Below are 55522 nucleotides of genomic sequence, written 5' to 3' on the forward strand. Positions count from 1 at the left end.
ATGTAGCGCACGACTTCGTCCTGTTCACCGATCTGGATGAGTCCGGAGATGGTGTGCAGCTGGTTGGCGAACTCATGGGCCTGCGCCCGCAGTAGCTCGGAGGAGCTGCGGAAGGATCCGATCTCCCGTTCCAGCCGGGCCAGTTCGGTGCGGTCCCGCAGGGTGGTGACCGAGCCGAGCGGGCGGCCGTCCTTGACGACGGTCATCCGGTTCATCACGAGCACCCGCCCGTGCCGGACGACGACCTCGTCGCGCTCGTCGCGCGAATCATGCTCATCACGCTCGCCGTGCTCGTCATGCTCGCCGCGCTCGCTTTCGGTTGCCGCGCCGTCCCGGTCCCCCGCCAGGACGTCCCGCAGCCGCCCCTCGATGCCGAGTTCGGCGAGACTTCGGCCCACGCAGTCGGCGGGCAGGTCGAGAAGGCGCCGGCCCATGTCGTTGGCCAGGGTCAGCCGGTGCTGCGGGTCCAGGGCGATCACGCCCTCGGCGATCCCGTACAGCATCGCCTCGCGGTGCTCGGCGAGGCCGGCGATCTCGCGGGGTTCCAGGCCGAGGGTCTGCCGTTTGACGCGCCGGGCCAGCAGCCAGGAACCGATCAGACCGAGCCCGCTGGCGATGCCCAAGTAGGCGAGGAGGTACGAGGACGCCCCGTTCAGACGCTGCCACACCGTCGGGTCCGCCTCGCCGATCATCACCGTGCCCAGGTGCCGGCCGAGGTTCCTCTGCGTCGCACCGAGTACGGGCACCTGTGCCACGAGTTCGCGGTTGCCGTCCAGCGTCAGTGAGCCGGACCAGCCTCGGCCCACGGCCGCGCCCTCGCCCAGGGGCAGCGGGTCGCCGATCACCGTGGGGTCGGTGGAGCTGACGATCCGGCCGTCGGCGTCGGCCACCGTCACCGAGGTGACCCCGGACTGTGTCTGCGTGGAGTTCACCAACGGGGCGAGGGCCTGCCGCGGCGCGGGCTGCAGGAGTTGGCTGCGCGCCAGGGGGTTGGCGGCCAACTGCTCGGCCAGCGCGATGACCCGGCGGCCCTCGACGCGGTTGAACGTCGCCTCCGACTGCGCGAGGGAGACCGCGGCGACCGCCAGCAGCACCACCACGACGATGGCGAGCTGAAGCACCAGCATCTCGCCCGCGAGGGTCTGGCGACGGAAGGCGGCGACCACGACGGACTCAATCTCTCGTGCTGACACGGCATCGAACGGCTCAGCTGCCGGGTCACCCCATCATGGCCCCCGCCGGGGGCCGGTGACGAGTGCCGGGTGACACAAAGACCGTCGGGTGACACAAAGACCACAACCTCCGTTGGTTCCGGAAGAGAGACAGACTCCGGACCGCGGGGGCACCATGTGGCCCACATCACGCTCCGCCCCCCGTCCCCGCTCCCCGTCCCCGCTCCTCGTCCCCCCCTCCCCATCCCACTGCTCCCCGTACTCCCCTCCCGATACCTCATCGACGTACCGACAGGTGGTGGAACTCGTGCGCCTGCGCACTCCCCTCGCCCTGCTCGGGGCCGCCGTGCTCGTGCTCGTGGGACCTCCGCTGCTCACGCCCGGCAGCGGCGCCGAGACCGGCACACAGATCCCTGGCCTGCGCTTCATGGTCCCCAACACGCCCGGCGGCGGCTACGACATCACGGCCCGGACGGCCGCGAAGAACGCCGAGGACGCCGGACTCACCCACAACGTCGAAGTGTTCAACCTGCCTGGCGCCGGCGGCACCGTCGGGCTGAGCCGGCTGGTGAGCGAGCACGGCAACGGCAAGCTCGCCATGTCGATGGGTCTCGGCGTGGTGGGCGCGGTGCACTCCAACGACGCGCCCAAGACACTCGCTGACACCACCCCGATCGCCCGGCTCACCGAGGAGCAGGACGTCGTCGTGGTCGGCAAGGACTCCCCGTACAAGTCGGTCGACCAGCTCGTCGGCGCCTGGAAGGCCAACCCGGGCAAGCTTCCGGTGGGCGGCGGGTCCTCGCCCGGCGGGCCCGACCACCTCGCGCCCATGCTGATGGCGCGGGCCGCGGGCATCGACCCGAAGGACGTCAACTACATCCCCTTCGACGGCGGTGGCGAGCTGCTCGCCTCGATCCTCGGCAACAAGGTCGCCTTCGGGGTGTCCGGCGTCGGCGAGTACCTCGACCAGATCAAGGCGGGCGAGCTGCGGATCCTCGCCGTCACCGGCCCCGAGCGCGTCGACGAACTGGACGCGCCCACCCTCAAGGAGTCCGGCTACGACGTGGACTTCACCAACTGGCGCGGCATCGTCGCCCCGCCCGGTCTGTCCGACGCCGAACGCGACAAGCTCGTACGCCTGGTCGAGGAGTTGCACGACTCCCCCGAGTGGCGGAAGTCCCTGGAGCAGAACGGCTGGGACGACGCCTTCCTGACCGGCGCGAAGTTCGGCGACTTCCTGGACGCCCAGGACAAGCGCGTGATTTCGGTGCTGAAGGAGCTGGGACTGTGACGACGCGGACCACCGACATCCCCCCGACGCCCCCGACGTCCACGGACACACGGCGCTCGTGGCTGCGTGAGCACTCCGAACTCGGCGTCTGCGTCATGCTGTTGGGGCTCGGCGCGCTGGTCCTGACCGACGCGCTCACCATGGACGTCGACATCACGCAGCGGGGGCCCGTCGGACCCAAGACCGTGCCGATCGTGGTCGGCATCGGGCTCCTCGTGATCGCCGCGCTCCTCGCCGTCGACGTCCTGCGCGGCGGTCATGGCGAGGCGGAAGGCGGCGAGGACGTCGACCTGTCCGAACCGGCCGACTGGCGCACGGTGCTGCTGCTCACCGGGGTGTTCCTCGGGTCGGCCGTCCTCATCGAACCGCTCGGCTTCCCCATCGCGGGCGCGCTCCTCTTCTGGGGTGCCGCCTTCGCGCTCGGCAGCCGCCGGCTCGACAAGGACCCTCTCATCGCGGCCGTCCTCTCCCTCGCCACCTACGCCGTCTTCAACAACCTGCTCGGAGTACCCCTGCCGGGCGGCCCGCTGATGGGAGTGCTGTGACATGGACGCCTTCAACTCCCTGATGGACGGCTTCGGTACGGCCCTCACACCCGTCAACCTGCTGTGGGCAGCCCTCGGTGTGCTGCTCGGCACCGCGATCGGTGTCCTGCCCGGCATCGGCCCCGCGATGGCGGTCGCGCTGCTGCTGCCGGTCACGTACGGGCTGGAGCCGATCGGCGCGTTCATCATGTTCGCGGGGATCTACTACGGGGCGATGTTCGGCGGTTCGACCACCTCGATCCTGTTGAACACGCCCGGCGAGAGCGCTGCCGTGGTCGCGGCCATGGAGGGCAATCCGATGGCCAAGGCGGGGCGGGGCGCGCAGGCGCTCGCGGCCGCCGCCATCGGTCACTTCGCGGGCGGCCTGATCGGTACGATCCTGCTGGTCGCGCTCGCCCCGACGGTCGCCGAGCTCGCGGTGGACATCGGCGCGCCGGACTACTTCGCCATCATGGTGCTGGCGTTCATCGCCGTGACGTCGGTGCTGGGCTCGTCCCGGATCAGAGGGCTCGCGTCCCTGCTCATCGGTCTGACCCTCGGCCTCGTCGGCCTGGACCAGATGACCGGCCAGCAGCGGCTCACCTTCGGTTCCCTCCAGCTCGCCGACGGTATCGACGTGGTGATCGTGGCGGTCGGTCTGTTCGCGATCGGCGAGGCGCTGTGGGTGGCGGCGCACCTGCGGCGCAGTACGGGCGAGCCGATCCCGGTGGGCCGGCCCTGGCTGGGCCGTGCCGATGTGCGGCGGACCTGGAAGTCGTGGCTGCGCGGACCGCTGATCGGCTTTCCGTTCGGCGCGATCCCGGCCGGCGGCGCCGAGATCCCCACCTTCCTGTCGTACGCGGCGGAGAAGCGCCTGTCGAAGCACCCGGACGACTGGGGCAAGGGTGCGATCGAGGGAGTGGCGGGGCCGGAGTCGGCGGCGTCGGCCTCCGCGGCGGGCACCTTGGTGTCCATGCTGACCCTGGGTCTGCCGACGACGGCGGTAGCGGCCGTGATGCTGGCGGCCTTCCAGCAGTACGGTATCCAGCCGGGCCCACTCCTCTTCGAGCGCGAACCCGACCTGGTGTGGGGTCTGATCGCCTCCCTCTTCGTCGGCATGGTGCTGCTGCTCGCGCTCAACCTGCCGCTGGCGCCGGTGTGGGCGAAGCTGCTGCGCATCCCCCGGCCGTACCTGTACGCGGGCATCCTGTTCTTCGCGGCGGTCGGCGCGTACGCGGTCGGCGGCGAGGTCATCGACCTGGTGATCCTCCTGATCATCGGCCTGATCGGCTTCGGCATGCGGCGCTACGGTCTGCCGGTGCTGCCCGCCGTCATCGGCGTCATCCTCGGCCCCAACGCCGAGCAGCAGCTCCGCCGAGCCCTGCAGATCAGCGACGGCAGCGTCTCGGGACTGGTCAACACGCCCTTCGCGGTGACGGTGTACGCGGTGACGGCCCTGCTGCTGATCTGGCCCCTGCTGAAGAAGCTCGCGACCCGGGGCCGCGCGAAGGCCTGACCCGCGCCGGGCGCCGAGGACTTCCGGACCGTCCTGGGTCGCCCGGCCGGTGGATCGTCCTGGGTCGCCGAGACCGGGGCGGGGTCAGGAGATCTCCAGCGCGGCCTCGTCCGCGAGGGCGGACAACTGCGCGGCGATCGCCGCGGAGACGTCGCGCACCAGCAGCTCCCCTGCCTAGTGCCGCGACAGGCCCCGCCGTGCCTGCCAGATCATCCGCCGCTCGTACGAACTCGTCGTCGACCGGCTGACCTGAACACTCCTCGGGCTCCGGCGTCCGCCGACCCCCTTGCCCCCGTCACGGCTCACACCTAGCCTGCCTTTGTGCCGCTAATAAACAAAGCCCGAAAGCACAGCGCCGTGCCGGGCGGTCACAGCAGCGACCTCACCAGGCTCCGTATCGCCCTCACCGTCTTCTTCGCCCTCGACGGCTTCGTCTTCGCCGGCTGGGTCGTCCGCATCCCCGCCATCAAGGAACAGACCGGCGCCTCCGCCAGCGCGCTGGGCCTCGCGCTGCTCGGCGTGTCCGCCGGAGCCGTCATCACGATGATGCTCACCGGGCGACTGTGCCGCCGCTACGGCAGCCACCCCGTCACCGTCGTCTGCGGCGTCCTGCTCTCCTTCAGCATCGCGCTGCCCCCGCTCACCCACTCCGCCCTCACCCTCGGCGCCGTACTCCTGGTCTTCGGCGCCGCCTACGGCGGGATCAACGTCGCCTTCAACAGCGCCGCCGTCGACCTCGTGGCCGCGCTGCGGCGTCCCATCATGCCGAGTTTCCACGCCGCGTTCAGCCTGGGCGGAATGGTCGGGGCGGGGCTCGGCGGCCTCGTCGCGGGATCCCTGTCCCCGATGCGGCACCTGCTGGGCCTGACGGTGATCGGCCTGCTGGTGACCGCCGGAGCGGGGCGCGTCCTGCTCCGGTGCGAGGCCCCGGTGCCGCCGGACGGCGAAGAGCCCGGGGCGCGTCCGCCTCGCGAGGAACGAGTCCCGCGGAGGCTGGACGCCCGGACCCGCCGGCTGGTCATCGTCTTCGGCCTGATCGCCCTCTGCACGGCGTACGGCGAGGGCGCCCTGGCCGACTGGGGCGCCCTGCACCTGGAGCAGGACCTGGGTGCTCATCCGGGTGTCGCCGCGGCCGGCTACACCTGTTTCGCGCTGGCCATGACGATCGGCCGGCTGACCGGGACCAGGCTCCTGGAACGGCTCGGGCTGAGCCGGACCGTGGTCGCGGGCGGCGCCACGGCCGCCGTCGGTATGCTCCTCGGCTCGCTCTCGCCCTCCGTATGGGCGGCCCTGCTCGGCTTCGCCGTCACCGGGCTCGGACTCGCGAACATCTTCCCGGTCGCCGTCGAACGCGCCGGAGCGCTGGCAGGCCCCAGCGGCGTAGCCGTCGCCTCCACCCTGGGCTACGGCGGCATGCTCCTCGGCCCGCCCGCGATCGGGTTCATGGCGGACTGGTTCTCCCTGCCCACCGCCCTCACCAGCGTGGCGGTGCTGGCGGCGGTGGCGGCCGCCGTCGGGTACGGGACGCGACGGGCGACACAGGCCGACGCCTGACGGACCGACAGACCGACAGGCCGACCGACCGACAGACCGGCCGACCGACAGACCGGCCGGCGGCCGGCGGCCGGCGGGCAACCGGCTTCTGCTAGCGAGTGGCCGGGGAGGCGGTTCGACACCCGGAACACGACCGGCAGCGTGCCGCCGTCACACAGCGGCACACGGCACAGTGGTGTCCACACGCACAGTGGTTTCCCTCGCGCAGTGGTGTCCCGGCACCGAACAGATCAGGAAGTTGATGTCATGACCGACAAGCTCACTGTCAGTGTCCTGGGCACCGGAATCATGGGCGCCGCGATGGCCCGTAACCTCGCCGGCGCCGGACACACCGTCCGGGCCTGGAACCGCAGCCGCGACAAGGCCGAACCGCTCGCCGCCGACGGCGTGCACATCACCGGTACGCCCGCCGAGGCGGTCGAGGGCGCCGACGTCGTCCTGACGATGCTGTACGACGGCCCCGCCGTGCTGGACGTGATGCGGCAAGCCTCGCCCGCCCTGCGCGCCGGCACCCCATGGGTGCAGTCGACGACGGCGGGCATCGAGTCCGTCCGCGAGCTGGCCGGTTTCGCCCGCGAGAAAGGCCTGCTCTTCTACGACGCGCCCGTGCTCGGCACCCGACAGCCCGCCGAGGCAGGGCAGTTGCTCGTCCTCGCCGCCGGGCCGAGCGACGGCCGGGATGCCGTGACGCCGGTCTTCGACGCGGTCGGCGCCCGTACGGTGTGGACCGGCGAGGACGGAGCCGCGGGCAGCGCCACCCGTCTCAAGCTCGTGGCCAACAGCTGGGTCATCGCCGCCACCAGCGCGACCGGCGAGACCCTCGCCCTGGCCAAGGCGCTGGGTGTGGATCCGCAGAGCTTCTTCGACGCCATCGCCGACGGCCCGCTCGACATGGGGTACCTGCGCGCCAAGGGCGCCCTCATCCTGGAGGACCGGTTCTCGCCGGCCTCCTTCGCCGTGTCCACCGCCGCCAAGGACGCCCGCCTGATCGTCGAGGCCGGCGAGCAGCACGGGATCCGCCTCGATGTCGCGGCCGCGAGCGCCGAACGCTTCGACCGTGCTGCCGCACAGGGCCACGCCGACGAGGACATGGCCGCCACCTACTTCGCGAGCTTCGACGAGAACCCCGGGGACGCGGATCCCGGAGATCCGGCCACCGGGTCGGACGCGGACTCCGCCGCCTGAGCGCCGGGTTGAGAGGACGGTACGCAGTAGGAGCGCCGGGCGGCGTTCGGGACTCCGTGCACTCCTCCCCCGGAGTGCCCTCCATCGGGCACACTTCCCCCCATGGAGACTGCCGAGCTCATTCGAACCCTGGACCGGGAGGGCCGGTGGCTGGCCGAGGCCGCGGAGAAGGCCGGGCCCGGCGCCGTGGTGCGGACCTGCCCGGACTGGCGGGTGCGGGATCTTGTGCGGCACACCGGCATGGTGCATCGCTGGGCCACGGCGTTCGTCGCCGAGGGACACACGTCGTACCACCCCGACGGCGGCCTGCCGGACCTTGACGGCGCCGAGTTGCTGGCCTGGTTCCGGCACGGGCACCGGCGGCTCGTCGACACGCTCGCCGCCGCGCCGCCCGACGTAAAGTGCTGGAGTTTTCTGCCGGCCCCGTCACCACTGGCGTTCTGGGCGCGGCGGCAGGCCCACGAAACGACCGTGCACCGGGTCGACGCCGAGTCCGCGCTCGGCGCCGGACCCACGGGCGACGCCGAATCCACGGGCCCCGCCGAGTCCGCACTCGGAGGTGTGTCGAGCGCGATCGGCGTGGACTTCGCGGTCGACGGCATCGAAGAACTGCTCCTCGGCTTCCACGCACGGGACAAGAGCCGGGTACGGACGGACGAGCCGCGCGTACTGAGGGTGCGGGCCTCGGACACGGCCGCCGTGTGGACCTTGCGCCTGTCGACCGGACCGCCCGCTGCCGAGCGGGGTGAAGCGGCGGACGCAGACTGCGAGTTGACGGGAACCGCCGCGCACCTCTACCTGGCGCTGTGGAACCGCCGGGCCGCCCCTGCCGTGACGGGCGACGCGTCACTCGCGAAGCTGTGGCGGGAGAGGTCCGGAGTCACCTGGAGCTGAGCCGACCTGCCGGCAGCGGTCAGCCGCCCGCACCGAAAGACCCGCCCGATCCGCCCGTCTCGCCCGCCGACTTCCGCGCCGACACCGCTCTTTGCAGCGGCAGCACCTTGTCGCCGGCTCCCAGGCCGTGACGTGCCCGGCGGGCTTCCTTGCCCTGCCGGGCGCTCGGCTGTGACACTGCCCGTATGGAACACACCAGGGGGCAGCGGACTCAGTCCGAGCGGGACGCGATCACTGTGGAGATCGGATACGCGCTGGCCAGCGCCGTGTTCGCCGCGGCCGTGGTGTTCGGAGTTCTCGCCGGCCCCGCACTGCTTTTCGACCTGCCCCAGGCGGTCGAAAGGGTCCTGCTCACCGCAGGGACCGCGCTCGCGACCGTCCTCTTCCTCCTACGGGTGATCTCGGTACTGGTCCGTTTCCGGCAGGGCTCTCAGCCCAGCCAGCCCGGCCGCACCAGCCCCGACTCGTAGGCCAGGACGACCAGTTGGGCCCGGTCACGGGCTCCCAGCTTCACCATGGTGCGGCTGACGTGGGTCTTGGCCGTCAAGGGGCTGACCACGAGACGCCTCGCGATCTCGTCGTTCGACAGTCCGATGCCGACCAGCGCCATCACCTCCCGCTCCCGCTCGGTGAGCCGGGCGAGCGCGTCCGCGGCCGCCGGCTCCTTCGAGCGCGCCGCGAACTCGGCAATCAGGCGACGCGTCACACCCGGCGAGAGCAGTGCGTCGCCCTCGACCACCGCCCTGACAGCGCGCAGGAGTTCGTCCGGTTCGGTGTCCTTGACGAGAAAGCCGGACGCCCCCGACCGAATCGCCTCGAAGACGTACTCGTCGAGTTCGAAGGTGGTGAGCATGACGACCCTGACGTCCCGCAGATCCGGGTCGTCGGTGATGCGACGCGTCGCGGCGAGGCCGTCGAGCACCGGCATACGGATGTCCATCAGGACGACGTCGGGCCGCAGTGCGCGTACTCCCCGCAGGGCCTCCGCCCCGTCGGCGGCCTCTCCCGCCACCTCGATGTCCGGCTGGGCGTCGAGAAGCGCTTTGAAGCCCGCGCGCACCAGTGACTGGTCGTCGGCGAGCAGTACGCGGATCACTGGTCCTCCTTGGGTGTGCGGGACTTCTCGGGTGCCGAAGGCGCCGAAGGCTGCGGGGGTTGCGGGGGTTGCGGGGGTTCCGCGAGCGCCGGTGGTGCCTCGGACGACGAGGCCCCCGGCACCCCGAGCGCGTTCTTCAACGGCAGCACGGCCAGTACCCGGAAGCCGCCGTCCTCGCGTGGCCCGGCCTCGATGGTGCCACCCAGGGCCGCGGCCCGCTCCCGCATTCCGGCCAGTCCGTTGCCGCTGCCGCCCGCGTCCTCGCCGGTCGCCGGGCCGTCGTCGTCGACGCGCAGCCGCAGGGCGTCGCGTGTGCGGTCGACCCACACGCGCGCGTGCCGCGACCCGGAATGCCGTACGACGTTGGTCAGCGCCTCCTGGACGATACGGAACGCGGCGAGATCGGCGCCCGGCGACAGTCTCCCGCTGCCGCCCCGGTTCTCGACGGCGTCGGCGACGGCGACGGTCAGACCGGCACTCGCCGCCTGTTCCACGAGTTCGGGGAGACGGTCGAGGCCGGGCGCCGGAGCGCGGGGCGCGTCACCGGGCGTGCGCAGCGTGTCGAGTACGTGGCGCACCTCCCCCAGTGCCTCCTTGCTCGCGGCCTTGATGGTGGTGAGCGCGGTACGTGCCTGCTCCGGGTCGGAGTCGAGCAGCGCGAGGCCGACGCCCGCCTGGACGTTGATGACCGAGATGCTGTGCGCCAGGACGTCGTGCAGTTCGCGGGCGATGCGCAGCCGCTCCTCGTCGGCGCGCCGCCTGGCCGCCTGCCGGCGTTCGGCCCGGTCGCGGTCCCACTGTTCATGGCGGACGCGGACGAGTTCGGAAACGGCGAGGATCGCCACCGTCCAGGCGGCGATGGCGACCTCCTCGCCCCATGAGGAGGCGGGGTCCCCCTTCGGGGGCAGCCACCGGTAGAGCCAGTGCCCCACCAGAAGATGGACCGTCCACAACGTGCCGAGCGCGGCCCAGGCCGCCCGGCGGTGCCCGGCGACGACCGCGCTGAAGCAGGCGAGCGCGACCGTGAGGAAGACCGGTCCGTACGGATATCCCCCACTGAAGTAGACAAGTGCCAAGGCCGCGGCGCCGGACACCACCAGCACCGGAAACCGCTGCCGCCACAGGAGCAGCAGACTGCCCCCGAGGAGCAGGGCACGCGCGAAAGCGTCGAGCGGCTCCCGTTCGGGCTGTGCCTGGGCGGCGAAATTGCTGCCGACGAGGACGAACACGGTGAGAAGCAGCGTCGAACGCCACGGCCAACGAGGCCGGCCGTCGACCTCTTCCTCCTCGCCGCGAGGGTTCCACCACGGGGGCCCGTGCCACCGGCTCCGTGCTGGACCGCCCCTGGTCCAGGGTGGTCCACCGCACCGGCGTGTGCGCTGCTCTGCCATGCCCGCCACGCTAGACGCCGCGGGCCGCCGGGGGCGTCAGCCGAGCGAGGTGATCACACCTACTCCCGGCGGAGTACGCGCTTCGGCCCGAGCCCGGCGGCCTCCTTGCTGACCGCACCGCTCGGCTCATCGGGATCTCGGACGTCGCAGCTGCAGCGCGACGGCGAGGACGTCATCTGGCTGACCCTGGACCCGTCTGCGACGGGTGTCACCGACATCGAAGTGCTCGACGGACGCGATCTGGGCCCCGCCACCCGCCGGCCCGGACAGTCACGGAGCCCTGTACCCGAGCCCGCTGAGTGAGCACGGTGCGGTGCACAGTCTCAACAGGCCCAGGTCTTCAGCGGTCGAACCTGGTCAGAGCCCGCTGCGCCATCGGATGCGAGCGCATCATCTCGCCCAGGGAGGTGGAGCCGCGGGTGATGCCCGCGAACGCCTTCCACGCGGGCCGCAAGCCGGTGAGCGCGGCATGAAACGCCCCCGGCCGGCGCTCGAAGATCGCGAGCAGGCGCTTGCCGATGCTCATCTCCACACCCAGCCCCGCCTTGATCGCAAAGGCGTAGTTCAGTGCCTGCCGCCGCGTGTCCACGGCGTCGTGGGCCTCCGCGATCCGGACCGCCCACTCCCCCGCCAGCCGCCCGGAGCGCAGCGCGAAGGAGATGCCCTCGCGGGTCCACGGCTCCAGGAGCCCCGCCGCGTCCCCGCACACCAGCACCCGCCCCCGCGACAGCGGCGAGTCGTCGGCGCGGCAGCGCGTCAGATGCCCGGACGAGATGCTGGGCTCGAAGCCGGCGAGGCCGAGCCGGGCGACGAAGTCCTCCAAGTACCGCTTGGTGGCGGCCCCTTCGCCGCGCGCCGAGATCACCCCGACGGTGAGGGTGTCGCCCTTGGGGAACACCCACCCGTAACTGCCGGGAAGAGGACCCCAGTCGATGAGGACCCGGCCCTTCCAGTCCTCGGCGACCGTCTCCGGCACCGGGATCTCCACTTCCAGGCCGAGGTCGACCTGGTCGAGCTTCACCCCGACATGTGCTGCTATGCGGCTGGCGCTGCCGTCCGCGCCGACCACCGCCCGCGCCAGCAGCGTCTCGCCGTCCTGGAGGACGACGGCGACCGAGCGCCGGTCGGGAACCGCCGAACCGTGCTGTTCCACCCGCGAGACCGTGGCCCCCGTACGCAGTTCGGCGCCCGCCTTCTGTGCGTGCTCCACGAGCTGCTGGTCGAACTCCGACCGGTTGATGAGCCCGAAGAGCATCTGCTTGGAGCGACGGGTCCGTGTGAACCTGCCGTCGAGCGAGAACGTGACCGCGTGGATCCGGTCCCGCAACGGCAGCTCGAAACCCGGCGGGAGTGCGTCACGGGTCGGTCCGATGATGCCGCCGCCGCACGTTTTGTAGCGGGGCAGGTCCGCTTTCTCCAGCAACAGGACGCTGCGTCCCGCGACCGCTGCCGCATAGGCGGCCGAGGCGCCCGCGGGCCCCGCGCCGACCACCACGACGTCCCATACCCGCTGTCCGCCATCCTGTCCGTCGTCCGAAGAGTTCTCGCTGCTCACGATGGTCTGCTGCTCCGATCCAGCCGCCTGCCGCACGTACTCCACGCATCCTACGGCGGCGTCCGCCGAAGACCGCTGTGGGAGGATCGGCAGCGTATGCAGCGCGCACATCCATCGGCGCGCGCATCAGCAGCCGTACCCGTTCGTACAACGTCGCACCCACGAGGAGCGTGCCCATGTCGTCGCATCCGGTCGCCGAGACCGTCGCCTCTCTGATACCCGGGGCGAAGGCGGAGCTTACCGAGCTGGTGGCCTTCAAGTCGGTGGCGGACTTCGACCAGTTCCCGCGGAGCGAGAGCGAGGGCGCCGCGAACTGGGTGGCCGACGCGCTGCGCGCCGAGGGTTTCCAGGACGTCGCCCTGCTCGACACCCCTGACGGCACACAGTCGGTGTACGGCTTCCTGCCCGGTCCCGAGGGCGCGAAGACCGTTCTCCTGTACGCGCACTACGACGTGCAGCCGCCGCTCGACGAGGCCGGGTGGGTCACACCGCCGTTCGAGCTGACCGAGCGGGACGGCCGCTGGTACGGGCGCGGAACCGCCGACTGCAAGGGCGGCCTGGTCATGCACCTGCTGGCGCTGCGCGCCCTCAAGGCGAACGGCGGCGTCCCGGTCGGCGTCAAGGTCATCGCGGAGGGTTCGGAGGAGCAGGGCACGGGCGGCCTGGAGCGGTACGCCGAGGAGCACCCGGAGCTGCTCGACGCCGACGCGATCGTCATCGGCGACTCCGGAAACTTCCGGGTCGGTGTGCCGACGGTCACGACCGCGCTGCGCGGCATGACGCTCGTCCGTGTCCGGGTCGACACCCTCGAAGGCAATCTGCACTCCGGGCAGTTCGGCGGCGCGGCGCCCGACGCGCTGGGCGCCCTGATCCGCGTACTCGACTCGCTGCGCGCCGAGGACGGGTCGACGACGGTCGACGGGCTGACGAGCGCCTCGCGGTGGGACGGTCTGCAGTACGACGAGACCCAGTTCCGCAAGGACGCCAAGGTGCTCGACGGTGTGGAACTGATCGGCTCGGGAACGGTCGCCGACCGCATCTGGGCGCGGCCCTCCGTGACCGTCCTCGGCATCGACTGCCCGCCGGTGGTCGGCGCCACCCCGTCCGTGCAGGCGGGTGCCCGCGCGCTGGTCAGCCTGCGCGTGCCGCCGGGCGTGGACGCCGCCGAGGCGACCAAGCTGCTCCAGGCCCATCTGGAGGCGCACACACCCTGGGGGGCGCGGGTGAGCACCGAGCAGACCGGTCAGGGGCAGGCGTTCAGCGCCGACACCACGAGTCCCGCGTACGCGGCGATGGCGGAGGCGATGAGCGTCGCGTACGACGGCGCCGAGATGCAGTACGCGGGCCAGGGCGGCTCCATTCCGCTGTGCAACACCCTCGCGTCGCTGTACCCGCAGGCGGAGATCCTCCTGATCGGGCTGAGCGAGCCGGAGGCCCAGATCCACGCCGTGAACGAGAGCGTGTCGCCCGGCGAACTGGAGCGGCTCGCCGTCGCGGAGGCATTGTTCCTGCGGAACTACGCGGCCGGCTGAGCGGGTCCGGGGCCGCACGCCGAGGCCGCAGGGCGCGCCGTGGGCTCGGGCATGCCCTGCGGCCCCGGCGTGCGGCGCGCTGGCGCCCGGGGATGTTTCACCCCCGCCGCCCCTCCCCGTCCCGTACCCGGGGGCTGCGCCCCCAGACCCTCCTGTCGGCCTGGACGGCCTCGTCCTCAAATGCCGGACAGGCTGAAAAGACAAACGCCCCGCGGGGCAGAGGGCGTACGAGCGGCCGCGGTACGGCTCCTACCCCCTGGGCACCCCGGCCTCCAGGTACAGGGCGGCGCCCCGCTCCCGTGCGCGCAGCGCCCAGCGCAGTCGCTCGTAGCGGACGGGTGGCAGGAGCGTGGCGGCCTCCTCCTCGGTGACGAAGCGCCAGCCCCGCAGTTCGGGGCCCGGCAGCAGCATCCGCCCGGCCGCGCCGCCGTCGAGCCTGCCGCCGTCGTAGAGGAGGCGCAGGCCGCCGTAGCCGGGGGGTACCGGGGGCTCCCAGTCGACGACCAGCAGGCGGGGTACGTCGGTGAGTCGGATGCCGGTCTCCTCGGCCACCTCGCGGATGCCCGCGCGCGCCGGCGCCTCGCCGGATTCGACGACTCCGCCGGGGAACTCCCAGCCGGCCTTGTACGTCGGGTCGACGAGCAGCACCCGGTCCTGCTCGTCGAAGAGGAGTACCCCCGCCGCGACGGTCTCCGAGGTCGGCTCGGGAGTCTGCACGATGTCGCAGACCGGCACGGATCCGCTACTCACGGCCTCGGCGACGCGTACGGCCGTCTCGTAGGGAGTGAGCGTGCTGTTGTCGACGGGGTGGGCGTCCACGGTGAGCCAGCCGGCCAGGGCGGCGCGGTACGGCTCGATGTGGTCGTACGCCCACCGGCGTACCCGTATCTCCCCGGCCGGGAGGTCCAGCGGGACCTCCCGGCCGGCTATTCGCTCGCGCAGGATCGTTTCCGCCGGGGCGAGAAGCACATGGCGCACCGCGATCCTGCGGGACGCGAGTCCGCCGAAGATCTCGTCGCGGTAGTCCTGGCGGAGCAGTGTCATGGGGACCACGAGCACGCCCCCGAGTTCGGAGAGCATCGCGGCCGCGGTGTCCATCACGAGCCTCCGCCAGATCGGCAGGTCCTGAAAGTCACCGACCTCGGCGAGGCGCTTGGCCGGCAGCAGCTGTGCCAGCCCGGCGCCGATGACCTCAGGGTCGAAAAGTGTGCTGTTCGGGATCAGGTCGACCAGTTCCCGTGCGGTGGTGGTCTTCCCCGCACCGAACGCACCGTTGATCCAGACGATCACGGTTCCCCCTCTGCTGTTTGACCCCCTGAGGCTTGCCCGCTTCACCCTGCCACGGAAACCAGGCCTTGATGAGGTCGCGTTCGACGGGCCGAACGCATACGAAAACCCGGCCCTCCAGGGGGCCGGGCTCGTGGTCGGATCAGGCCGGAAAGGCGGTCAGCCCTCCCGCTCCAGGTCGTTGCCGTCCATGGTCAGGGTGCCGTCACTGATCGCCTGGTCGACAGTGCTGGAGGTGTCCCGGAGGTCGAGGTTGCTGAGGGCGTCGCCATTCAGGGAGTGGGACGGAGTGACGGCCGCCACCACGAAACCGGCGGCGAGGGACGCGATGGCGAGCATGCTGCGCTTCTTCATGCCCGGTTCAACTGTCGACCCGCCCATGGGTCACGGTCGGGCTTTCCGGCACCCACGACCGGCCCTTCATCGAGTCCGGTGACATCCGATGTCCTGACGCGCCCGCAGGCGCCACGGATCCTTCGAATGATGACCGCGTCAGGACCCCACCCCCAGGTGCAACTCAACACAACCGCACGTGGCGCTTAGATCTCACACCCTAATACGAGCATGGTCAAGGGTTTTGACGGGATATCGAACAACTGCCGCCACTCCCTCCCCCTCCCTTCCACCACAGTGAAACAGGTCCTACCATAAACGCGCACAGATGACGCGGACATGCAGACATCCAACCTTTCGCGAGTACGGAGGAACGTAACGATGCGTCACCTTCCCACCCGCACGACTCGTCGAAGAGCGGTCGGAGCCCTCACCGCAGGGCTGCTCGGCGCCTTGGGGCTGACCGGGCCGGTCCCGGCCGCCAACGCCGAAGCGCCGGCCGGAGTATCGGCCCGGACGTCAGCGGCACCGGCCGCGCCGGCCCTGGACGACGGTCTCGCCCTGACCCCGCCCATGGGCTTCAACAACTGGAACTCCACGCACTGCCGTGCGGAGTTCAACGAGGAGATGGTCAAGGGGATCGCGGACATCTTCGTCGACAAGGGGCTCAAGGACGCCGGGTACGAGTACGTCAACCTCGACGACTGCTGGGCGCTGCCCGCCCGTGACGCGAACGGCAAGCTGGTGCCGGACCCGGCCCGGTTCCCGGGCGGGATCAAGGCTGTCGCGGACTACGTGCACTCCAAGGGACTCAAGCTCGGCATCTACACCAGCGCGGGCACCAAGACGTGCAACGACGCGGGTTTCCCCGGCGGGCTCGGCCACGAGTACAGCGACGCCCAGCAGTTCGCGGACTGGGGCGTCGACTACCTGAAGTACGACAACTGCAACAACCAGGGCGTGGACGCCAAGCTGCGCTACAGGACGATGCGTGACGCCCTGAAGGCCGCCTCGCAGACAACCGGCCGCCCCATCGTCTACAGCATCTGCGAGTGGGGCGACAACAAGCCCTGGGAGTGGGCGGCGGATGTCGGTCACCTGTGGCGTACGACCGGGGACATCAGTGACAACTGGGGCTCGATGCTCTCGATCATGAAGCAGAACCTGCCGCTCACGCAGTACGCCGGCCCCGGGCGGTGGAACGACCCCGACATGCTGGAGGTCGGCAACGGCGGAATGACGGACACGGAGTACCGCACGCACTTCTCGATGTGGTCGATCATGGCCGCGCCGCTGCTCATCGGCTCGGACCTGCGGTCCGCGTCGAAGGAGACCTTCGACATCCTCGGCAACAAGGAGGTCATCGCGGTCGACCAGGACCCGCTCGGCAAGCAGGGCGCCGTGCTCTCCTCCGAGGGCGGTCGCCGGGTCGTCGCCAAGGAGATGAAGGACGGCAGCCGCGCCGTCGCCCTCTTCAACGAGACCGGCAGTCCCCAGCGCATCGCCACGAGCGCGAAGGCCGTCGGACTGCCCGAGGCGAACGCCTACACGCTGCGCGACCTGTGGCAGCACAAGAGCTACAACACGGCGGGCGCGATCTCGGCGACCGTCCCCGCACACGGCACGGTCCTCGTCCGCGTCTCGGCCGACGGCCGCTGGGCCAAGAACCCGCCCGCCGTCGAAATCGGCCTGGAAGGCGGCACGTTGACCGAAGCAGGCAAGCCGGCCGCCTTGACGACCTCGGTCACCGACCTGGGCCGCACGCCCGCGAAGCGTGTCGCCGTCTCCCTGACCGGACCCCAGGGCTGGAAGGTGAAGGCCAAGTCGCCGACCACGGCAGGCTCCCTCCCGACCGGCAGGACGTTGCGCACCAAGTGGACGGTGACCGCGCCCGCCGGCACACCCCCGGGGCCGTACGACCTGACCCTGAAGGCGAACCACCGTTCTTCGAGCGGGGTGCGGGCCGAAAGTGTGCTGCCCCTGACGACGTCCGTCGTGGTGGCCCCGCCTTCCGGCACCTCGCATCTCGGCGATCTCCCCTGGCTGTCGACGACGAACGGCTGGGGTCCCGTCGAGCGCAACACCAGCAACGGCGAGAACGCCGCGGGCGACGGCACACCCCTCACGGTCAACGGTGTCGTGTACGCCACCGGGCTCGGCGTCCATGCGGACAGCACCGTCGAGTTCTACACGGGCGAGGCCTGCGAGACCGTCACCGCGCAGGTCGGTATCGACGACGAGGAGGGCACGGACGGGTCCGTCGCCTTCGAGATCTGGGCCGACGGCACGAAGGCCGCCTCGACCGGCGTCCTCACCAACGCCGAGGCGGCGCAGGCTCTTTCGGCCGACGTGAGCGGGGCGCAGGTGGTACGCCTCGTCGTCACGGACGGCGGTGACGGGATCACCTCCGACCACGGCGACTGGGCGGACGCACAGCTCACCTGCTGACAGCAGCCGGCCGAGAGTGGCCGGCGAAGCAGTTCCCCGCGCCCCGGGCCCCGCAGGGGCGCGGGGCTGTGTCGGTACGCGCCTCCGTCTTCGGACGGTGGGCGCGACAGCCCACACCGCCCGAAGACGGAGGCGGCTCAGCCGCCGACCCCCGCGGCGGTGGCGCTCGGCCTGCGGCTGAGCGCGGCCGCCGCCGCGCCGACAAGACCGGCATCCGTGCCCATCTGCGCGGGCGTCACGGTGAGCCGCCGCACGAACGACAGCGTGGCGTAGTCGCGCAGGGCGGCACGCAGGGGCGTGAACAGGACGTCGCCGGCCTTCCCCACTCCCCCGCCGATCACCGCGATGTCGATCTCCACCAGGGTCGCGGTCGCCGCGATGCCCGCTGCCAGCGCCTGCGCGGCCCGCTCGAAGGAGGCCGTCGCGACGGGATCACCGGCCCGGGCGGCGGCAGCCACGGCGGCCGCGGAGGTGTCGCCCTCCGGACCCGGCTGCCAGCCGCTCTCGATGGCGCGGCGCGCGATGTTCGGACCGCTGGCGATGCGCTCGACGCATCCGCGCGACCCGCACGGGCACAGGTCACCGTCCAGGTCCACGCTGATGTGGCCGATGTGACCGGCGTTGCCCGTCGGCCCGGGGTGCAGCTGACCGCCGAGGACCAGGCCGCCGCCGACACCCGTCGAGACGACCATGCAGAGCGCGTTGTCGTGGCCGCGGGCCGCCCCCTGCCAGTGCTCGGCCGCCGTGATCGCCACGCCGTCGCCGATCAGCTCGACGGGCAGCCCGCCCGTCACGGCGCGGACCCGCTCGACAAGGGGGTAGTCGCGCCAGCCGGGCACGTTCACCGGGCTCACGGTGCCCGCCGAGGCGTCCACGGGGCCGGCGCTGCCGATGCCGACCACCGCGACCCTGCTCCACAGCGGTGAGCCGGTCAGCTCGCCGAGTACGGCCTCGACGGCCCGTATGACGATGTCGCCGTGCTCCTGGGCGGGCGTCGGCCGCTGGGCGCGCAGCAGGATCCGGCCGTGGCCGTCCACCAGCGCTCCGGCGATCTTGGTGCCGCCGATGTCGAGCGCGGCCACGAGGTCGGTGTGCATCAGTGTCAGTTCTCCCGATCGGATCCTGATAGGACCATGTGGACCATGAGGAAAGGGCAAGCCGGTCGCGTAACAGGGGAGGGTAGGCCGGAAAGTGCGATGGACAGTCTCTCTCGCATCTGACAACGTTGTCCAGGCTCTATGCTCGACGCCACATCCCGATCCGGCTGCCCACCGCGTCCGCCAGGACCCACGCAGCCCCACGGACTACAGGACAGGACAGCGCATCGTGGCCGAGACCGCCCGCCGAACCGAGAGCCGCTACGGCAACCGTCCGACCATGAAGGACGTCGCCGCGCGTGCCGGGGTCGGCCTGAAGACGGTGTCACGCGTAGTCAACGGCGAGCCCGGCGTCACCCCGGACACCGAGCGCCGGGTGCAGGAGGCGATCGACGCGCTGGGTTTTCGGCGCAACGACAGTGCGCGGGTGCTCCGCAAGGGCCGCACCGCGAGCATCGGTCTCGTCCTGGAAGACCTGGCGGACCCGTTCTACGGTCCGCTGAGCCGGGCGGTGGAGGAAGTGGCCCGGGCCCACGGCGCCCTGTTGATCAACGGTTCGAGCGCCGAGGATCCGGACCGCGAGCAGGAACTGGTCCTCGCGCTGTGCGCGCGCCGCGTCGACGGGCTGGTCATCATCCCGGCCGGTGACGACCACCGTTATCTGGAGCCCGAGATAAAGGCGGGCGTCGCCACGGTGTTCGTGGACCGCCCCGCCGGGCAGATCGACGCGGACGTCGTGCTCTCCGACAGCTTCGGCGGTGCGCGCGACGGCGTCGCCCACCTCATCGCGCACGGCCACCGCCGGATCGGGTTCATCGGGGACATGCCCCGCATCCACACCGCCGCGGAGCGTCTGCGCGGTTATCGCGCCGCCATGGAGGACGCCGGTATCCCGGTGGAGGACGGCTGGATGTCCCTGGGCGTCACAGGGCCGGAGCGGGTCCGCCGAGCGGCCGAGACCATGCTCTCCGGCCCCTCCCCCGTGACCGCCGTCTTCGCGGGCAACAACCGCGTGACGGTCACGGTCGTACGCGTCATCACCGAGCACGCCCGCCCGGTCGCCCTGGTCGGCTTCGACGACATCGAACTCGCCGACCTCCTCCAGCCCGGAGTCACCGTCGTCGCCCAGGACGCCGCCCAGCTCGGCCGCACCGCCGCCGACCGCCTCTTCCGCCAGCTCGACGGCTCGCTCATCCTGCCCGAACGCATCGAACTCCCCACGCGTCTGATCACCCGCGGCTCGGGCGAGCTGCCGCCGGCCGGCTGATACATGGCGTTCCCGGACGACGTCTTCGACCCCGCCCTCGAAACCTTTGACGACCCCCTCGAAGCCCGCACCCTCGAAGCCCTCGGCCTGGCCGTGGCGCCGCGCGACCACCCCCTGCTCTATCCCGGCGCCTGGCCCGGGGAGTCGGGGCTCCTCGACGGGGACCGGCTGCTGCCTCTGACCCGCCGCACGTTCCCGGGCCGGGTCCCCGTCCTCGCGGTCGGCTCCAACGCCTCCCCCGCTCAGCTCCGGCACAAGATGCGGCAGTACGAGCTGTCGTCCCCGATCCCCCTGGTGAAGGCGCGGGTCACGGGGCTGGAGATCGGCGTGTCGGCGCACGTCAGCGCCATGGGATACGTGTCCGCGTCGCCCTTTCGCGCCCCCGGGCACACCCGGGAACTGTTCATCACCTGGCTGGACCCGGCGCAGCTCGCCGCGGTCGACGCGAGCGAGGGAGTCACCAGACCGTCCGGTGCGTACGATCGCGTCCTGCTGCCCTCCACCGGCTTCCGGGTCGAGCTGGAATGGGGCGAACCGCTCGACGTCGCCCACCTCTACGTGAACCGCCATGGCGTCCTCCACGACGGCACCGGGGCTCCGCGCGAGCATCCCGGCGAACGGGGGCTGCTCGCAGCACTTCTCGCCGAGTCACCGCGGTTGAGGGAGCTGTTCGGGTCCACGCCCGAGGAGTTCTGCTCCCGCGCGCGCGGCGATCTGCGGCTCTGCGCCGAGGGGACCCGCCTCTTCGCCCGGGAGGGCCGCACGACGGCTTCCGGTCTGGAGAAGTACGTACGCGGTCAGCAGACGGGCAGTCCCGGCACAGGTGAGTCGTTGTCGCCGCCCTCGATGTAGACGTCGCTGACGTACACGTCGGTGTTGCCGCTGTCGTCGTCGGTCTTCGCCCACCAGGTGTTCGTCCACTGCCCGTCGGTCTCGCGACGCCCCAGGTCCTGCTGACAGTAGAAGTAGTTGGTGCCGGAGTCGAGGCTGCCTGCCCGGGCTCCCGCGGCGGTGTACGACGCCGCGGTCTTCCAGACCTGGCAGTTGTACTTGCCGCCGCCGGCGGCCTGGCAGACCGGTGCGGAGTCGGACGCTTCCCCTCCGTCTGTCGTACCGCCCTTGGTGGCTTCAGGCCGCGGCGAGGGAGTGTTGTCCGTCGAGTCGGTCGCCTCGGTGGGGTCCGGCTTCCCATTCGGGGGCGAGGGCTTCTCCTTGTCGTCCCGCTCCGTGGGCTTCTTGTCGTCCGTCAGGTCGACCGAGCCGCGGGTGGCGCCCGGGGAGGTTGTTCCGGCCGCGCCTCGGGAGGACTCGGGGCGAGCGGCGGTGGGCTCGTCGGAGTTCTTCAGCAGGGCGAGGGTGACGCCTGTCGCGGCCAGCACCACGGTGACGGCCACGGCGCCGAGCAGGACGCGTCCCCTGCGGCGGGACGCGGCAGGCGCGGCAGGGGCGGCCGGGGCAGGCGTAACCGACGTGGCCGACATGCCCGCCCGCGGAGTCGGCTCCGGCGGCCCGAAGGCTCCGGAGCCGAGCGGCTCGGACGGCCCGTGCGGCCCTGACGGCCCGGACGGCGACGAGGCCGCCGGGAGGCCCGACGCCGGAATGCCGGATGCGCTCCCGTGCGGTGCGCCGGACCCGTGCGGTGTGCCGGACTCGTCTCCCTGTGGGGTGTCGGGCCACAGGGGGTCCGGCGCGGGGTCTCCGGGCCGGGACCCGCTCCCGTCCGAAGCGCCGGCCTCGGGGCCGCCCGCGCCCGTGGACCCGAACGCCGCGGCCTCGGGACCCGGGCCCCGCTGCGGCGGCGGCCCGAAACCGGGCGGTGTCACCCGCACGCTGCGTTCGATCGTGTCCCGCACCGGCGGCTGGGGTGCCCTCAGCCCGCGCGTCGCCGAGTCCTGGTCGGTCGCCTCCGCCACCGCCTCCAGGAGCTGACGCGCCAGGCCTGCCTCCGGGCGGGCATCGGGTTGTTTGTGCATCAGCTGTCGCAGCACGGGGCCGAGCGGCCCGGCGTGCCGCGACTCCGGCAGTGGTTCCGCGACGATCGCCGTGAGCGTGGACCACGTGGACGTGCGGCGGAACGGCGAGACGCCCTCGATGGCCGCGTAGAGCGTGGCGCCCAGGGCCCAGATGTCGGAGGCGGGGCCCGGCTCGTGCCCCTGGGCACGCTCGGGTGCCAAGTAGTCCAGCGAACCGACCAGTTCACCGCTGCGCGTGAGGTGCGTGGTGGAGCCGTCGCCGGGGTCCTCCATCGAGGCGATGCCGAAGTCCGTGAGGACGACCCGGCCGGAGCGGTCGAGCAGGATGTTGCCGGGCTTCACGTCACGGTGCAGGACACCCGCCCGGTGGGCCGCGGCGAGCGCCTCCATCACCTTCGCGCCGATCCCGGCGGCCTCGCGGGCGTCGAGGGTGCCGCGCTCGCGCAAGACGTCGTCCAGGGAAGGACCGTCCACCAGCTCCATCACGATCAGCGGGCGGCCGTCGATCTCGACCACGTCGTGCACGGCGACGACGCCGGGGTGGCGAATCCTGGCCGCCGCGCGCGCCTCACGTTGCATGCGCAGCCCCAGGCCGGCCAGTTCGGGCGCTCCGGCGTCCGTGTAGGTGCGGAGTTCCTTGACGGCCACCTCCCGGCCGAGCACCTCGTCGAGGGCCCGCCAGACAACACCCATTCCGCCGCGCCCCAGTTGGGCCACGACGCGGTAGCGCCCGGCCAGGAGCCGCCCTGTCCCGTCCGGCTGTTCCGTCTGTCCCGTCTCCCTGGGGCGGTCCTTCTCCCCCGGCTGCTGGTTCTCCCCCGCAGACACCGCTGCCCCGTTCCTGTGGCACGTCAATGAAGTGCCGCCCAGACTACGGGGCACAGGTGACGGCGCGGGCCGGTGGCAACAGCTGTGACAGGGCCGCTACTTGCCCGAGACGGTCAGATCGGCCCGCCTCGGCACCGCGTAACCCTCCAGGTCCGCGCGCGTGAGCCCCGTCGCCCGTGCCACCTCCGCGATGTCGAGGGCTCCGCAGTCCAGGCCGCGCAGCAGATAGCCGCTGAGTGCCTTGGCGGTGGCCGGCTCGTCCATCACGTCGCCCCCGGTGCGGTTGGCGTACGCGACGAGCCGCCCCGCGGCCTGCTCAAATCCCTCGCGGTAGAAGCCGAACACGGCCGCGTACCGGGTCGGGAGGTGCCCGGGGTGCATGTCCCAGCCCTGGTAGTAGGCACGGGCGAGCGCGCGACGGGTGAGCCCGTGGTGCAGGCGCCAGGCGTCGTGGACCTTCGGCGTCGGACCGACCGGCAGCACGTTGGTGGAGCCGTCCGAGACCCGCACGCCGGTGCCGGCGGCCGCGACCTGCATGATCGCCTTGGCGTGGTCGGCGGCCGGGTGGTCGCTGGCCTGATAGGCGGCGGAGACGCCGAGGCAGGCGCTGTAGTCGAAGGTTCCGTAGTGCAGTCCGGTGGCGCGGCCCTCCGCGGCCTGGATCATGCGGGCCACGGTCGCCGTGCCGTCGGTGGCGAGGATGGCCTGGCTGGTCTCGATCTGGATCTCGAACCCGATCCGTCCCTGTTCCAGTCCGCGCGCCTTCTCGAACTCCTCGACGAGCCGCACCATCGCGGTGACCTGCTCCGCGTACGTCACCTTCGGCAGGGTCAGCACGAGGCCGGCGGGGAGCCCGCCGGCCTCCATCAGCCCGGTGAGGAAGATGTCGAGTGTGCGGATGCCCCGGTCACGGACCGGCGCCTCCATGCACTTCATACGGATGCCCATGTACGGTGCGGCCGTGCCCTCCTCGTACGCCTCCGCGATCAGCCGGGCCGCGCGGGCGGCCGCCTCGTCCTCCTCGGCGTCGGGGCGCGGTCCGTAGCCGTCCTCGAAGTCGACGCGCAGGTCTTCGACGGGCTCGCGCTCCAGCTTGGCGCGTACGCGGTCGTACACGGGCTCCGCGAAGTCGTCGCCGAGGCCGAGGACGGCGGCGAAGGAGGCGGCATCGGGCGCGTGCCGGTCGAGGGCGGTGAGGGCCTGGTCGCCCCAGGAGCGGATGGTGCCGGCGGTGAAGGCGTCACCGGGGACGTACACGGTGTGGACGGGCCGGCGGGTTGCGGGGTCTCCGGGATAGCGGCGCTCCAACTCGGCGTCGACCGGGGCGAGGGAGGAACTGATCTCCTCGCTGACGGCGCCCGCGAGGCTCGTCGCCACCTTCTCCTGCTGACCCTGGCCCATTCCACGCCCTCCTGGTTTTCCGCTCCCCGGAATCAACAATCCGTAGAACGAAGCTATCTGTGACCTTCTCGCTGGTCAACACCCACTTGAGCCCTGCCAGGAGCACGCGCGGACTTCCCCCGAGGCCCATCCCGGCATCTCGACATGTTCACGCCTAACTTCGAGACTTCGAGGCGCACGACTCGACCGGTATCCGCCACAGAACCGGCATCCGCCACAGAAGGAGCCTCCCGTGCCCCATCGCAGCCGAGTCACGCGCCGCCTGGGACTCAAGACCGCGCTCACCGCTGCCGTCGCCCTGCCCCTGGCCGGCACCGCGCTCTCCATGTCGCCCGCCTCGGCGGCCGACCGCCGTGACCGCTTGGAGGTCATGTCGTTCAACCTGCGTTACGCGAGCACCACCGAACCCAACAGCTGGGCCGTCCGCCGTCCCGTCACCCGTGAACTGCTGCGCCGGGAGCGGCTCCACGTCATCGGTACCCAGGAAGGCCTCTACCAGCCGGTGCGTGACATCGCGGCGGACCTCGGCGCGCACTACGACTGGATCGGCACCGGCCGTGCGGGCGGCAGCCGGGACGAGTTCATGACGGTCTTCTACGACACCCGCAGACTCGCTCCGGTCGAGTACGACCACTTCTGGCTCTCCGACACGCCCGACGTGATCGGCTCGAACACCTGGGGCGGCGGGTCCATACGCATGGTGACCTGGGTCCGCTTCCGCGATCTGCGGGACGGGCAGCGGGAGTTCTACTTCCTCAACACCCACCTGGACAACGCCAGTCAGAACGCGCGCGCACGCGCCGCGGCCCTGATCGCCGAGCGGATCACGGGGCTCGACCGCTCTCTGCCGCTGGTACTGACCGGCGACTTCAACATCGCCGCCCACAAGAACCCGGTCTACGACACGATGCTCGGCGCCGGACTCGTCGACACCTGGGAGACGGCGGCCGAGCGGAGCAGTCTGTACGGCACGTTCCACGGCTACCGGCCCCTCACCCCGGACGGCGACCGCATCGACTGGATCCTCACCTCGCCCGGCGTGACCGCACACCGGGCGTCGATCAACACCTTCTCCGCGGACGGACAATTCCCCAGCGACCATCTGCCCGTCCAGGCGTCCCTGACCCTGACATGAGCACATGAGCGCAGAAGGACATGAGCACATGAGGACATGGAACGGGCCCCGGTGACCGTGACGGTCACCGGGGCCCCATGTGCTGCGCTTTCCTGCGAAGACGCTCAGCCCTTGCGGGTCTTGATCTCCTCGGTGAGCTGCGGGACGACCTCGAAGAGGTCGCCGACCACGCCGTAGTCGACCAGGTCGAAGATCGGGGCCTCGGCGTCCTTGTTGACCGCCACGATCGTCTTCGAGGTCTGCATACCGGCACGGTGCTGGATCGCGCCGGAGATGCCGGAGGCGATGTACAGCTGCGGGGACACGCTCTTGCCGGTCTGGCCGACCTGGTTGGTGTGCGGGTACCAGCCGGCGTCCACGGCGGCACGCGAGGCGCCGACGGCCGCGCCGAGGGAGTCGGCCAGCGCCTCGATGACCGAGAAGTTCTCGGCACCGTTGACGCCCCGGCCGCCGGAGACCACGATCGCGGCCTCGGTCAGCTCCGGGCGGCCCGTCGACTCACGCGGGGTACGGCCGGTCACCTTGGTGCCGGTCGCCTGGGCCGAGAACGTGACGGCCAGCGCCTCGACCGCGCCGGCGGCCGGGGCGGCCTCCACGGCGGCCGAGTTCGGCTTGACCGTGATGACCGGGGTGCCCTTGGAGACACGCGTCCTGGTCGTGAAGGACGCGGCGAACGCGGACTGCGTGGCCACCGGACCCTCGTCGCCGGCCTCCAGGTCGACGGCGTCGGTGATGATGCCGGAGCCGATACGGACCGCCAGACGGGCGGCGATCTCCTTGCCCTCGGCGGACGACGGGACGAGCACGGCGGCCAGGGAGCCCCCGGCGGACACGACCTCGTACGCGGCCTGCAGCGCGTCCACCTTCGGTACGACGAGGTAGTCGGCGTACTCGGCGGCCTCGTGCGTGAGGACCTTGACCGCGCCGTGCTCGGCGAGTGCGGCGGCGGTGTCCGCGGCGCCGTTGCCGAGCGCGACGGCGACGGGCTCGCCGACACGGCGGGCCAGCGTCAGCAGCTCCAGGGTGGGCTTGCGGACGGCACCGTCCACGTGGTCGACGTAGACGAGAACTTCAGCCATGGGACTTCTTCTCTCCTGCTTGCGGAAGATGAGGGACGGTCAGCGAACGGAACCCGGGGACCTGAGGCTCAGATGAACTTCTGGCCCGCGAGGAACTCGGCGAGCTGCTTGCCGCCCTCGCCCTCGTCCTTGACGATCGTGCCGGCGGTGCGCGCCGGGCGCTCGGTGGCGGAGTCGACCTTGGTCCAGGAGCCCGCGAGACCGACCTCGTCCGCCTCGATCTCCAGGTCTTCCAGGTCCCAGGACTGAACCGGCTTCTTCTTGGCCGCCATGATCCCCTTGAAGGACGGGTAGCGGGCCTCACCCGACTGGTCGGTGACCGACACGACCGCGGGCAGCGAGGCCTCCAGCTGCTCGGAGGCGGTGTCGCCGTCGCGGCGGCCCTTCACGACGCCGTCCTCGACGGAGACCTCGGAGAGCAGCGTGACCTGCGGGACGCCCAGGCGCTCGGCGACGAGGGCCGGGAGCACGCCCATGGTGCCGTCGGTGGAGGCCATGCCGGAGATGACCAGGTCGTAGCCGGCCTTCTCGATCGCCTTGGCGAGCACCAGCGAGGTACCGATGGCGTCGGTGCCGTGCAGGTCGTCGTCCTCGACGTGGATGGCCTTGTCGGCACCCATGGACAGCGCCTTGCGCAGCGCGTCCTTGGCGTCCTCGGGGCCGACGGTCAGCACGGTGATCTCCGCGTCGTCCGCTTCGCCCGCGATCTGCAGGGCCTGCTCGACCGCGTACTCGTCGAGCTCCGACAGCAGGCCGTCCACGTCGTCACGGTCGACGGTCAGGTCCTCGGCGAAGTGCCGGTCGCCGGTGGCGTCGGGCACGTACTTCACAGTGACAACGATCCTCAAGCTCACGCCGGCTCTCCTACTGCATCGTCTTTTCTGGGCTGCCTGCTTACGGGCAGCATAGGCGCCTGAAGCGGCCGTTCCCGGTGGGGGCCACCCGCGCTCCGAGCGAATATTACTCGCCAGTACGCACTTCTACGCTCCCCCAGAACATTCCCTCTAAGCAAGCGCTTTGAACTGTGACCTTCGCAACGCAGCGTAACCGCAACGGATCATTCCCGCAGTCCGTTGAAACGCCCCTGGTGGTACAGAAGGGGGCGCCCGGCGCCGGCGGGGTCTCCGAGAACCACCTCGGCCAGCACGACGCGGTGGTCCCCGGCCGGAACACGGGTGACGACCCGGCACACCAGCCAGGCGAGGACGTCGTCGAGCACCGGAACGCCTTCGGGGCCTTCCCGCCAGGCGGTGGGCTCACCGAAGCGGTCGGCGCCGCTGCGGGCGAAGGTGGCGGCCAGCTCCTGCTGGTGCTCGCCGAGCACATGGACGCCCACGTGGTCCGTCCGGGAGATCGCCGGCCAGCTGGAGGCACCGGTACCTATGCCGAAGGAGATCATCGGGGGCTCGGCGGACACGGAGACGAGCGAGGTGGCGGTGAAGCCCACAGGACCGTCGTCGCCTCGTGCGGTGATCACGGCGACGCCGGCCGCGTGCCGACGGAAGACGGAGCGGAGCAGGTCGGGAGAGGCGAGCCGGGAGGCGCGCAGATCGGGCGAGGCCGTCATGGAGTCGCCCTGCTGGGCGAGGAGACCGCTTCGCCGAGCGCGGCGATCACATCCGCCTTGCGCGGCTGTCCGGTCGCGCGGCGCACGACGTGGCCGTCGGAGTCGAGGACGAGCACGGTCGGCGTCTTCAGGATGTCCAGTGCGCGCACGAGACCGAGGTGGTCCTCCGCGTCGATCTCGATGTGCCGCACACCCGGGACCAGGTCGGTCACCTCGCCGAGCACCCTGCGGGTCGCCCTGCAGGGTGCGCAGAAGGCGCTGGAGAACTGGACGAGGGTGGCCCGCTCGCCAAGATCCTCGCCCAACTCGGCCGCTCCCAGCCGCTTTCCGCCGTCCCGCCCGCGCACTCTGACTCTCCCGCTCCGACGTCGGTTCAGTACTCCGTAGGCACTCGCCGCCGCGAGCACCACCACGCACACCACAAGTCCGGTCATCCCCCGCTTCAGCGTTCACGAGCCTGCAGAGATTCCCCGCCGCCGCGGAAAATTCTTCCTCCCCTCCATGCTGAATACTTGATCTATGGACATCGATGCAAGAGGGCCGCGCTTCGGAGCGGCCGTGACGACCGTGATCCTCGCGGTCGTACTGATCACCGGCAGCGCCTGGCTGCTCGCCTGGCAGACGCTGGCGTTCGCGCTCGGCGCGGCGGGAGGCGTCGGCCGCTCCCCGTACGGCTGGCTGTTCCGCCGGGTCGTCCGTCCGCGGATCGGACCGCCGACGGAGTTCGAGGCGCCCGAGCCGCCGCGGTTCGCTCAGGCGGTCGGTCTCGCGTTCGCGTCGGTGGGCCTCGTCGGCTACACAGCGGGCCCCGAGTGGCTGGGACTGGCGGCTGCCGGGGCGGCGCTCGCGGCGGCGTTTCTCAACGCCGCGTTCGGGTACTGCCTCGGATGTGAGATGTACCTGCTCATACGGCGAGTGACGGTTCACACAGAGTAAAAGGGGCGCAAAACGCCGAGGTGGATCACGGGATGACGTGACGAGGATCTCGCCAATCTCCGGCACCAGGACTGGTCACTCGTCCGTTCTTCGGGCACGATCTGCGCAATGCCGTAAACCTACGGCAGCGTAAGTTTCCCGCCGGGAGCCCCCTTCCCAGGCAGAACAGAGAGAAGGGTCCACTCCGTCCATGGCTGAGCTTGCCTACCGTCCCGCCATCGGTTTCGCCCGGACACTGTTCAAGGCCTGGGACCTGAAGATCGATATCCAGGGGACGGAGAACATCCCGCGCTCGGGCGGTGCGGTGCTGGTGAGCAATCACATCAGCTATCTCGACTTCATCTTCGACGGCCTCGCCGCCCTGCCGCAGAAGCGGCTGGTCCGCTTCATGGCGAAGGAGTCGGTGTTCCGGCACAAGATCTCCGGCCCGCTGATGCGCAACATGAAGCACATCCCCGTGGACCGCAAGCAGGGCGAGACGGCGTACGCGCACGCGCTGGAGTCGCTGCGCTCGGGTGAAATCGTCGGCGTCTTCCCCGAGGCCACGATCTCCCAGTCGTTCACGCTGAAGAGCTTCAAGTCGGGCGCCGCACGCATGGCCCAGGAGGCCGGCGTCCCGCTGATCCCGATGGCCCTGTGGGGTACGCAGCGACTGTGGACCAAGGGCCACCCGCGAAACTTCAAGCGCAGCCACATCCCGGTCAACATCCGCGTCGGCGAGGCGATCGAGGCCTCTCGTGACAAGTACGCGGGCGCGATCACCCGGCAGCTGCGCGACCGCGTGCAGGAGCTCCTGGAAGCCGCGCAGCGCACCTACCCCGTACGCCCCAAGGGTCCGGACGACACCTGGTGGATGCCGGCGCACCTCGGCGGCACGGCTCCGACCCCCGAAGAGGTGAAGGCCGCCGAGGCCCGCTGAGAGCCCGCGCGCCCGGCCGCTGCTGCTGCTATTGAGGGGCTCGGACGGTGATGCGCGCTCCTGGGCTGAACTTTTCGAGCAGCTCGGCGAGTTCGCCCCCCGCGGCCTCGACGTCGGTCACCGGCATCGGGGCCAGGCTCTCCAGGAGGAAGATCGCCGAGGTCGACTCCTCCGTGAGCCGGGTGCGCGGTCCCTGGCGCCAGTTCCAGCGGCGGCAGGTCACGCTCGTCTCGTCGCACCACACCACCTCGCCGGTGTCGGGATGCTCGACGGCCTCCTCGCCGCCCGCGACCGTCACGAAGTCCTCGTCGCCCGTGGCACGCACGAGGCGCATCCCGCCCCGGACCTGGTCGAGGTCCTCGCCGCCGACCGGGATCAGGTGGGCGACGCTGATCGCGTTGTAGACGTCCACGAGCACGTTGATCCGGGGCAGCCCGGCATCCGAGAGCGCCCGCTTGGCCAGCGCCTCCGCCGAGTTGCGTGTCCGCGACGGCTTCGAGCCGAACGCCGTGTACGTACTGCGCCAGGCGGCCATGTGCGGGTCCTCGTGCGGCGCGCTCCCCTCCAGCCGTACGGCGAGTCGGCGGGCCGCGTCGTCCAGGAGCTGCGAAGTTCCGTCGGTGCTGGGGCCGTTGACGAGTCCGTGCGCCTCGATCGCGACGTAGGTGAAGCCTGGCGCGAGGGCGCGTACTTCGTCGGACACGGTGAGCGGGAGAGTCATTGTCTGCCTTGCCTGCCTTGGCTCAGAGTGCGGGAGCAGTTCATCCTACAGCACTCGGCAGTCCAGCCCATTGGACTTCAGGTCAGGTGCGAGGGCAGGCGCCGCGCCCACCGGCACTAGCGGGCCATCTCCTCCTTGAGCGCCGCCACGAAACCGTCCACCTCGTCCTCGGTCGTGTCGAAGGCGCACATCCAGCGGACGTCTCCCGCGGCCTCGTCCCAGAAGTAGAAGCGGTACCGCTTCTGCAGGCGCTCGCTCACTTCGTGGGGCAGTCGGGCGAAGACCGCGTTGGCCTGCACGGGGTGCAGGATCTCGACGCCGTGCACCGCGCGCACGCCCTCGGCGAGACGCTGGGCCATCTCGTTGGCGTGGCGGGCGTTGCGCAGCCAGAGGTCCTTGGCAAGCAGCGCCTCCAACTGCACCGACACGAAGCGCATCTTGGAGGCGAGCTGCATCGACAGCTTGCGCAGATGCTTCAGGTGACTGACGGCGTCCCGATTGAGGACGATCACGGCCTCGCCGAACAGCGCGCCGTTCTTGGTGCCGCCGAAGGACAGGACGTCCACGCCGACCGCGTTGGTGAACGCCCGCATCGGCACGTCCAGGGAGGCGGCCGCGTTGGCTATGCGAGCGCCGTCGAGGTGCACCTTCATACCGTGCTGGTGGGCGTGGTCGCAGATCTCGCGGATCTCGTCGGGGGTGTAGACGGTGCCCAGTTCGGTGTTCTGGGTGATCGACACGACCTGCGGCATGGCCCGGTGCTCGTCGTCCCAGCCGTACGCCTGCCGGTCGATCAGTTCGGGTGTGAGCTTGCCGTCGGGCGTGGGCACCGTGAGCAGCTTGAGCCCGCCCATCCGCTCGGGAGCACCGCCCTCGTCGACGTTGATGTGCGCGCTCTCCGCGCAGATCACCGCGCCCCAGCGGTCGGTGAGCGCCTGCAGCGCCACGACGTTGGCGCCCGTGCCGTTGAAGACGGGGAACGCCTCGGCGCTCGCGCCGAAGTGACCGCGCAGGATGTGCTGGAGGTGGTCGGTGTAGTCGTCCTCGCCGTACGCGGTCTGGTGCCCGCCGTTGGCGAGGGCCAGAGCGGCGAGCACCTCGGGGTGGGCGCCCGCGTAGTTGTCGCTCGCGAAGCCGCGCACCTGCGGGTCGTGGCGCCGCCGGGCGTCCGTCTTCGGAGGGTTCACGGCCTCGCGGCCAGGATTCACGGCTTCTCGGTCAGCCACAGACGCTTTCCGTTCACTTCGAGGGCGGGCTGCTCCCAGACCCCGACAATCGCCTCCGCCAGGTCCTTGACGTCCGTGAAGCCCGCGAACTTCGCGTTCGGGCGCTCGGCGCGCATCGCGTCGTGCACCAGCGCCTTCACGACCAGGATGGCGGCCGCGGACGTCGCACCGTCGGCGCCCGCGGAGATCCCGGCCTTGCGGAAGAAGTCGGCCATGGCCAGCGTCCACGCCTCGGCGGCGGCCTTGGCGGCCGCGTACGCGGCGTTGCCCGCGGTGGGCTTGCCCGCGCCCGCGGCGCTGATCAGGACGTACCGGCCGCGCTCGCTGCGCTGCAGTGCCTCGTGGAAGGCGAGGGACGTGTGCTGCACGGTGCGGATGAGCAGCATCTCCAGAAGGTCCCAGTCGTCGAGACTCGTCTTGGTGAAGGTCTCGCTGCCGCGCCAGCCGCCGACGAGGTGGACCAGGCCGTCGACCCGCCCGAAGTCCTTCTCGACGCGGTTGGCCCAGTCCCTGGCCGACTCCCGGTCGAGCAGGTCGACCGTGTCGCCGACGACGGTGGCGCCGCCGTGGGCGTAGCGGGCCGCGTCCACGGCCTCGGCCAGTCGCTCCGGGTCGTTGTCGGAGCCGACGACCACGGCGCCCGCCTCGGCGAGCCGCAGCAGGGTCGCCCGGCCCACGGGCCCGCCCGCGCCGGCCACCGCGATCACCGCGCCACTCAGTGCACCGTTCCCGTTTCCCATGGTCTTCGCCTCCTGAGCAGTGTGACGGACGCGGTCGCTCACGCGGCCGGCCGCTCGGCACTCGCCGCGGTGATGCCCTTCGTGGAGGCGATCACGTGCTTCAGCTTCTTGGCAAGCGCCTCATAGAACATGCTCAGGGGAAACTCGTCCGGAAGCACGTCGTCCACCAGTTTTCGCGGCGGCAGCGTCAGGTCGAGGGCGTCGGGGCCCTTGGCCCAGCGGGAACCCGGGTGCGGGGCGAGGTACTGGGAGACCAGGTCGTACGCGGCGAACCAGTGGACCAGTTTCGGACGGTCGATGCCGTCGCGGTACAGCTTCTCGATCTCGGCGCACAGCTGGTTGGTGACCTGCGGGGCGCGCTGCCAGTCGATGGACAGCTTGTTGTCGGTCCAGCGGACGACGTCGTGCTTGTGCAGGTAGGCGAAGAGGAGCTGGCCGCCGAGGCCGTCGTAGTTGCGGACGCGGTCTCCGGTCACGGGGAAGCGGAACATCCGGTCGAACAGCACCGCGTACTGCACGTCACGGCTCTGCGGGAAACCGTCGGCCTCCAGCTGCACGGACTCCCTGAAGGCGGTGAGGTCGCAGCGCAGCTCCTCCAGGCCGTACATCCAGAACGGCTGACGCTGCTTGATCATGAAGGGGTCGAAGGGCAGGTCGCCGTGGCTGTGGGTGCGGTCGTGGACCATGTCCCACAGGACGAAGGCCTGCTCGCAGCGCGTCTGGTCGCCGACCATCTCGCGGATGTCGTCGGGCAGTTCGAGGCCGAGCGTGTCGACGGCGGCCTCGCTGACCTTGCGGAAGCGGGCGGCCTCGCGGTCGCAGAAGATGCCGCCCCAGCTGAACCGCTCCGGGGCCTCGCGCACGGCGATGGTCTCCGGGAAAAGGACGGCCGAGTTGGTGTCGTAACCGGCCGTGAAGTCCTCGAAGGTGATGCCGCAGAACAGCGGGTTGTCGTAGCGGGTGCGCTCCAGCTCGGCCAGCCAGTCGGGCCAGACCATCCGCAGGACGACGGCTTCGAAGTTGCGGTCCGGGTTCCCGTTCTGCGTGTACATCGGGAAGACGACCAGGTGCTCGGTGCCGTCCTCGCGGTTCGCCGCGGGCTGGAAGGCGAGCAGCGAGTCGAGGAAGTCGGGCACCCGGAAACCGCCGTCGGCCCAGCGGCGCAGGTCCTTGACGAGCGCGGCGTGGTATTCGGCGTCGTGCGCGACGAGCGGCGACAGCTCCTGAACGGCGTCCAGGAGCTGGCCCACGGCCAGATCGGCGTCGGCCGGATCGGGGGCGGTCTCGGCATCGAAGTCGATCGACCCGTCCTTGGACTGCCATGGCCGGATCCGCTCCACGGCATCCTTGAGAACGGGCCAGGCCGGGTGGCTCACCACCCTGCTCCGGGAAGGAATCTGTCCCTCCGCACCAGTCTGCACAAGAATTTCCGTCATGACCCATCCTCCACGGGAGAACCTCGCGTATGGACACCGTATGCGTGCAGGACCCCCGCCACAAGTTGAGCAGCGGGAGATTATCCCGCCCTATGGCACCTTCACCGCTGTTCTTCCTGCGAAAGGCTACCCAGGCGGATGCTTCGCCGTTCGCTGGGTAGCTGCCGGATTTCAGTCAACCCACCGCCGCATCCGGTCAACCCGCTGGGGACTCGCCCACGCGGGGGTGAGTCGGAAAGGTGCGGCAGGGCCCGTTCTCGCGGCTGAAAGGCCTCGTTCCCGCCACCGGAGCGGGTCCAACGTCCGTCGGGACCACTAGGCTGCGGCCTTGCCGCGTGGGCACGGGACCGCAGCACGCGGCAGCCGAGCCGCCGTCCACGGAAGCGGAGTCAAACCTTGAACTTTCTCACCATCGGTCATCGCGGGATCATGGGTGTCGAACCGGAGAACACCCTGCGTTCCTTCACCGCCGCCCAGCAGGCGGGGCTCGACCTGATCGAGCTGGATCTGCACCTGAGCAAGGACGGCGCGCTCGTCGTCATGCACGACGCCGACGTGGACCGTACGACCGACGGTTCGGGGCCGATCGCCGACAAGACCCTCGCCGAACTGCGCGTGCTGGACGCGGGGCGCGGCGAGCGCGTCCCGGTGTTCGAGGAGGTCCTGGACGCCGTCACGGCCCCGCTCCAGGCCGAGATCAAGGATGTGGCCGCGGCCCGCGCACTGGCCGAGGTCATGAACCGGCGCGACCTGGTCGGCCGGGTCGAGGTCCTGTCCTTCCACGACGAGGCGATCGCCGAGATCGCCCGGCTGGTGCCCGGCGTCCGCACGGCGCTGGTCGCCAGCCGCTATGGCATCGATGTCGTCGAGCGGGCGACCGCCGTCGGCGCCACGAGTCTCGTACTGAACATCCGGCGGCTGACCCTGGAGGTCGTCGAGCGGGCCCGCAAGGCGGACCTGCGGATCATCGGCTGGGTCGTGAACACCCAGGACCAGCTGCGCCTGGTCCGCGCCCTGGAACTGGACGGCGCGACCACCGACTACCCGGAGATCAAGCGCACCGGCCGCTTCACGGCGTAACGATTATGCGAGCGGCTTCACCAGGAGCTCGAACTGCAGGTCGTCGCGCTGCGGGACGCCGAACCGCTCGTCGCCGTACGGGAAGGGAGTCATCTCTCCCGTACGGCGGTAGCCGCGCCGCTCGTACCAGGCGATGAGGTCCTCGCGCACGGAGATCACGGTCATGTGCATCTCCGTGACGCCCCAGGTCGCGCGGGCCAGCCGCTCCGCCTCGGCGATGATCACCTTGCCGAGGCCCGCTCCCTGGAGCGCGGGGCTCACCGCGAACATGCCGAAGTAGGCGTACGCACCGCGGTGTTCGAGCTGGCAGCAGGCGACCACCGTGCCCTCGCGCTCGACGATCAGCAGGCGGCCGTCCGGTGACTCGACGACCGCGAGGACGCCCTCCGGGTCCGTCCGCTGCCCCTGGAGGATGTCCGCCTCGGTGGTCCAGCCGGCGCGGCTGGAGTCCCCTCGGTAGGCCGACTCGATCAGTGCGACGAGTGCGTCCACATCGGTGTCGACCGCGTCGCGGTAGGTCAGTCCGTCGGGGGCGGTGTGCATGGAACGGTCTCCGATCTCGGGCGCGGCTCGGGCATGGATGAGGGTAACGCTCCCCTTGGAGCCTGTGACACAGGCTCTAGGCTCGGGAGGCATGGTGCATGTATTGAGCAGCCGGACCTTGATCCGTCCCGCCGACCCCGAGCGTTCCCGCGCCTTCTACGGCGAGACGCTGGGGCTGCCCGTCTACCGGGAGTTCGGTACGGGCCCCGAGCGCGGCACCGTCTACTTCCTCGGCGGCGGTTTCCTCGAAGTGTCGGGCCGCTCGGAAGAACCGCCCTCCCCCGCCGTCAAGCTGTGGCTCCAGGTGGCCGACGTGACGGCCGCGTACGAGGAACTCCTGGCCGCGGGCGTCGAGGTGCGCCGGCCGCCGGTGAAGGAGCCGTGGGGGCTCGTCGAGATGTGGCTGGCGGACCCGGACGGGACGGAGATCGTCATCTGTGAGGTTCCGGAAGATCACCCCTTGCGGTACCGCCCATGAGGCTCCGGGGAACCCGTGCTCAGCCCGCTGCCGTGCTCGCGGTCAGCGCCTCGCGAAGCCAGGAGTCCGCGCCGCCCAGGGTCAGGCCTGGCGTCAGCTCCCCTGCCAGCTGCCAGTAACGGGACATCACCGGGTGGTCCTCCGCGGTGAGGCGGACCGTGAGGGAGCGGCGGAAGGCTGGACTGTCCCGGCTGCCGGAGGCCCGGGCATGGGCGGCGACATAGCAGTCCAGCGCCTCCCCCGGGCCGGGGGCGCGGTCGGTCCGCAGGGCGGCGTCCACCAGTCGGTACGCCTCGTGCAGGCCGCCGTAGAGCAGGTCCGGGTGGGTGACCGGGGCGGGCCGGTGGGACACGAGGCAGTGGTCGGTGGCGGCCGTGGCCAGGGCGTGGATGCGGGCGAAGGCGAACACCTGGTCCGGAGTCGGGTCGGCGGAGGGCTGCGGGACGGCCGCGTCGGTCACGGTCGCGCGGAGGCGGGCGGAGAGGCGGACCGGCAGCAGGCGGCGCCAGTAGTGCGCGAGGGCCGAGGTGCTGGGCGGGACACTGACCGCCCCGATCAGCTCCAGGCGCTCCGCTAGCTGCTCCGGGGCGCCGTCCTGGAGCGCCCGCAGCGCTGCCTCGCGCCAGCGCAGGGCGGCGAGTTCGGTGCCCAGGTCGTCGAGCCTGCGCGCCACGACTGCCTCCAGGGTGTCCCCGCGGTCGAGGACCCGCCCGATCTCGGGGACGGGCACGCCGAGCGAGCGCAGTGCGCGGATCGTGCGCAGCCGGGCAGGCGCCTCGGGGCCGTAGCGACGGTGGCCGCCGCCACTGCGCGAGGTTTCGGGCAGCAGGCCCTGGTCGGAGTAGAAGCGGACGGTCTTGACCGTGGTCCTCGCCTGCGTGGCGAGCTCGCCGATGCTCAGGGTGCCGTTGCTCGCAGTGCCGTCCGGTGACAAGGGTTGAACCTCCCTCAGGGGGAGTTCCTAGGTTACCCACGACGAACCCAGCCCCTGGAGGTGCTCATGTCCATGTTCATCCTGGTCTCCGGCCCGTTCACCGACGGACGGGTCTGGAACGAGGTGGTGGGGCGGTTGCGGGAGTCGGGCGCCGAAGCGCACCCGGTGACACTGAGCAGCCGGCCCGAGGCCGATCTGGAGACACACATCGAGGACGTGGTCCGGCTGGTCGATTCCCTGGAGTCGCCCGGGGAGTTGGTGCTGGTGGGCCACGACTACGCCATCCACCCCGTGCTGGGCGCGGCGGACCGCCGCCCGGAGCGGGTCGGGCGGATCGTTCACCTGGACGCCGGGATGCCGCAGGACGGCGACGCGGCGCTGGCGCTGGTGCCGGACCCCTCGGTGCATGAACTGCTGCGTGCCGAGGGCGGTCCCGGGCCTGTCCCGTCGCCGGGGCCCGCGCAGTGGCAGCGGTGGGGCAGCACGGAAGGACTGTCGGTGCGGCAGCTTGAGCTGCTGAGCCGGCTGGCCGCCCCGCAGCCGCCGCGCACGCTGACGCAGCCGCTGCGGCTGGCCGGCACCGCCGCGTCCGTACCGAGCAGCGGCATCCTGTGCACGGCGGGAGGGATGACCGTGGAGCTGGTCGAGGCGCTGGTGCGCACCGGTCCGCCGCAGTTCCGGAAGCTGGCCGATCCGCGGGTGGGCTTCTTCGAACTGGCCACCGGCCACTGGCCGATGGTCTCCTGCCCGGACGAACTGGCCGAGGTGCTGCTCCGCGCGGCCGCGGGCGAGGGCCGGCGGCTGACCGTGCCCGAGGGCGAGTCGCCGTTCCTCGGGTCCTTCCTGTTCGACACCCCGGAGCGGCCGCGGGTGCGGAACGGGCGGCTGGACCTGCACATGCCGAAACCGGACCCTGGAGGAGCGCAAGGGCCTCGGCCCGCGGTGCTGTTCGTGCACGGCGGGCCGGTGCCGCCCCACCATGAGCCGGCGCCGCGCGACTCGCCGCTCTACCTGGGCTATGCCCGCTACGCGGCGAGTCTGGGCGTGGTGGGGGCCGTCGTGGAGCACCGACTGCACGGCATCGCCGACTACGCGCAGTCCGCGGACGACGTGGCCGAGGCCGTTGAACTGCTGCGGGCCGATCCCCGCGTGGACGCGCGGCGCATCGCCCTGTGGGTCTTCTCCGGCGCCGGTCTGCTCACCGCGGACTGGATCGCCGCCCCGCCCCCGTGGCTGCGCTGCCTGGCCCTTTCCTATCCGATCCTGGCCCCGCTGCCGGGCTGGGGCGCGGTGGGATCCCGTTTCCGCCCGGTCGACGCGCTCCGCGCGGGTGGCGGGACGCTGCCGCCGCTCGTGCTCACCCGGGCGGGCTTGGAGACGCCGCGGATCGCCGCCACGGTGGAGGAGTTCACGGCCGCGGCCGAGGAGACGAAGGCCCTGCTCGAGATCATCGACGTCCCGCACGGCTGCCACGGTTTCGAGATCCACGAACCGACGGACGAGTCCCGCGAGGCGGTGACCCGGGCCGTGCGCACGGTCCTCGCGCACCTGGAGCAGCCCTCGTGACGCACTGCCGGGACGCGCGGTTCCTGACTCGCGCCTCCTGGCTCACGCCTCCTCGCGCTGCGGCACGACCGTGTACTTGGGGTCCTGCGCCGACGCGACGCCCGCGGCGAAGACGCCGAAGCGGGTGCAGGCCGAACCGGCCAGCAGGGCCAGGCCGCTCGCGGCCGCGGCCGGACGGTAGCGGCCCAGGAGGACCGCGCCCGCGGCGCCCGCGGCGGTGAGGGTCCTGGCGTTGCGCAGCAGCGTTCCCGCGCGGCCCTCGCGGTAGGTCTCCGCGACCATGCCGAGGCGCTGCTCGGCGGCCCGGGTGGCCGCCGTCTCGGCCGCCGCGGCCAGGGCGGCGGCGCAGCGGGCGGGAGCGGATTCGCCCGGGGGTCCGGCCACGAGAGCCATGCCGGCCGCGGCCGCCGTGGCCGAGGCGGCGAACAGGTAGGGCAGTTCACGGTGGGCGCCGTGCCAGGCGGGCACGGCGGTGTCCGCCGCGAGGACCGCGGTGTAGGTGGCGACCGCCGGGCCGAGGAGCGCGGCGCCCGCGGTCGCGGCCGCCCCCGCCCTGGGGAGCCTGCCGGTCACGGCGGTGAGGGCCGCCGCGCCGGCCAGCGGACCGTAGACACTCAGCAGCCATGAGCCCATGCTCATCGGCGAGGTCGGCTTGAAGACGCGCAGCATGTGGGTGAAGCGTCCCGGCCGGCCGAGGTCGTGGACGAGCGCCGCCGCGGAGCACGACACGGCGGCGAGCGAGGACACCTTCAGGGCCGTCGCCGTCCGCCCACGGCCCGTCACCTGCGCGGCCGCCGCCAGGACCGAGCCCGCGCCCGCGAGCCCGCCCAGGAAGAAGTACCCGGCGATGTCGGTCGCGGACCAGGACGGCGGCTTGATCACCGGCCGCCCGTAGTACGACTCGAACTCGGCGCGCGGCACCATCGCCTGCTCGCCCCGTCGCCTGCCCCGCCGCTCGCCCTTCATGATGTCCTCTTCCGTCGGGTCAGCGCGGGCAGGGCGAAGGACAGCGCGGCGCCGCCTACGAGGGAGAGGGCCGCCGCGCCCGCGTGCTTCCACATGGCGGGCAGGTCCCGGGTGGTGACCCGTGGCTTCGGCGGCAGACCGTAGACCTCGGGCTCGTCGAGCAGCAGGAAGAACGCGCCGTCGCCGCCCACCCCGTCGTCCGGATCGTGGCCGTACAGCCGCGCGTCACTCACGCCCGCCTCGTGCAGCTGGTCGACCCGCAGGGCGGCCCGCTCGCGCAGTTCTTCCAGCGGACCGAACTGGATCGACTCCGTCGGGCAGGCCTTGGCGCAGGCCGGCTCCTGCCCCGCGCCGAGCCGGTCGTAGCACATGGTGCACTTGAACACCCGCCCGTCGGTGGGCCGTTGCTCGATGACGCCGTACGGGCAGGCCGGCACGCAGTAGCCGCAGCCGTTGCAGATGTCCTCCTGGACGACGACCGTGCCGAACTCCGTGCGGAAGAGCGAGCCGGTCGGGCAGACGTCGAGGCAGGCGGCGTGGGTGCAGTGCTTGCACACGTCGGAGGACATCAGCCAGCGGAACCCGTCCGCGGCGGGCGGGGCTTCGGAGTGCCCCTCGGCGGCGAGCGGCAGTCGGGTCCGCCCCTCCGCGGTCGGCGGCTTCGCGGGCGCGGTGGGATGACCGGTCGCAGGCCGCTCTTCGGGCGCGGGGCGGGCCGGCTGCTCGATGAACGCCACGTGCCGCCACGTCGAGGCGCCGAGCGCCTGTGTGTTGTCGTACGACATGCCGGTCAGGGAGAGGCCGTCCTCCGGGATGGCGTTCCACTCCTTGCAGGCCACCTCGCAGGCCTTGCAGCCGATGCACACGGAGGTGTCCGTGAAGAACCCCACCCGTTCCTGACCGTCGTCCGTCATGTACGGGCCTCCGTTCCGGTGGTGTCGGTGATTCCCGCGCGCCTGCGGTACTCGGCCAGCAGCCGGGGAAGTTCGGGTCCGCGGGGGCGGCGGCCCGGGACGATGTCGGCGGTGAGGGCCTTGTCCTCCTGGATGTGGGCGTTGGGGTCGAGCGCGATGGCGACGAGTTCGTTGGCCGCGTCGCCCTTGGACAGGCCGTTCGGGCCCCAGTGGAAGGGCAGTCCGATCTGGTGGACCGTACGGCCCTGTACGGACAGCGGCCGGATCCGCGCGGTGACCATCACCCGTGCCTCGACCGCTCCCCGCGCCGTGACGATCGTGGCCCAGCCCAGGTGCGTGAGACCCCGCTCGGCCGCCAGCTCGGGCGAGAGTTCGCAGAAGAACTCGGGCTGCAGCTCGGAGAGGTAGGGGGACCAGCGGCTCATCCCGCCCGCCGTGAAGTGCTCGGTCAGCCGATGGGTGGTGACGACGTACGGGAAGACGTCCGCACCCCGCTCGTCACCGCCCGGGTGGTAGCGGTTGCCCTCGCGCGGCAGCAGCTGCCGGGCCGGGTTGCGGGTGGTCGAGGGGTGCAGGGCGTTGCGGAACGGCGAGTCCTGCGGCTCGTAGTGCGTGGGCAGCGGGCCGTCCTCAAGCCCCGCGGGCGCGTACAGCCAGCCCTTGCCGTCGGCCTGCATGATGAACGGGTCGTCGCCGCGCAGCGCGTCCGGACCGATCGCGTCCTCGGCCGGCACATGGCCCGGGGCGCGGTCGGGGACGAAGTCGGGGACGTCGTGGCCGGTCCACCTTCCCTCGGCCTCGTCCCACCAGACGTACGCCTTGCGCTCGCTCCAGGGGGTGCCGTCCGGGGCGGCCGAGGCACGGTTGTAGAGGATGCGCCGGTTGGCGGGCCAGGCCCAGGCCCACTCGGCGGCGACCCAGTTCTGTTCCGACTCCGGTTTTCTGCGGGCCGCCTGGTTGACGCCGTCCGCGTACACGCCGCAGTAGATCCAGCAGCCGCACCGCGTCGAACCGTCGTCCTTGAGTTCGGTGTACGCGCTCAGGGGACTGCCGTCCGCGGCGTGTCCGTTGATCTCGGCGAGCACCGAGGCCGCCTGGGGCTCCCGCAGTGGGCCTTCCACCGGGTAGTCCCAGGTGAGGTCCAGGACCGGCCGGTCCATCGGGTCGGTGGAGCCGGCCAGTTTCTCCTTGATGCGCCGGCCCAGGTGGTACATGAACCACAGGTCGCTGCGCGCGTCGCCCTCGGGTTCGACGGCCGCGTGGTGCCACTGCACCCAGCGGTTGGTGTTGGTGAAGGAGCCCGACTTCTCGGTGTGCGCGGCGGCCGGGAAGAAGAACACCTCCGTGCCGATCTCCTCGGTGCGCAGTTCCCCGTTCTCGATCTCGGGTCCGTCCTGCCACCAGGTCGCCGACTCGATGAGGGAGAAGTCGCGTACGACGAGCCACTCCAGCTGGGCCATGCCGAGACGCTGGAGACGGGAGTTCGCCGAGCCGACCGCCGGGTTCTCACCCATCAGGAAGTAGCCCTTGCAGACGCCGTCGAGCTGCGCCAGGACCGTGTCGTACGTCGCGTGGGAGCCGGTGAGGCGGGGCAGGTGATCGAAGCAGAAGTCGTTCTCGGGGGTGGCCGCGTCGCCGTAGTAGGCCTTGAGGAGGCTGACGAAATAGTCCCGCATGTCCGACCAGAAACCTTTGTCCGTACGGGTCGCCGTGACGAAGTCGTCGAGGGTCTCGTCCTTGTGGGCGTGCGGCATGGGCAGATAGCCGGGCAGCAGGTTGAACAGCGTCGGGATGTCGCTCGAACCCTGGATGGAGGCGTGGCCGCGCAGGGCCTGGATGCCGCCGCCGGGCCGGCCGATGTTGCCGAGGAGCAGTTGGAGGATGCTCGCGGCGCGGATGTACTGGGAGCCGACCGAGTGCTGGGTCCAGCCGACCGCGTAGACGAAGGCGCTGGTGCGGTCGCGGCCGGAGTGGGAGGTCAGCTCCTCGCACACGCGCAGGAAGGTCTCGCGGGGTACGCCGCAGATGTCCTCGACCAGTTCGGGTGTGTAGCGGGCGTAGTGGCGTTTGAGGACCTGGTAGACGCAGCGCGGGTGCTGGAGTGTCTCGTCGGTCGGGGCGCGGGGGGCGGTCCGGGCGCCGCCCGAGCCGTGCGCCTCGGGGCCCGCGGCCTTGCGCACCCGGTCCTCGTACTGTTCGTCGGCCTCGCCCGTGGGCTGCTGGACCTCGACGCCCTCGTACTGCCAGCTGTGCGGGTCGTAGTGGTGCTTGTCCTCGTCGTAGCCGGAGAAGACGCCGTCGAGGTCCTCGGTGTCGCGGAAGTCCTCACTGACCAGGGTCGCCGCGTTGGTGTAGTTGAGGACGTACTCGCGGAAGTCCTTCTCCTCGGTGAGGACGTGGTTGATGATCCCGCCGAGGAAGGCGATGTCGGTACCGGCCCGGATCGGGACGTGCAGGTCGGCGAGGGCGCTGGTGCGGGTGAAGCGCGGGTCCACGTTGACGATCCGGGCGCCGCGCGCCTTGGCCTCCATGACCCACTGGAAGCCGACCGGGTGGCACTCGGCGAAGTTGGAGCCCTGGATGACGATGCAGTCGGAGTGCTGGAGGTCCTGCATGAAGGTGGTGGCGCCGCCCCGGCCGAAGGAGGTGCCGAGGCCGGCGACGGTGGAGCTGTGGCAGACCCGGGCCTGGTTCTCCACCTGGACCACGCCGAGGCCGGTCAGCAGCTTCTTGATCAGGTAGTTCTCCTCGTTGTCGAGGGTCGCGCCGCCCAGGCTCGCGATTCCGAGGGTGCGGGCCGTACGCAGTCCCTCGTGCTCCCACTCCCAGGTGCGGCGCCGGGTCTCGATCACCCGGTCGACGACCATCTCCATGGCCGTCTCCAGGTCCAGGGGCTCCCATTCGGTGCCGTACGGGCGCCGGTGGAGGACCTGGTGACGGCGGGCGTCGCCGGTGGTGAGCTGGAGGGTCGCGGAGCCTTTCGGGCAGAGGCGGCCACGGCTGACCGGCGAGTCCGGGTCGCCCTCGATCTGGACGACCTTGTCGTCCTTCACATAGACCTGCTGACCGCAGCCGACGGCGCAGTACGGGCAGACGGACCGGGTGACCCGGTCCGCCGTCTCGGTGCGCGGGCGCAGCTCCTGGGTGCGCGGCGAGGTGACGGCGCTGCCGCGGCCCAGTGGATCCGTCCCGGTGAGCTGACGGTAGACGGGCCAGTCCTGCAACCTCTTGCGCACGTCCATCGCGCTTCCTCCGTCGGTCGTTCGATGATCCTCCGGGTCAGCCGGCCGTCAGTCCCTGCAGAGGCAGAACGGGTGCCCCACCGGGTCCGCGTACACCCGGAAGCCGCGGCTGCCGTCCTTGTCGTCCAGGTCGAGCGGAGTGGCGCCGAGGGCCAGCACCTGGGCCTCGGCCGCCTCGATGTCCGGCACGGTGAAGTCCAGGTGCAGCTGCTGGGAGTTGGCTTCCGCACTCGGCCAGTGGGGCGGTTGATGACCCGGGGCCCGCTGGAAGGAGATGCGGTGACCGCCGGGCGCGTAGAGGTCGTACCAGTCGTCGCTGTACCGCTTGACCTCGCCGCCCAGGACGCCCGCGTAGAACCCCGCAAGGGCGGGCGGGTCCGGACAGTCGAGTGCTACGAGGCAGTACGTGGCGATGGCCATGCCGATCCCTTCGCTCCGGAGCTCACGGGTGCCCCCTGAGCTGTTCCGTCTTCAGCTGTTCCGTCTTCAGCTCTTCAGCTCTTCAGCTCTTCTGTCTTCTAGCTCTTCCGTCCTGAGCTCTTCCGTTCTCGGACTCACAGGTTCTTCAACGCGGGCAGCAGCTTCTTCTCGGCCCAGTCCAGGAACGGGAACTGGTGGTCGCCGCCGATCTGGACCAGGGCGACCTCGGTGAAACCCGCGTCGGCGTAGGGGCGAACGGCCTCGACGAAGGCGTCGACGTCGTCGCCGCAGGGGATGCTCTGCGCCACGTCCTCGGGCCGGACGTGCTGGGTGGCCGCGTCGAAGCTCGCCGGGCCGGGGAGTTCGGAGTTGACCGGCCAGCCGCCGAGCGCCCAGCGGAACTGCTCGTGCGCCCGCGCCACCGCGGCGTCCTTGTCGGTGTCGAAGCAGACGGGCAGCTGGCCCACCCTGGGCTTGCCGCTGCCGCCGTGCCGGTCGAAGGAGTCGATCAGCTCGGCCTTCGGCTCGGTGGCGATCACCAGGTCGGCCAGCCGGCCGGCCAGGGCACACGAGCGCTCGCCGGAGACGGCGACACCGATGGCGGGCGGCTCGGCGGGCAGGTCGAACAGCCGGGCGTTCTCCACGTCGAAGTGCGGGCCGTGATGGTTCACGTTCTTGCCCTCGAACAGCGCGCGGATGATCTCGATGGCCTCTTCCAGCATTTCGAGGCGCAGGTGAGCAGCCGGCCAGCCGCCACCCACCACGTGCTCGTTGAGGTTCTCACCGGAACCGAGCCCGAGCCGGAAGCGGCCCTCGGCGAGCAGCTGCGTGGTGGCGGCCTTCTGTGCGACGACGGCCGGGTGGTAGCGGGTCGTCGGACAGGTCACGTACGTCATGAGGGGGATGGTGGTGGTGGCCTGCGCGGCGGCGCCGAGGACGCTCCACGCGTACGGGGCGTGTCCCTGCTCCGCCAGCCAGGGGAAGTAGTGGTCGGAAGTGACCGAGAAGTCGAAGCCGGCCTGTTCGGCTGCCACCACGTGCTGCACCAGCTCGCGCGGTCCGGCCTGTTCGGTCATCATCGTGTATCCGATTTGTGGCATATATTCCTACTAGCCGATCGAGGGTGCCCGAAACATGCTCCCTGCGAGCGGCACCCGAGTGCCCGTCCCCCGACGATCCAGTCACGGGAACGGGCACGGGTCACTGATTCTTTTCCCACTCCCGTGGAACCACGGACACCATGACCGAGACCGAGTCCGAGATCAGCGCCGTCATCGTCATCGACATGATCAGCACGTACGACCACGAGGACGCCGAGCAGCTGCTCCCGGCGGCCCGCAAGGCGTTGCCCGCGGTCGTACGCCTCCTGGAGCGGGCCCGGGAACGGGACGTCCCGGTGATCTACGCCAACGACAACTTCGGCCAGTGGCGCTCCCACCACGGGGAGATCCTGGAGGCCGCGCTCGCGGGCCCGCACGCCGATCTCGTCGAACCGATACGCCCCGACGACAAGTCCCTGTTCGTCGTGAAGGCGCGCCACTCGATCTTCTACGAGACACCGCTGAGCTATCTGCTGAGTCAGCTCGGTGTCGGCCATGTGGTGCTGTGCGGCCAGCTGACGGAGCAGTGCGTGCTGTACTCCGCCCTCGACGCCCACATCAGGCATCTGCGGGTCACCGTCCCCGTCGACGCGGTCGCCCACATCCACGCCGATCTCGCGCAGGCCGCGTTGCGGATGATGGAGCGGAACATGGCGGCGGAGCTCCGCACGGCCGAGACGGCACGCCTCTGACCGGACTCGGCCCACGCCTCCGACCGGACTCACCGGACTCACCGGACTCAATGGTGGCCGAGGCCGCCGCTCCCGAAGCCGCCGCTGCTGTTGCGGTTCCACCGGCGCCGCTTCTGGTTCCTGGCGCGCCGGGTGGACATGTTGCCCGCCGCCCGCAGCCCGTGCGGGCTCAGGAAGCTGCCGTCGTGCGGCATCTCGTCGGGCTCCCGCATCTCCTGGATCTCGTGGACCGCGCCGGTCTCGGGCAGCCGGGGCTGGTCCTCAGGTCGCGGCGGACCGGGTTCACGGCTGCGTACACGCATGCCCCACCACACCGCGGCGACCAGCATGGCCGTGACCAGAAGTCCCACCACGAGGGGTCCCACGACGAAGGGCTCCGAACCCGCCACGACTTCATGCGGGGTCGCTGCGGCCCTGCCGAAGCTCTCCATGGAGAGCGAGTACCCGCACAGACCGGCCCAAACAGGGCCCAGCGGTTCCGGCCCCGCGCACCGGCACACCGCGGACTCGCGCCCGCGGTGTGCCGGGGGCTGCCGAGGGTACGGGGTAGGGATGCGAATGGGTGTGCTTGACGTCGGCTCGAACACGGTACGGCTTGTGATCGCGGAAACGGATGGAGCAGTTCCGCTTCCCGTGCACACCGCCAAGCGCCGGCTGAGGTTGTCCGCCCACGTGGAACGGGGCGGCCATCTGCCGACCGAACAGGTGGACCGGCTGGTGGAGGCGGTGGAGGACGCCCGGAACGAGGGGAGGCGCTGGGGGGTGACCCAGCTCTTCGCCTTCGCCACCGCGATCGTGCGGGACGCCCCGAACCGTGCCGAGGTCCTCGGGCGGGTGGCCGCGGAGTCGGGGGTGCCGCTGCATGTGCTGCCGGGCGAGGTGGAGGCGGAGCTGACCTTCCTGGCTGCCCGGCGCTGGATGGGCTGGCGGGCCGGGCCGCTGGCCCTGCTGGACATCGGGGGCGGTTCGCTGGAGGTGGCCTTCGGCCGGAGCAGGCTGCCCGACTTCGCGATCTCGCTGCCCCTGGGGGCCAACCGGCTGACCCGTGAGTTCTTCCGCGGCCAGGATCCGCCTTCGCCGCACCGGACCAGGCTGCTGCGTCGGCATGTACGCCACCAACTGCGCGACACCGCGGCCCGTATCCGCTGGGAGGCTCCCCGCACGGCGGTCGTCACCTCGCGCATGTTCCAGCAGCTGGGGCGGTTGTGCGGGGCGGCCCCCGGCCGGTCCGGGCCCTTCACCCCCCGGAGCATGACCCGCTCCGACCTCGGCAGGGCCGTGGAGCAGCTGGCGGCGTTGCCGTCGGCCGAACGCGCTCTCCTGCCGGGGATCTCCCTCGCGCGTTCCGGTCAGTCCCTGGCCGGAGCGATCGTCGCGCACACCACGATGAAGCTGATGGGCATCGACGAGGTGGCGGTCTGCCCCTGGGCGCTGCGCGAAGGGGTCCTGCTGCGCTGCATCGAGGACGGCAGCTCCGACTGGTGGGACGCGTACGGCCTGGACGCCCAGGAGCCCGCGGCGGAGCCGGTGCTCCGCCGTCTGCGCGGGGCCGAGGCTGCGCCGGTGAGTGCCGAGGGGTGACGGTCCCGTCGGCACCCGGAGCCCTACGACGCGGTGCAGGCCGTCCCGTTGAGGGTGAAGGCCGTGGGTGAGGTGTTGCCGCCGGACCAGGAGCCGTTGAAGCCGAACGTGACCGACACGCCCGGCGCCATGGCCGCGTTGTAGGTGGCGTTGGCGGCGGTGACGGCGGAGCCGGTCCGGGTGACGGTCGCGTTCCAGGCCTGCGTCACGCTCTGCCCCGCGGGCCAGCTCCACGCGGGGTAACCGTCAACGGAGGTGGGGCAGTCGACCGGGAGGGGCGCCTGCGGGAGGGGTGCCTGGTGGAGCGGGCCGGGTCCGGCGTACTCAGACGCGCGGGGCGGGCAACCGGCCTTCGAGCTGGACCAGCAGGTCGCCGAGCAGAGCGGCGAGTTCGCGTTGTCCGGTGCCGGCGAGTCCGGACAGGACCGTCGTCTCGTAGGAGAGCTGCTCGGGGAGGATGCCGTCGACGAGGTCCCGTCCGGCGTCCGTGAGGCGGACGTGGGCGACGCGGCGGTCGCGGGTGTCGCCGCGGCGCTCGACGAGGCCGCGCTCGGTCAGCTGCTTGAGCCGTTTGGTGACGGCGGCGCCGGAGGAGAAGGTCTCACGGGCCAGCTCACCCGGGGTCAGTTCGAGGCCCGTGCGGCGCAGTGCGCCGAGGAGGTCGAACTCGGAGCGCGTGAGTCCGGCGTGCCGCAGCGGCGCGTCCTCGGCCTGCTGGAGGAGGGCGGCACAGCGGTTGATGCGCCCGATGACCTCCATGGGCCCGGTGTCGAGGTCGGGGTGGACCGCCTGCCACTGCCGGACCACGGCGGCGACCGTGTCTGCCGCGATGTCTCTCGCGCCGCCTCCCGCGATCGGCCGCCCGTTCGCTGCCGTCATGCCTGTGCGTCCTCCAGAAGGTGCGGTCGCTGCCGTCGTACCGTCGCCGCGAGCGTACGGTGTCCGCTCCGCTCGGCGTGCATCACCCGCTCCTGCGGCAGGGCACGCTGCCACCACTCGCCGGCCGCCGCGTCGGCCGTGGCACGCAGTTCGACGAGCGCGGCGGCCAGGCGGCGGCGGGCGGACTGCAGGGCGCCGGGTCCGGGGCACTCGGCGGCGATCAGCCGCGCCGCGTGTTCACGGGCGTGCTCCACCGTGTCGAGAGCGTCCTCGATCCGGTCTCCGGCCCGTCGGTTGGTGACGGCGACCGCGGCCACGAATCCGACGAACGCGCCGACCAGCGTGTCCACGATCCGGTCCGCGATGAGCCCGCCGGGCTCCTGGAAGCCCGTGAATTCGGTGATCAGCAGTGCCATCGGGGTCACGCAGATGCTGCCGAGCCAGTAGTTGCGGGTGATCAGGGCCTCCGCGCCGAAGTTGAAGGCGAGGCAGCACAGCACCAGGGCGGCGGGGCCGAGGTGGGCGAGCGGGGCGACGGCCGCGAAGAGGAGGACGCCGACGAGGTTGCCGACGACGCGCTGCACGCCTCGGCTCCAGGTCAGCGTGATGTTCGCCTGGTAGAGCGAGGCCGCGGTGACCAGAGCCCAGTACGGACGGCCGACGCCGAGCGCGAGCGACACGTATCCGGCGAGCGCACAGCCGAGCGCGGTGCGCAGGGCGAGCGGGAGAAGAGGGCCCAGCCTGCTGCTCAATCGCCCTTTGTTGGTGGCCAGTTCGACTTCCACGCCGAGCAGTTCGTCGGCGTCCCGTCCCGCCGCCACGTGGGGTACGAGGTTCGTACCGCGCAGGTCGCGCGCCCAGGAACGCAGCCGGGCGGGGTCCGTGTCGGCCGGGGCGGCGAGCGCGACCTCGGCCCGCACGAGGAGCCGCTCCAGGGCGCGGCGGGGCTCCGGACGTGCGCCGGTGGCGAGGAGTGACTGCCAGGCCGCGTGCACGGCGGCGGCCGCGGCGGCCCGGACCCGTTCGTGGGCCATGCCCGCGCCGCTCCCGGTGCCCGCGCCCGTGCCGCCGCCCGGGCCGGTGACCGGGCCGGTGACCGATGCCTCGACGTACGCGGCGGCCGCGTTCAGAGCGCGGGCCGTGGCCCGGCGTTCCGGGCCGTGCGGGCGCAGGAGCCCCGGAGCCATGCCGACCAGCCAGGCCCAGGCGCCCGCCGCGGCGGCGAGGACGAGGTGGCCCGGGACCTGGCCGAGCATCTGAGGGGCGAAGAGGGAGGCGGAGCTGATGAAGGTGAAGATGACCGGCCCGGGCGGGCCGATGCGTGTCACGTCGGTCGCCGCCTTCTGTGCGGCGGCGAGCAGCGCGCCGACTCCGACCAGGACCGCGACGCAGGACGTGAGCGACGCCGCGACCAGCGCGATCGCGACCGAGGCGAGCATGCCGAGCACGACCATGGCGAGAGCACGGCCGCGAGCCGCGTACGGCAGGTTGTGGGCGTAGAGCGCGCAGAGCGATCCGGCCATGGAGTACAGGGCGAGATCCAGTCGGCCGAGCGCCAGCAGCGTCAGGTTCGGCACGCCGACGGCGACGACCACACTCAGCGCGGGCTTGAACCAGATGTCGGATGGGCGGCCGAGGCGCAGGACGCCTGCCAGGGGCAGTCTGCGGGGTCGGGCGTGGCGGGGTCGAGCACTGCTCATACCTAAAAGGTTAGCAGGTGTTTTACTCGTAAAAGATTGCGCCGGATACACGTCCGCCGAAACGCCGGCCCGTGGCGCACTCCCGCACGCTCCCCCACTTGCACCTTTGCGCTCGCTTGCGCTCCGCCCGGCCGGGGCATTCCTTCGACCGGACTGTCCGAACACCGTCGATCGGGGAGGTGCGCGGTGCACGGACCTGGGTCGCCCGGCTGGCTGCTCGTCGCGCTGTGCGCGGCGACCGGGGCCTACTGCCTGCTGCGTATGCGCAGCAGGGTCGAGGAGCAGCGCCGCACCGCGGGCGGTGAGGCACTGATGGGGTTCGGCATGGCCGCGATGGCGGTGCCCGCGGCGGTGTCGACGCCACCACGCTGGACGTGGGCCGTCTATACGGCCGTGTTCGGGGTGGCCGCGCTGCGTGCCCTGTGGGCGGCGCGGACCAACGCCCACCACGCACACCATCTGGTGGGCGCGTTCGCCATGGCCTACATGGCCGCGGTGATGGCGAGCGGGGCACATTCCGGGGTGCCCGTCCTCACAGGAGTGCTGCTCGTGTACTTCACGGTGTATGTGCTGTGGGCCGGAACACGGCTCGTTCCGGCCGCGGTGGCCGGACCCGCGGGAGGCAGTTCCTCGGGGGGCGGCACCGCGATGGGCGGCACCCCGGGAGGCAGCTCCGCGGGAGGCGGGCGCACACCCGGCTGGGGCGACCGGCTGGAGCTGGCGCAGGCCTGCCGGCTCTCCATGGGCATCGGGATGCTCGCGATGCTTCTCACGCTCTGAGCCGGCGTGCCGCACGCCCCGTACACCAGGCCAGGCCCGGGGCGTACGGGATCGTGGTCTGTGTCACTTGCCGCGAACGGCCGTATCCCGCGGAGCCGCCCCGCTCATAAGCTGCACCCATGATGGTCCCCGCGGCACTGTTGCTGCTCGGCGCTCTGGCCGCCCTCCTCGCTCCGCGGCTGCTCGCCCGGACGGACTGGCAGGACCGCGAACCGGTGGTCGCCCTGTGGGTGTGGCAGTGCGTGGTGGTGGCCGTACTGCTCTGCTGCGCGCTGTCGATGACGCTCAGCGCGGCCGCCGCCTGGCGGGCGGTACGCGGCCATGTCTTCGCCCCCGCCCCGCACGCCGTGGTGGAGGCCTACGCGCTCACCGGAGGCCCCTGGGCCGCGGCGACGGCCGTGACGCTCGCTCTCGGCGGCGTATGGACCGCGACCATGCTGGCCCGCGAGATCGCCCGGGCCAGGACCGGCCGCCGTCAGCGGCGAAGTGAACTGCTCCTGCGCGCCCCGCTGTTGCCCGGCGAGGAGCCGAGCAGTGAGCGGCTGGTCGTCCTGGAGGGTGAGCGTCCCGACGCCTGGTGGCTGCCGGGAGCCGCGCCCCAGCTGGTCGTCACCACAGCGGCGTTGCGCCGCCTCAAGGGTCAGCAGCTGGATGCCGTGCTCGCCCATGAACAGGGACACGCGCGCGCCCGGCACGACTGGCTGCTGTACTCCTCGGGCGCGCTGGCCACCGGCTTTCCCCAGGTCCCGGTGTTCGCCGCGTTCCGCGACGAGATGCACCGGCTGGTCGAACTCGCCGCCGACGACATGGCGTCGCGCCGGTTCGGCCGGCTGACGATCGCCCTCGCGCTGGTGGAACTCAACGAGGACAGCGGTGTGTTCGGCCCCTGCCCGACCCCGCAGGCCCATGTCCCGCAGCGTGTCCACCGGCTGCTCACTCCCCCGGACCGTCTCCGTCCGGTCCGTCGGCTGAAGCTCACCGCGGCCGCGGCGCTGGTGCCGGTGATTCCGGTTCTGGTGGCCTTCGGACCGGGCCTTCGGGCGCTGGGGTAAGCGCTGGGGCAAGCGGATTCACCACGCGCGGGGACCCCGGTTCACCACGCGCGGGGGCCCCGGGCTCGCCTCCGGCCCCATCGGTCGGCGAGGATCGGTGCATGCACCCTCCCGTCGACTCGCCGCCCCACGCGACAGGCCCCGGGATCGCCCTGCGCGTTGCCGCGGCTCTCGTCCTGCCCACCGCCCTGCTCGTCCTCCTCGTCGCGATCTCCTGGGACCCGCTCATGGCCCTCGACGGCGACATCGCCCGCACCACCCACCGCTGGGCGGTCGACGACCCGGATCTGACCCAGGCGTTCCGCATTCTCACGGACTGGGTGTGGGACCCCTGGACGATGCGAGCCCTCGTCACCGTGGCCGTGCTCCGGCTGGCGCTGCACCACGGCGCGTGGTGGCTCGCCCTGTGGCTGACGGCCGCCTGCGTTCTCGGCTCGCTCCTCTCGCAGGGGCTCAAGGCGGCGGTCGACCGCGAACGCCCTGTCTGGCCCGACCCCGTGGACTCCGCCCACTTCGCGGCCTTCCCCTCCGGGCATGCCATGACGGCCACGGTGGTGTGCGGCCTGCTGCTGTGGGTCCTGCGTCTGTACGGCGCCGGGCGCCTCCTGTGGCGTACCGCGCTGGCCGTGTCGGTCGTGTCCGTCGTCGGCGTGGGGCTCACCCGTATCTGGCTCGGCGTGCACTGGACGTCGGACGTGCTCGGCGGCTGGCTGCTCGGCGCGTTGGTGGTGGCGCTCGCGATGGGGTCCTACGCGCGGTTCCGGGGCGCCGCCGAGCCGCGCTGACACTCCGGGCCTGACACCCGGGCCGGTCCCGCCACCGATCGCCCCCACACACGACGGCGTACTCCTGCTCCTGTTGCGCACGGGTCACAGGGTGTACTCCACTAGGGTGATCGAACGGTCGATCAGTTCCCTCAGGCGACCTGTTCCCTCAGTCGACCTGTTTCCTTCACTCTGGCGCGACGGAGTTGCCATGCCGACCGACCCACAGCGGTTCTCACCGATCACCACCGACAGAGCGCATCCCGCGCGCGTCTATGACTGGCTGCTGGGCGGCAAGGACAACTATCCGGTCGACGAGGCGGTGGGAGAACAGCTCCCGCCCGAGGCCAGGGACGCGGCTCGGCAGAACCGCCAGTTCATGCACCGAGCGGCCGCCTGGCTCGCCACCCGGGGCATCGACCAGTTCCTGGACATCGGGACGGGGATCCCCACCGAGCCCAACCTCCACCAGATCGTCCAGAACATCGTGCCGACGGCGAAGGTCGTCTACACCGACAACGATCCGATCGTCCTGCGTCACGCCGAGGCACTGCTGATCAGCCACGCCGAGGGCGTCACCGACTACATCGAGGCCGATGTACGGCAGCCGGCGGGGATCGTCGAACACGCCCGGCGCGTCCTGGACTTCGACCGTCCGATCGCGCTGTCGCTGATCGCGCTGATGCATTTCATCCCCGATGAGCAGGACGCCCACGCCGTCGTCCGCGATCTGGTCGCCACGCTGCCGCCGGGCAGCTACCTGGTGCTGTCACACGCTGCCTCCGACGTGTATCCCGAACTTGCCGAGCAGGTCACCGCCGAGTACGCCAAGGGCGGCATCCAGCTCGGTTTCCGCACCCGCGCGGAGGTGGAGCGTTTCTTCGACGGTCTCGATCTCGTTCCGCCCGGCCTGGTGACAGCGACGGAGTGGGACACCTCGGACGAGACGCAACCCGCCGAAGGCAGCGGCATCTACGTGGGAGTGGCCCGCATTCCGTGACCCGGATCGTCCCGAGGTTCCGCGATCCCGAGGTCCCGAAGTTCCGCGAATCCGACGTTCCGCGAATCCGCGGGCGGGTCTTCCCAATTGGCACAGGACGCCACGTCTGACGCAGGAGCCACAAGGGCAGGCCATAGGGGACTGAGCACCGCGGTTTCGGCAGCCGTTCGCCCCGTGCCGGGGCCGCAGGAGGGACCTACCGTTCGCCTTCCTGATGCGCCTGCGGCACCAGAACGGCGATCTCGCCGGGGCGGAGCAGCTGGCCGAAGCAGCGGTCACCGCCGGAGACACCGCGCCGCTCGTGGCACTCGCCGGCCCGTGGTGACGACGGGCGCTGCCGCATCCTGCCCGCCGGCCGGCAGACGCCTCACTCGCCTCTTCCGGCGAGCACTCGTGACCGTAACTGCCCGTGCGGGCACCGAGCCGACTCGGATCTTTTCCTCTTCGGACCAATCCGTGTACCCCCACGGCAACGGATCACCTGCGCAGGCTGACGAATTAGGTGAAGGGGCAGTTGCATGACATGCGAGGCAGGCGAGGCGGGGCACATACGCCCGAAGCTCGGCACGGGCGTCAGGAACCGTACCGAGCGTGACATCCGGGAGCCGGATGTGGAGGCGGGCGCGCGACCGCAGGCCACGTGCGAGGAGGCACGTGCGGCCGCACCTCGCGAAGGGGGCGGAACCGCAGGGAAGAATCCTGCAGCGGCGGTGACCTCAGGCGCACCGGTATTCGTCGATCCCAGCGGCCGGCGGGCCAACAGAATGCGCCGGGTGGGCTGGCTCGTGGCGGCCGCGTGCGTGGTGTCGGCCGCGACCCTGGGCGTCGTGGTGACCAACGGCAACTCGGCCGCGCCCTGGCTTCACCTACCGGGAACAGTCGGCAGCGAGAGGCAGAACCGAAGCGCGAACGAGGCGGGACAGCAACCGGAGCGGAAGGAGCCCGGCGCACCTGCCGCAGACGGCCCCTCGTCGACCGCCGCCGGGTCACCGATCCGGCCGCGGAGCGAGACCAGCACGTCGGCGAAGGCGCTGAGCGTTCCACGGCCGGACGCGAACGGCACGACCGCCTCGCCCGGCGGGCCGCCCACAGCCGCTCCGTCTTCCAACGGGAGCGCCACCGAGCCCGTGCCCACGGACACGGGGGAAGCGGTCACCGAACAGCCGAGCCGGACGACATCCCCCGAGACACCTCAAGAGCCGACAACAGCGCCGAGCACGGTCGATCCCCCGTCCCCGACCGCCTCGGCCGAACCCTCCCCGACCGGGACACCCGCAACCGGCCTGCTCGACGGGCTGGTGACCGCCGCCTCCGGCCTGCTCGGCAAGTGAAGCCCGGCCGCAGGGCCGGGCCGCGCCGTGGCCTGCCTTCCCGTCCGTCCGAGGCGATCCCCCGCGTCGCCCCGGACGGACGGCAGCCCGAACGAGATCCCGTGGGAACCGGTCCGGACGCGTTGAGTATAGTTGGCTGACAGCCAGTCAACGCAGGAGTACCTAGAATGTCCCCTCGCAGCGCATCGGTCAATGAAGAGTTGCGGCGGCGTTCCCGCGAGAGGCTTCTGCAGGCGGCACTCGAACTCGTCAGCGAGCGTGGGTACGACGCCACGACGCTGGGCGACATCGCGGACCGCGCGGGCTCCGCCCGCGGTCTCGTCTCGTACTACTTCCCGGGCAAGCGTCTGCTCGTCCAGTCCGCCGTGCACCGGCTGATGCACCGCACGCTGGAGGA

Annotated in this window: 53 protein-coding genes and 2 pseudogenes (2 of these 55 only partly in view); 26 read left to right on the forward strand and 29 right to left on the reverse strand. The window is 71.4% G+C overall.

The genetic code is table 11. The annotated features are described in order from the left end of the window. Positions 1–1166, reverse strand: the 5' portion of a protein-coding gene (locus AB0D14_RS13500) for an ATP-binding protein (RefSeq protein WP_362778199.1). Its footprint begins 586 nt before the window's first position; only the first 1166 of its 1752 coding nucleotides appear in the window; the start codon lies at positions 1164–1166; its stop codon lies beyond the left edge, outside the window. A 313-nt stretch (positions 1167–1479) separates the two neighbouring features. Between AB0D14_RS13500 and AB0D14_RS13505 the strand changes: the two genes are divergently transcribed. The 6 genes from AB0D14_RS13505 (at position 1480) to AB0D14_RS13530 (ending at position 8136) form a co-directional block, all read left to right on the forward strand. Continuing rightward, positions 1480–2463, forward strand: a complete 984-nt coding sequence (locus AB0D14_RS13505; RefSeq protein ID WP_362778202.1) for a tripartite tricarboxylate transporter substrate binding protein — start codon at positions 1480–1482, stop codon at positions 2461–2463. Continuing rightward, entirely contained in the window at positions 2460–3008 is a 549-nt protein-coding gene (locus AB0D14_RS13510) for a tripartite tricarboxylate transporter TctB family protein (RefSeq protein WP_362777965.1), read from the forward strand. Before AB0D14_RS13505 ends, AB0D14_RS13510 begins: the two co-directional genes overlap by 4 nt. Position 3009: 1 nt before the next feature. After that, a complete protein-coding gene (locus tag AB0D14_RS13515) occupies positions 3010–4503 on the forward strand; it encodes a tripartite tricarboxylate transporter permease (RefSeq protein ID WP_362777967.1) in 1494 nt (497 codons plus the stop codon). A 321-nt stretch (positions 4504–4824) separates the two neighbouring features. Then, positions 4825–6057 carry an MFS transporter gene (locus AB0D14_RS13520; RefSeq protein WP_362777969.1) on the forward strand — a complete coding sequence of 411 codons (1233 nt, stop codon included), beginning with the start codon at positions 4825–4827 and terminating at the stop codon, positions 6055–6057. A 246-nt stretch (positions 6058–6303) separates the two neighbouring features. Further along, positions 6304–7242, forward strand: a complete 939-nt coding sequence (locus tag AB0D14_RS13525) for an NAD(P)-dependent oxidoreductase (protein ID WP_362777972.1) — start codon at positions 6304–6306, stop codon at positions 7240–7242. Between the two features lie 102 nt (positions 7243–7344). Continuing rightward, the gene (locus tag AB0D14_RS13530) at positions 7345–8136 is read left to right on the forward strand and encodes a maleylpyruvate isomerase family mycothiol-dependent enzyme (protein WP_362777975.1); all 792 of its coding nucleotides are present in this window, start codon (positions 7345–7347) and stop codon (positions 8134–8136) included. 19 nt (positions 8137–8155) lie between these two features. Here the strand turns inward: AB0D14_RS13530 and AB0D14_RS13535 are convergent, their stop codons facing one another. After that, positions 8156–8314: a hypothetical protein gene (locus AB0D14_RS13535; protein ID WP_362777978.1), complete on the reverse strand. Its 159-nt coding sequence runs from the start codon at positions 8312–8314 to the stop codon at positions 8156–8158. Between the two features lie 7 nt (positions 8315–8321). Between AB0D14_RS13535 and AB0D14_RS13540 the strand changes: the two genes are divergently transcribed. Further along, positions 8322–8606: a DUF6332 family protein gene (locus AB0D14_RS13540; RefSeq protein ID WP_362777980.1), complete on the forward strand. Its 285-nt coding sequence runs from the start codon at positions 8322–8324 to the stop codon at positions 8604–8606. Here the strand turns inward: AB0D14_RS13540 and AB0D14_RS13545 are convergent. The 3 genes from AB0D14_RS13545 to AB0D14_RS13555 all read right to left on the reverse strand — a co-directional run bounded on the left by AB0D14_RS13545 (position 8567) and on the right by AB0D14_RS13555 (position 12178). Continuing rightward, positions 8567–9232: a response regulator transcription factor gene (locus AB0D14_RS13545; protein WP_362777981.1), complete on the reverse strand. Its 666-nt coding sequence runs from the start codon at positions 9230–9232 to the stop codon at positions 8567–8569. The two genes, AB0D14_RS13540 and AB0D14_RS13545, sit on opposite strands and share 40 nt — an antisense overlap. Beyond that, positions 9229–10623, reverse strand: a complete 1395-nt coding sequence (locus tag AB0D14_RS13550; protein ID WP_362777982.1) for a sensor histidine kinase — start codon at positions 10621–10623, stop codon at positions 9229–9231. The genes AB0D14_RS13545 and AB0D14_RS13550 overlap by 4 nt, the downstream gene beginning before the upstream one ends. Positions 10624–10963: 340 nt before the next feature. After that, positions 10964–12178 (reverse strand): geranylgeranyl reductase family protein, encoded by a 1215-nt coding sequence (locus AB0D14_RS13555; RefSeq protein ID WP_362777984.1) that lies wholly within the window; start codon positions 12176–12178, stop codon positions 10964–10966. Between the two features lie 176 nt (positions 12179–12354). On the opposite strand from AB0D14_RS13555, the gene AB0D14_RS13560 reads away from it, so the two are divergent. Next, positions 12355–13710 carry a dipeptidase gene (locus AB0D14_RS13560; protein WP_362777987.1) on the forward strand — a complete coding sequence of 452 codons (1356 nt, stop codon included), beginning with the start codon at positions 12355–12357 and terminating at the stop codon, positions 13708–13710. A gap of 97 nt (positions 13711–13807) precedes the next feature. Further along, positions 13808–14004 (forward strand): annotated as a pseudogene (locus AB0D14_RS13565) (cobyrinic acid a,c-diamide synthase); the annotation flags it as partial. Here AB0D14_RS13565 and AB0D14_RS13570 read toward each other — a convergent pair. Continuing rightward, complete coding sequence (locus AB0D14_RS13570) at positions 13960–15000, reverse strand: NUDIX domain-containing protein (protein WP_362777990.1); 1041 nt, start codon at positions 14998–15000, stop codon at positions 13960–13962. The pseudogene AB0D14_RS13565 and the gene AB0D14_RS13570 overlap by 45 nt on opposite strands. A gap of 156 nt (positions 15001–15156) precedes the next feature. Next, positions 15157–15351: a hypothetical protein gene (locus AB0D14_RS13575; RefSeq protein WP_362777992.1), complete on the reverse strand. Its 195-nt coding sequence runs from the start codon at positions 15349–15351 to the stop codon at positions 15157–15159. A gap of 360 nt (positions 15352–15711) precedes the next feature. On the opposite strand from AB0D14_RS13575, the gene AB0D14_RS13580 reads away from it, so the two are divergent. Next, positions 15712–17778 (forward strand): NPCBM/NEW2 domain-containing protein, encoded by a 2067-nt coding sequence (locus tag AB0D14_RS13580; protein WP_362777994.1) that lies wholly within the window; start codon positions 15712–15714, stop codon positions 17776–17778. A gap of 137 nt (positions 17779–17915) precedes the next feature. On the opposite strand, the gene AB0D14_RS13585 is transcribed toward AB0D14_RS13580, so the two are convergent. Next, a complete protein-coding gene (locus AB0D14_RS13585) occupies positions 17916–18875 on the reverse strand; it encodes an ROK family protein (RefSeq protein ID WP_362777997.1) in 960 nt (319 codons plus the stop codon). A 229-nt stretch (positions 18876–19104) separates the two neighbouring features. Between AB0D14_RS13585 and AB0D14_RS13590 the strand changes: the two genes are divergently transcribed. Together AB0D14_RS13590 and AB0D14_RS13595 are read left to right on the forward strand one after the other, a co-directional pair. Next, entirely contained in the window at positions 19105–20142 is a 1038-nt protein-coding gene (locus AB0D14_RS13590) for a LacI family DNA-binding transcriptional regulator (protein ID WP_362777999.1), read from the forward strand. 3 nt (positions 20143–20145) lie between these two features. Beyond that, on the forward strand, positions 20146–20994 hold the full coding sequence (locus tag AB0D14_RS13595; RefSeq protein ID WP_362778000.1) for a hypothetical protein: 849 nt from the start codon (positions 20146–20148) through the stop codon (positions 20992–20994). On the opposite strand, the gene AB0D14_RS13600 is transcribed toward AB0D14_RS13595, so the two are convergent. Both AB0D14_RS13600 and AB0D14_RS13605 read right to left on the reverse strand, forming a co-directional pair. Continuing rightward, complete coding sequence (locus tag AB0D14_RS13600; RefSeq protein WP_362778203.1) at positions 20940–22832, reverse strand: protein kinase; 1893 nt, start codon at positions 22830–22832, stop codon at positions 20940–20942. The two genes, AB0D14_RS13595 and AB0D14_RS13600, sit on opposite strands and share 55 nt — an antisense overlap. Positions 22833–23039: 207 nt before the next feature. Then, positions 23040–24344 carry an aldolase/citrate lyase family protein gene (locus AB0D14_RS13605; protein ID WP_362778002.1) on the reverse strand — a complete coding sequence of 435 codons (1305 nt, stop codon included), beginning with the start codon at positions 24342–24344 and terminating at the stop codon, positions 23040–23042. Positions 24345–24576: 232 nt separating this feature from the next. Between AB0D14_RS13605 and AB0D14_RS13610 the strand changes: the two genes are divergently transcribed. Beyond that, complete coding sequence (locus tag AB0D14_RS13610) at positions 24577–25479, forward strand: endonuclease/exonuclease/phosphatase family protein (RefSeq protein WP_362778003.1); 903 nt, start codon at positions 24577–24579, stop codon at positions 25477–25479. Between the two features lie 104 nt (positions 25480–25583). On the opposite strand, the gene AB0D14_RS13615 is transcribed toward AB0D14_RS13610, so the two are convergent. The 4 genes from AB0D14_RS13615 to AB0D14_RS13630 form a co-directional block, all read right to left on the reverse strand. Next, positions 25584–26558, reverse strand: coding sequence for an electron transfer flavoprotein subunit alpha/FixB family protein (locus AB0D14_RS13615; protein ID WP_362778004.1), 975 nt, complete (start codon positions 26556–26558; stop codon positions 25584–25586). A gap of 68 nt (positions 26559–26626) precedes the next feature. Continuing rightward, complete coding sequence (locus AB0D14_RS13620) at positions 26627–27412, reverse strand: electron transfer flavoprotein subunit beta/FixA family protein (protein ID WP_362778007.1); 786 nt, start codon at positions 27410–27412, stop codon at positions 26627–26629. 203 nt (positions 27413–27615) lie between these two features. After that, positions 27616–28125, reverse strand: a complete 510-nt coding sequence (locus AB0D14_RS13625) for a flavin reductase family protein (RefSeq protein ID WP_362778010.1) — start codon at positions 28123–28125, stop codon at positions 27616–27618. Further along, positions 28122–28559, reverse strand: a complete 438-nt coding sequence (locus tag AB0D14_RS13630) for a thioredoxin family protein (RefSeq protein ID WP_362778012.1) — start codon at positions 28557–28559, stop codon at positions 28122–28124. Before AB0D14_RS13630 ends, AB0D14_RS13625 begins: the two co-directional genes overlap by 4 nt. An 85-nt stretch (positions 28560–28644) precedes the next feature. Here AB0D14_RS13630 and AB0D14_RS13635 point away from each other — a divergent pair, with 85 nt between their 5' ends. Both AB0D14_RS13635 and AB0D14_RS13640 read left to right on the forward strand, forming a co-directional pair. After that, positions 28645–29061, forward strand: a complete 417-nt coding sequence (locus tag AB0D14_RS13635) for a DUF4395 domain-containing protein (RefSeq protein WP_362778014.1) — start codon at positions 28645–28647, stop codon at positions 29059–29061. A gap of 190 nt (positions 29062–29251) precedes the next feature. After that, complete coding sequence (locus AB0D14_RS13640; protein ID WP_362778015.1) at positions 29252–29980, forward strand: lysophospholipid acyltransferase family protein; 729 nt, start codon at positions 29252–29254, stop codon at positions 29978–29980. A gap of 28 nt (positions 29981–30008) precedes the next feature. Here the strand turns inward: AB0D14_RS13640 and AB0D14_RS13645 are convergent, their stop codons facing one another. The 4 genes from AB0D14_RS13645 to AB0D14_RS13660 all read right to left on the reverse strand — a co-directional run bounded on the left by AB0D14_RS13645 (position 30009) and on the right by AB0D14_RS13660 (position 34103). After that, entirely contained in the window at positions 30009–30701 is a 693-nt protein-coding gene (locus tag AB0D14_RS13645) for a phenylalanine--tRNA ligase beta subunit-related protein (protein WP_362778017.1), read from the reverse strand. A 116-nt stretch (positions 30702–30817) separates the two neighbouring features. Then, positions 30818–31888, reverse strand: a complete 1071-nt coding sequence (locus tag AB0D14_RS13650) for a low specificity L-threonine aldolase (protein WP_362778206.1) — start codon at positions 31886–31888, stop codon at positions 30818–30820. A gap of 17 nt (positions 31889–31905) precedes the next feature. Continuing rightward, the gene (locus AB0D14_RS13655) at positions 31906–32667 is read right to left on the reverse strand and encodes an SDR family oxidoreductase (RefSeq protein WP_362778019.1); all 762 of its coding nucleotides are present in this window, start codon (positions 32665–32667) and stop codon (positions 31906–31908) included. Positions 32668–32705: 38 nt separating this feature from the next. Continuing rightward, positions 32706–34103 carry a DUF6421 family protein gene (locus tag AB0D14_RS13660; protein WP_362778022.1) on the reverse strand — a complete coding sequence of 466 codons (1398 nt, stop codon included), beginning with the start codon at positions 34101–34103 and terminating at the stop codon, positions 32706–32708. Positions 34104–34499: 396 nt separating this feature from the next. Between AB0D14_RS13660 and AB0D14_RS13665 the strand changes: the two genes are divergently transcribed. Next, positions 34500–35183: a glycerophosphodiester phosphodiesterase family protein gene (locus tag AB0D14_RS13665; protein WP_362778025.1), complete on the forward strand. Its 684-nt coding sequence runs from the start codon at positions 34500–34502 to the stop codon at positions 35181–35183. A gap of 3 nt (positions 35184–35186) precedes the next feature. On the opposite strand, the gene AB0D14_RS13670 is transcribed toward AB0D14_RS13665, so the two are convergent. Further along, complete coding sequence (locus AB0D14_RS13670; protein WP_362778026.1) at positions 35187–35726, reverse strand: GNAT family N-acetyltransferase; 540 nt, start codon at positions 35724–35726, stop codon at positions 35187–35189. Positions 35727–35817: 91 nt separating this feature from the next. On the opposite strand from AB0D14_RS13670, the gene AB0D14_RS13675 reads away from it, so the two are divergent. Continuing rightward, positions 35818–36204: a VOC family protein gene (locus AB0D14_RS13675; protein WP_362778028.1), complete on the forward strand. Its 387-nt coding sequence runs from the start codon at positions 35818–35820 to the stop codon at positions 36202–36204. Between the two features lie 19 nt (positions 36205–36223). Here the strand turns inward: AB0D14_RS13675 and AB0D14_RS13680 are convergent, their stop codons facing one another. Next, entirely contained in the window at positions 36224–37138 is a 915-nt protein-coding gene (locus tag AB0D14_RS13680; protein WP_362778031.1) for a MerR family transcriptional regulator, read from the reverse strand. A gap of 66 nt (positions 37139–37204) precedes the next feature. Between AB0D14_RS13680 and AB0D14_RS13685 the strand changes: the two genes are divergently transcribed. Beyond that, entirely contained in the window at positions 37205–38704 is a 1500-nt protein-coding gene (locus AB0D14_RS13685) for an alpha/beta hydrolase (protein ID WP_362778033.1), read from the forward strand. Positions 38705–38746: 42 nt separating this feature from the next. Here the strand turns inward: AB0D14_RS13685 and nrfD are convergent, their stop codons facing one another. The 5 genes from nrfD to AB0D14_RS13710 form a co-directional block, all read right to left on the reverse strand. Continuing rightward, positions 38747–39670: an NrfD/PsrC family molybdoenzyme membrane anchor subunit gene (nrfD, locus tag AB0D14_RS13690; RefSeq protein ID WP_362778036.1), complete on the reverse strand. Its 924-nt coding sequence runs from the start codon at positions 39668–39670 to the stop codon at positions 38747–38749. Continuing rightward, positions 39667–40584: a 4Fe-4S dicluster domain-containing protein gene (locus AB0D14_RS13695; RefSeq protein ID WP_362778039.1), complete on the reverse strand. Its 918-nt coding sequence runs from the start codon at positions 40582–40584 to the stop codon at positions 39667–39669. The genes nrfD and AB0D14_RS13695 overlap by 4 nt, the downstream gene beginning before the upstream one ends. Then, complete coding sequence (gene fdh / locus AB0D14_RS13700) at positions 40581–43826, reverse strand: formate dehydrogenase (protein WP_362778042.1); 3246 nt, start codon at positions 43824–43826, stop codon at positions 40581–40583. The genes AB0D14_RS13695 and fdh overlap by 4 nt, the downstream gene beginning before the upstream one ends. Before the next feature lie 48 nt (positions 43827–43874). Further along, the gene (locus tag AB0D14_RS13705; RefSeq protein WP_362778045.1) at positions 43875–44246 is read right to left on the reverse strand and encodes a VOC family protein; all 372 of its coding nucleotides are present in this window, start codon (positions 44244–44246) and stop codon (positions 43875–43877) included. A 134-nt stretch (positions 44247–44380) separates the two neighbouring features. Then, complete coding sequence (locus tag AB0D14_RS13710; RefSeq protein WP_362778047.1) at positions 44381–45346, reverse strand: LLM class F420-dependent oxidoreductase; 966 nt, start codon at positions 45344–45346, stop codon at positions 44381–44383. Between the two features lie 140 nt (positions 45347–45486). Here AB0D14_RS13710 and AB0D14_RS13715 point away from each other — a divergent pair, with 140 nt between their 5' ends. Further along, a complete protein-coding gene (locus AB0D14_RS13715) occupies positions 45487–46038 on the forward strand; it encodes an isochorismatase family cysteine hydrolase (protein ID WP_362778050.1) in 552 nt (183 codons plus the stop codon). A gap of 47 nt (positions 46039–46085) precedes the next feature. Here the strand turns inward: AB0D14_RS13715 and AB0D14_RS13720 are convergent, their stop codons facing one another. Beyond that, positions 46086–46469, reverse strand: coding sequence for a DUF6479 family protein (locus tag AB0D14_RS13720; RefSeq protein ID WP_362778051.1), 384 nt, complete (start codon positions 46467–46469; stop codon positions 46086–46088). A gap of 121 nt (positions 46470–46590) precedes the next feature. Between AB0D14_RS13720 and AB0D14_RS13725 the strand changes: the two genes are divergently transcribed. Then, a complete protein-coding gene (locus tag AB0D14_RS13725) occupies positions 46591–47619 on the forward strand; it encodes a Ppx/GppA family phosphatase (protein WP_362778052.1) in 1029 nt (342 codons plus the stop codon). Between the two features lie 23 nt (positions 47620–47642). Here the strand turns inward: AB0D14_RS13725 and AB0D14_RS13730 are convergent. The 3 genes and pseudogenes from AB0D14_RS13730 to AB0D14_RS13740 all read right to left on the reverse strand — a co-directional run. Then, positions 47643–47843, reverse strand: a pseudogene (locus tag AB0D14_RS13730) (cellulose binding domain-containing protein); the annotation flags it as partial. A 100-nt stretch (positions 47844–47943) separates the two neighbouring features. Further along, positions 47944–48498: a MarR family transcriptional regulator gene (locus AB0D14_RS13735; protein WP_362778054.1), complete on the reverse strand. Its 555-nt coding sequence runs from the start codon at positions 48496–48498 to the stop codon at positions 47944–47946. Then, complete coding sequence (locus AB0D14_RS13740) at positions 48495–50198, reverse strand: FUSC family protein (RefSeq protein WP_362778055.1); 1704 nt, start codon at positions 50196–50198, stop codon at positions 48495–48497. The genes AB0D14_RS13735 and AB0D14_RS13740 overlap by 4 nt, the downstream gene beginning before the upstream one ends. Before the next feature lie 186 nt (positions 50199–50384). Between AB0D14_RS13740 and AB0D14_RS13745 the strand changes: the two genes are divergently transcribed. From AB0D14_RS13745 to AB0D14_RS13770, 6 genes are all read left to right on the forward strand, one after another. Further along, positions 50385–50978, forward strand: coding sequence for a DUF5134 domain-containing protein (locus AB0D14_RS13745; RefSeq protein ID WP_362778058.1), 594 nt, complete (start codon positions 50385–50387; stop codon positions 50976–50978). A gap of 119 nt (positions 50979–51097) precedes the next feature. Next, entirely contained in the window at positions 51098–52030 is a 933-nt protein-coding gene (locus AB0D14_RS13750; RefSeq protein ID WP_362778060.1) for a M56 family metallopeptidase, read from the forward strand. Between the two features lie 101 nt (positions 52031–52131). Next, positions 52132–52815, forward strand: a complete 684-nt coding sequence (locus AB0D14_RS13755) for a phosphatase PAP2 family protein (RefSeq protein WP_362778062.1) — start codon at positions 52132–52134, stop codon at positions 52813–52815. Between the two features lie 190 nt (positions 52816–53005). Further along, on the forward strand, positions 53006–53794 hold the full coding sequence (locus AB0D14_RS13760) for an SAM-dependent methyltransferase (protein ID WP_362778063.1): 789 nt from the start codon (positions 53006–53008) through the stop codon (positions 53792–53794). A 518-nt stretch (positions 53795–54312) separates the two neighbouring features. Continuing rightward, a complete protein-coding gene (locus AB0D14_RS13765) occupies positions 54313–55125 on the forward strand; it encodes a hypothetical protein (RefSeq protein WP_362778065.1) in 813 nt (270 codons plus the stop codon). A gap of 167 nt (positions 55126–55292) precedes the next feature. Then, on the forward strand, positions 55293–55522 hold the 5' portion of the coding sequence (locus AB0D14_RS13770) for a helix-turn-helix domain-containing protein (protein WP_362778067.1). Its footprint extends 532 nt past the window's final position; 230 of the gene's 762 nt are visible here — the first part of the coding sequence; the start codon lies at positions 55293–55295; the stop codon falls past the right edge of the window.

Source organism: Streptomyces sp. NPDC048484, from assembly GCF_040651415.1.
GTDB lineage: Bacteria > Actinomycetota > Actinomycetes > Streptomycetales > Streptomycetaceae > Streptomyces.

Coding starts and splice junctions, on each gene's coding strand:
- AB0D14_RS13515 (WP_362777967.1), top strand. CDS start 3,010: ATGGACGCCTTCAACTCCCTGATGGACGGCTTCGGTACGGCCCTCACA.
- AB0D14_RS13525 (WP_362777972.1), top strand. CDS start 6,304: ATGACCGACAAGCTCACTGTCAGTGTCCTGGGCACCGGAATCATGGGC.
- AB0D14_RS13530 (WP_362777975.1), top strand. CDS start 7,345: ATGGAGACTGCCGAGCTCATTCGAACCCTGGACCGGGAGGGCCGGTGG.
- AB0D14_RS13540 (WP_362777980.1), top strand. CDS start 8,322: ATGGAACACACCAGGGGGCAGCGGACTCAGTCCGAGCGGGACGCGATC.
- AB0D14_RS13550 (WP_362777982.1), bottom strand. CDS start 10,623: ATGGCAGAGCAGCGCACACGCCGGTGCGGTGGACCACCCTGGACCAGG.
- AB0D14_RS13560 (WP_362777987.1), top strand. CDS start 12,355: ATGTCGTCGCATCCGGTCGCCGAGACCGTCGCCTCTCTGATACCCGGG.
- AB0D14_RS13575 (WP_362777992.1), bottom strand. CDS start 15,351: ATGAAGAAGCGCAGCATGCTCGCCATCGCGTCCCTCGCCGCCGGTTTC.
- AB0D14_RS13580 (WP_362777994.1), top strand. CDS start 15,712: ATGCGTCACCTTCCCACCCGCACGACTCGTCGAAGAGCGGTCGGAGCC.
- AB0D14_RS13585 (WP_362777997.1), bottom strand. CDS start 18,875: ATGCACACCGACCTCGTGGCCGCGCTCGACATCGGCGGCACCAAGATC.
- AB0D14_RS13595 (WP_362778000.1), top strand. CDS start 20,146: ATGGCGTTCCCGGACGACGTCTTCGACCCCGCCCTCGAAACCTTTGAC.
- AB0D14_RS13605 (WP_362778002.1), bottom strand. CDS start 24,344: ATGGGCCAGGGTCAGCAGGAGAAGGTGGCGACGAGCCTCGCGGGCGCC.
- AB0D14_RS13615 (WP_362778004.1), bottom strand. CDS start 26,558: ATGGCTGAAGTTCTCGTCTACGTCGACCACGTGGACGGTGCCGTCCGC.
- AB0D14_RS13625 (WP_362778010.1), bottom strand. CDS start 28,125: ATGACGGCCTCGCCCGATCTGCGCGCCTCCCGGCTCGCCTCTCCCGAC.
- AB0D14_RS13630 (WP_362778012.1), bottom strand. CDS start 28,559: ATGACCGGACTTGTGGTGTGCGTGGTGGTGCTCGCGGCGGCGAGTGCC.
- AB0D14_RS13635 (WP_362778014.1), top strand. CDS start 28,645: ATGGACATCGATGCAAGAGGGCCGCGCTTCGGAGCGGCCGTGACGACC.
- AB0D14_RS13640 (WP_362778015.1), top strand. CDS start 29,252: ATGGCTGAGCTTGCCTACCGTCCCGCCATCGGTTTCGCCCGGACACTG.
- AB0D14_RS13645 (WP_362778017.1), bottom strand. CDS start 30,701: ATGACTCTCCCGCTCACCGTGTCCGACGAAGTACGCGCCCTCGCGCCA.
- AB0D14_RS13655 (WP_362778019.1), bottom strand. CDS start 32,667: ATGGGAAACGGGAACGGTGCACTGAGTGGCGCGGTGATCGCGGTGGCC.
- AB0D14_RS13660 (WP_362778022.1), bottom strand. CDS start 34,103: ATGACGGAAATTCTTGTGCAGACTGGTGCGGAGGGACAGATTCCTTCC.
- AB0D14_RS13670 (WP_362778026.1), bottom strand. CDS start 35,726: ATGCACACCGCCCCCGACGGACTGACCTACCGCGACGCGGTCGACACC.
- AB0D14_RS13675 (WP_362778028.1), top strand. CDS start 35,818: ATGGTGCATGTATTGAGCAGCCGGACCTTGATCCGTCCCGCCGACCCC.
- AB0D14_RS13685 (WP_362778033.1), top strand. CDS start 37,205: ATGTCCATGTTCATCCTGGTCTCCGGCCCGTTCACCGACGGACGGGTC.
- nrfD (WP_362778036.1), bottom strand. CDS start 39,670: ATGAAGGGCGAGCGGCGGGGCAGGCGACGGGGCGAGCAGGCGATGGTG.
- AB0D14_RS13695 (WP_362778039.1), bottom strand. CDS start 40,584: ATGACGGACGACGGTCAGGAACGGGTGGGGTTCTTCACGGACACCTCC.
- fdh (WP_362778042.1), bottom strand. CDS start 43,826: ATGGACGTGCGCAAGAGGTTGCAGGACTGGCCCGTCTACCGTCAGCTC.
- AB0D14_RS13705 (WP_362778045.1), bottom strand. CDS start 44,246: ATGGCCATCGCCACGTACTGCCTCGTAGCACTCGACTGTCCGGACCCG.
- AB0D14_RS13710 (WP_362778047.1), bottom strand. CDS start 45,346: ATGCCACAAATCGGATACACGATGATGACCGAACAGGCCGGACCGCGC.
- AB0D14_RS13715 (WP_362778050.1), top strand. CDS start 45,487: ATGACCGAGACCGAGTCCGAGATCAGCGCCGTCATCGTCATCGACATG.
- AB0D14_RS13720 (WP_362778051.1), bottom strand. CDS start 46,469: ATGGAGAGCTTCGGCAGGGCCGCAGCGACCCCGCATGAAGTCGTGGCG.
- AB0D14_RS13725 (WP_362778052.1), top strand. CDS start 46,591: ATGCGAATGGGTGTGCTTGACGTCGGCTCGAACACGGTACGGCTTGTG.
- AB0D14_RS13735 (WP_362778054.1), bottom strand. CDS start 48,498: ATGACGGCAGCGAACGGGCGGCCGATCGCGGGAGGCGGCGCGAGAGAC.
- AB0D14_RS13740 (WP_362778055.1), bottom strand. CDS start 50,198: ATGAGCAGTGCTCGACCCCGCCACGCCCGACCCCGCAGACTGCCCCTG.
- AB0D14_RS13750 (WP_362778060.1), top strand. CDS start 51,098: ATGATGGTCCCCGCGGCACTGTTGCTGCTCGGCGCTCTGGCCGCCCTC.
- AB0D14_RS13755 (WP_362778062.1), top strand. CDS start 52,132: ATGCACCCTCCCGTCGACTCGCCGCCCCACGCGACAGGCCCCGGGATC.
- AB0D14_RS13760 (WP_362778063.1), top strand. CDS start 53,006: ATGCCGACCGACCCACAGCGGTTCTCACCGATCACCACCGACAGAGCG.
- AB0D14_RS13765 (WP_362778065.1), top strand. CDS start 54,313: ATGACATGCGAGGCAGGCGAGGCGGGGCACATACGCCCGAAGCTCGGC.